We start from the raw sequence: 55,394 nt of genomic DNA, 5'->3' as shown, positions 1-55,394 counted from the left end.
AATTGCAACCGCGGGTGATCGAGAACTTCAGCAAGGAAGTCGACGACCCCGAACTTTTCCCGATGATGGGCGAGGCGGGCCTGCTGGGCGCCACCGTGCCCGAGGAATATGGCGGCGCGGCTGCCAGCTATGTCGCCTATGGCCTGATCGCGCGCGAGATCGAGCGCGTCGACAGCGGCTATCGTTCGATGGCCTCGGTCCAGTCGAGTCTCGTGATGTACCCGATCCTCGCCTATGGTTCGGAAGATCAGCGCAAGAAATACCTGCCCGGCCTTGCCAGCGGTAAGCTGATCGGCTGTTTCGGCCTGACCGAGCCCGATGCCGGCAGCGATCCCGGCGGGATGACAACCACCGCCAAGAAGGTCGATGGCGGCTATGTCATTTCCGGCTCCAAGACCTGGATTTCCAACGCCCCCTTCGCCGATGTCTTCGTGGTCTGGGCCAAGAGCGATGCGCATGGCGGCGGCATTCGCGGCTTCGTGCTCGAAAAGGGCATGAAGGGGCTGTCCGCCCCCAAGATCGAAGGCAAGCTGAGCCTGCGCGCCTCGACCACCGGCATGATCGTGATGGACGAGGTCGAAGTGGGCGAGGACGCGCTGCTACCCGAAGTGCAGGGCCTCAAGGGTCCGTTCGGCTGTCTCAACCGCGCGCGCTACGGCATCAGCTGGGGCGCGATGGGTGCGGCCGAGTTCTGCCTCCACGCCGCGCGCCAATACGGGCTCGACCGGCACCAGTTCGGCGTGCCGCTGGCGAGCAAGCAGCTCTACCAGCTCAAGCTCGCCGACATGATCACCGAAATCTCGCTCGGCCTGCAGAGCAGCCTGCGCGTCGGACGGCTGATGGACGAAGGCAAGTTCGCGCCCGAGATGATCAGCATCGTCAAGCGCAACAATGTCGGTAAGGCGCTCGATATCGCGCGCAAGTCGCGCGACATGCATGGCGGCAACGGTATTTCGGAAGAATACCAGGTGATCCGCCACATGGTGAATCTCGAGACGGTCAACACCTATGAAGGCACGCATGATGTCCATGCGCTGATCCTCGGCCGCGCTATCACGGGGATCGCGGCGTTTTGACCCCTCGCGCGCGAGCGATCCTGTCCTACAACGCGGTCCTGTGCCACATAGCGGTTATGCACCGCGCCCATGCCCGCCCCGTTCGCACCCGCATCGCGCCCCAAGTCCGGCGGGCAGGTTTTTTGCGCCTGGACCGTGTAACAAGCGGTCCATGTCGTTGGAACCGCGCCGGTCATTCCTAGATTACTCCTATACGGGAGATGACGCAGATGATCCGCCTTCACGGCTACTATCGCAGCTCGACCAGCTACCGCCTGCGCATCGCGCTGGAGCTGAAAGGGCTGGACTACGAATACGTGCCGGTGAACCTGCTCGAAAGCGAACAGAAAGGCGCCGCCTTCACCAGTCGCAACCCTTTCGGTTCGGTCCCGCTGCTCGAGGTCGACGGCAAGGACTATGTCCAGTCGATGGCGCAGCTCGAATGGCTCGACGAAGCCTATCCCGATGCGCCGTTGCTGCCCGGCGATGCCGGTGACCGCTATCTCGCGCGCGAACTGGCCTATGCCATCGCGACCGAGCTGCACGCCCCGCTCAACCTGCCGGTGCTCAAGTATCTCGCCAAGGAATACGGCAAGTCGCAGGACGAGATCGGCATCTGGTACCGCCATTGGCTGGCGCGCACGCTCGACCCGCTCGAAGCACGGCTGGCGCAGCTCGGCAGCGGCGACTTCCTGTTCGAGCGGCCCGGCCTGTTCGAGGTCTGCTTGTTGCCGCAGGTGTATAACGCCCAGCGTTTCGGCTTCGACTTTGCCGACAAGCCCCACATCACCCGGATCGAAACCGCCTGTCTCGCGCTGCCCGCGTTCCAGCGCGCGCATCCGGACAACCAACCCGACAATCCCGAGAGGATACAACCGACATGAAGCTCGCAACACTCAAGGACGGCACGCGCGACGGCAAGCTCGTGGTCGTCTCCAAGGACCTCACCCGTTACTGCGCGGCGGATAACATCGCGCCGACGCTGCAGGCCGCGCTCGACGATTGGGCCGAAGTCGCGCCCAAGCTCGAAGCGCTGTACACCGATGTCGAACATGAGGCAGTGCCGTGCGAGCGGTTCCACGAACGCGAAGCGCATTCGCCGCTGCCGCGCGCCTACCAGTGGGCCGATGGCTCGGCCTATATCAACCACGTCGAACTGGTCCGCAAGGCGCGCGGCGCCGAGGTGCCCGAGAGCTTTTATCACGATCCGCTGATGTACCAGGGCGGCAGCGACAACTTCCTCGCGCCCCGCGACGACATCCCGCTGGGCGACACCAAGTGGGGCTGCGACATGGAAGGCGAGATCGCGGTGATCACCGACGACGTGCCGATGGGCGTGTCGAAGGACGACGCAGCGGATCACATCAAGCTGCTGATGCTGGTCAACGACGTCAGCTTGCGCGGCCTGATCCCGGGCGAACTGGCCAAGGGATTCGGCTTCTTCCAGTCCAAGCCCGCCAGCGCGTTCAGCCCCGTAGCGGTGACGCCCGACGAGCTGGGCGATGCGTGGCAGGGCAGCGTCATCCACCTGCCGCTGATGGTCGATTACAACGGCCAGCCCTTCGGCCGCGCTAATGCCGGCGTCGATGCCACCTTCAGCCTCGCCGAACTGGTTGCGCATGCCGCGAAGACCCGCGACCTGGGTGCAGGCACGATCATCGGCTCGGGCACCGTCTCGAACCAGGGCCCCGACGGCGACCCGGGCAAGCCGGTGGCCGAAGGCGGTCTCGGTTACAGCTGCATTGCCGAAATCCGCATGATCGAAACCATCGCCAAGGGCGAAGCGAGCACGCGCTTCATGGTCCCCGGCGACAGCGTCCGCGTCGAGATGAAGGACGCCGACGGCCACTCGATCTTCGGGGCGATCGAACAGACGGTGGTGGAGGCCTGACGGGCCCCAGCTGACCGAAAACCGCATCATGTCCGCCCCCCGACCCGCGGGCATCGCTGGCGCCTCGCGCTCGCCCTGATCGTGGGCGGCGTGCTGGCGCTGGCGCTGCTCCTGACCAGTTCCGAACCGGCCGTACCGGATAGCCGGCATGCCACGGCAGAGCAGGTCGCCGCCGCGCGCGCGCTCGTCAATCAGGCGCGGCGAAGCCGGGCGACGGGGGAGCCGGTCGAACTCACGCTCGCCGAAGCCGAACTGGCCGCGACCTCGGCGATGGTGACGCAGGGCTTTGCGCCCAACCGCTTCGACGCGCGCGTCGAGGATGGCGTGCTCACGCTGACCGGCAGCCGGCCCATGCTCTTCCGCTGGATCAACATCCGCGCGCAGGCGTCCGGGGCCAGCGAGGGGCTGCCGACCTTCACCGTGAAGATCGGCGCGCTGCCCCTGCCCGACTGGTTCTCGCAATGGGGACTGGCGCTGATCCAGCGCCAGATGGCCGCGCAGGGCGGCACCCTCCCGCCGATCGACACGATCGTGCGCAGCATGCGGATCGGGCCCGACAGCGTCACCGCGCGGGTCCTTATGCCGCAGGGCAGCCTGCTCGCGCATGCCCGGACAACCGGCGTTCCCGCGGTCGATGAAGACATGGTGGGCACCATCTACTGCACGCTCGCCGAACGGCAGCGCGGCGAGCCTGCCCCGCTGCTGGCGCAGCAACTGCGCCGCGCGCTCGCGGCTTCGCAGCCCAGCCCCGAAGGGCATTCCGCCGCGCTCGTTGCGCTTGCGCTGTTCTCGCTCGGGCCCGAGGCGGCCGAACTGTTCGGCGGTGTCGACGGCACGATCGGCACCTGCGCGGCCCGGCCGGTCACGCTGACGCTGCAGGGCCGCGCGGACTGGGCGAAACACTGGGCGCTGTCGGCAGCGCTCGAGACCACCACCGGCAGCAGCATCAGCGCGGCGATCGGTGAATGGAAGGAACTGGCCGACAGCCTGGAAAGCGATCCGCTGCTGGCTCCCAAGGACCCGAGCGGCTTCTCCTTCGTCGATCTCGCCAGCGACCGATCGGGGATCAAGATCGCGCGGCGCCTGACCGATCCGGAGCGGATGGAAGACACGCGTGCGGCCTTGCTGGGCGCGCAGGACGAAGATCTGCTGCCCGCAGCGGCGCTCGCGCTCAGCGACGGGCTGACCGATGCCGAATTCGCAGCGCGCTACGGCGCGACCGACGATCCGCGCTATGAACGCAAGGTCGCCAGCATCGACGCGATGCTCCGCCGCGGCGGGATCGACTGAAGCAGCCGGTCTCCGCCGCGCCGGAGGATGCGGTCACATCGAACGGGCGATGACCATCTTCATGACTTCGTTCGAGCCGCCGAAGATCCGCGTGATGCGGCTGTCGCGGAACATGCGTGCGATCGGGTAATCGTTGATGAAGCCCGCGCCGCCGTGGAACTGCAGGCACTTGTCGACCACTTCGCCCTGCAGTTCGGTGACCATGTACTTGGCCATGCATGCGGTCGGCACGTCGAGCTCGCCCTTGAGGTGCTTGGCGATGCAGTCGTTGACGAACACCCGCGCCGCAGTGCCGCGCGCGTTGAGGTCGGCGAGCACGAACTGCGTGTTCTGGAAGTCCCAGATCGTCTGGCCGAACGCCTTGCGGTTCTTGACGAAGTCCATGGTGACTTCGAGCGCCTTCTCGATCCCGGTCATCGCGCCCATGGCGATGATCAGCCGTTCCTGCGGTAGCTCCCCCATCAGCTGGTAGAAGCCCTTGCCTTCCTCGCCGCCGAGCACGTTCTCTGCCGGCACGAAGACATCGTCGAAGAACAGTTCGGAGGTATCCGCCGCATCCATCCCGACCTTGTCGAGCTTCTTGCCGCGCTGGAAGCCTTCGGCGCCCTCGGTCTCGAGCAGCATCAGCGAGATGCCCTTGGCGCGCTCGTTCGGATCGGTCTTGGCAACGACGATGATGAAATCCGCCGTCTGGCCGTTCGAGATATAGGTCTTGGCCCCGTTGATGCGGTAACCGTTGCCGTCCTTGAGCGCAGTGGTGGTGATGCTCTGCAGGTCGGAGCCGACCCCCGGTTCGGTCATGGCAATGGCGCTGACCAGTTCGCCCGTGACGAGCTTGGGCAGGTACTTCTTCTTCTGCTCCTCGGTCCCGTGACGCACCAGATAGGGCAGGATCACCGTGTTGTGCAGGCTGGCGGCGAAGCCCTCGACGCCGTGCTTCGCCTGCTGGTCGATCACCACCATGTCATGCCGGAAATCGCCGCCGTGGCCGCCGTATTCCTCGGGTACGGAGACGCCCAGCAGGCCGGCTTCGCCCGCCTCGTTCCAGAATTCGCGTTCGACCTGGCCGTCCTCGCGCCATTTGAGCACGCGCTTTTCCGGCGCATGCTGCTGGTAGAACTTGCCCACGGCATCGGCGAAGATGGAGATCTCCTCGTCTTCCATGAACTCGGGCTGGGGTACGTTGATTGCTGGCATCTCTCGGATCCTCTCGAATGTTCTTGTGACGCGCCGAAGGGTCTTACTTGCCCTTCCAGTTCGGCGCGCGTTTCTCGGCGAAGGCGGCGGCGCCTTCACGGGCGTCTTCGGACACGAAGACGGGAGCGATAAGCTGGGTCTGGCGCTTGTAGCGTTCGTCCATCGGCCAGCCGCGCGATTGCTTGATAACCTGCTTCGACACCTTCACCGCCAGCGGGCCGTTTGCGACGATCCGCGCGGCGAGTTCCTTGGCCCCGGCCAGCGCATTGCCATCGGTCACGCGGTTGATGAGGCCCAGCTCATAGGCGCGCGGCGCATCGATGAAATCGCCGGTCAGCGCCAGTTCCATCGCGATCCGTTCAGGGATCTGGTCGGGCAGCATCATCACGCCGCCGGCTGCAGCGACAAGACCGCGCTTCACTTCGGGGATGCCGAACTTGGCCGCGGCGCTGGCGACCACCAGGTCACAGGCGATCATCAGTTCGAGCCCGCCAGCCAAGGCATAGCCTTCGACTGCGGCGATGAGCGGCTTTTCGGGCGGCTGCTGCACCACGCCGCCGAAGCCGCGCCCTTCGACGCTGGGCGATTCGCCGCGCAGGAAGCCCTTGAGATCCATGCCCGAACAGAAGGTCCCGCCAGCGCCGGTCAGGATGCCGACGCGCAGATTGTCGTCGCTGTCGAGGCGGTCCATCGCCGCGGCGATCCCCTCGGCCGCGGCCTTGGTCATCGCGTTCTTGGCATCGGGCCGGTTGATGGTGACGACGAGGATGCCGTCTTCGTCGCTCGTCAGAACTTCCTCGGACATAGCCGCTCTCTCCCATTTCAAATCGAAACTTGTCTTGCGCCCTTGCTGCGCGACGTTTACGCAAACGTCAACCGGCATTCGCCGCATAAAAAGACAAAACGAGAGGAGTCAGAAGCCATGGCCGAAGCCTATATCATCGACGCTGTCCGCACCCCGCGCGGGATCGGCAAGCAGGGCAAGGGCGCGCTCGCGCACATGCATCCGCAGCACCTCGCGGCCACCTGTCTCACCGCGATCAAGGATCGCAACGATCTCGATACCTCGACGGTCGACGACGTGATCTGGTCGGTCAGCACGCAGGACGGGATGCAGGCGGGCGACCTGGGCCGCATGGCCGCGCTCGATGCAGGCTTTGACGTGACGTCCAGCGGCACCACGCTCGACCGGTTCTGCGGCGGCGGCATTACCAGCGTGGCGCTGGCGGCGGCCCAGGTGATGAGCGGGATGGAAGACTGCGTCGTCGCCGGCGGCACCGAAATGATGAGCCTCACCGCTCAGATGACCAAGGACAAGATGGCCGCCGGGCTCAAGCCGCCGATGATGGGCAGCCATAACGAGCGCCTGATGCGCTCGCACCCGCAGAGCCACCAGGGCGTCTGCGGCGACGCGATTGCCACGATCGAAGGCTTCACCCGCGAGGAGCTCGACGAAGTCGGCTATCGCAGCCAGCAGCGCGCCGCCAAGGCGATCGCGGAAGGCCGTTTCGACAAGTCGGTCGTCCCGGTGAAGGACGACGAGGGCAATGTCGTGCTCGACAAGGAGGAATATCCGCGCCCGCAGACCACGCGCGAAGGCCTGGCCGAACTCGAACCCGCCTTTGCCAAGATCGCCAATGTCCCGCTCGACAAGAGCGGCACCACCTTCGCCGGGCTGGTGAATGCAAAGTACCCCGATGTCGAAATCAAGCACTTCCACCACGCCGGCAACAGCTCGGGCGTGGTCGATGGCGCCGCCGCGGTGCTGGTCGCCAGCAAGGACTATGCGCAGAAGCACGGGCTCAAGCCCCGGGCGCGCATCGTTGCGACGGCCAATATGGGCGATGATCCGACGCTGATGCTGAATGCCCCCGTACCTGCGGCGAAAAAGGTGCTCGCCAAGGCCGGACTCACCACCGACGATATCGACCTGTTCGAAATCAACGAGGCTTTCGCCGTCGTCGCCGCGAAATTTGTCAAGGATCTCGGGCTCGACTGGGACAAGGTCAACGTCAACGGCGGCTCGATCGCGCTGGGCCACCCGATCGGTGCCACCGGGTCGATCCTCATCGGTACGATGGTCGACGAACTCGAACGCCAGAACAAGCGTTACGGCCTTGTCACCATGTGCGCTGCGGGCGGGATGGCCCCCGCGATCATCGTCGAGCGGGTGGACGATTTCGTCGACTGATACGCCATAAGCATGCGCGCCCTCGCCTATGTCCGCGAAAGCGGCTAGAGGGCGCGCCATGCACTTTCTCGACCAAGCCAAGATCTTTCTGAAATCCGGCGCAGGCGGCCCCGGCGCGGTCAGCTTCCGCCGCGAAAAATATATCGAGTACGGCGGCCCCGACGGCGGCAATGGCGGCAAGGGCGGCGACATCGTGTTCGAAGCCGTCCAGGGCCTCAACACGCTCATCGACTTCCGCTACGCCCAGCATTTCAAGGCCAAGCGCGGCAATCACGGCCAGGGCAAGGACCGGACCGGGGCCGGCGCACCCGACCTCGTCGTCAAGGTTCCGCTCGGCACCCAGGTGCTCAGCGAGGACAAGGAAGAGGTGCTCGCCGATTTCACCGAGGTCGGCCAGCGGCTCGTGTTCCTCGAAGGCGGCATGGGCGGCCGCGGCAACGCGAGCTACAAATCCAGCACCAATCGCGCACCGCGCCAGCACCAGCCCGGCGAACCGGGCGAGGAAATGTGGGTCTGGCTGCGGCTCAAGCTGCTGGCCGACGTCGGCCTGCTCGGTCTGCCCAATGCGGGCAAGAGCACCTTCATCAACCAGGTATCCAATGCCAAGGCCAAGGTCGGCCATTACGCCTTCACCACGCTGGTCCCCAAGCTGGGCGTGGTGACGCACAAGGGCCGTGAATTCGTGCTTGCGGATATCCCGGGCCTGATCGAAGGCGCCGCCGAAGGCGCCGGGATCGGCGACCGCTTCCTCGGCCATATCGAACGCTGCCGCGTGCTGATCCACCTGATCGACATTTCGGGCGACGATCCGGCCGAAGCCTATCGCACGGTCAATGCCGAACTCGAAGCCTATGGCAGCGAACTGGCGGACAAGCCGCAGGTGGTGGCGCTGAACAAGCTCGATCTCGCCGACCAGGAACTGGGCGAAGCCTTCGCCGAGGAACTGCAGGCCGCGGGGGCGGACAAGGTCTTTCCCATCTCGGGTGCGACCGGCGCCGGGACCGGCGAACTGCTCGATGCCCTGCTCGGCTATCTGCCCGATCACACCTCGACCGAGACGAAGACCGTCGAAGTCGAGGATTCGTCCGACGACAGCAATCCGGAATGGTCGCCGATCTGACCGTGAAGGCATGGTAACAGCGCGGCAAGGCAAGACGGCTTCCGCGCGCCGCCCGCAGCCGCTAGTCCCCTGCTGATGGACATCGCCGCCCTTTCCGACCTGCGCCAGGCGCGCCGCCTTGTCATCAAGGTCGGCTCTGCCCTGCTGGTCGACAAGGGACGCGCGCGGACCGCATGGCTTGCCTCGCTTGCGGCGGAAATCGCCGAATTGCGGCAGACTTGCGAAGTCCTGCTCGTTTCATCGGGGGCGATCGCGCTGGGCGCCGCCCGGCTCGGCCTGCCTCACGGCGGCCGCGGCAGCCTCGCCGACGCGCAGGCCGCGGCATCGGTCGGGCAGGTGGAACTCGCCCGCCTGTGGTCCGATGCGCTCGGCGCACAGGATATCACTGCCGCGCAAATGCTCGTCACGCTCGGCGATCTCGAGGACCGGCGCCGCTATCTCAATGTTTCCGCCACGCTCGGACGCCTGCTGGCCGCGGGCGCGGTACCGGTGGTGAACGAGAACGACAGCGTGGCGACCGAGGAAATCCGCTTCGGCGACAATGACCGGCTGGCCGCGCGCATCGCGCAAGCGGCGGGCGCGGATGCGGTGCTGCTGCTGTCCGACGTCGACGGGTTGTTCGACCGTGATCCGCGTGAGCCCGGCGCGCGGCGGATCGCGCGCGTGGACGGGGTTTCGCCCGAGATCATGGCAATGGCCACTGCCGATTCCGGCTCGGGCCTAGGTTCGGGTGGCATGCGCGCCAAATTGCAGGCCGCACGCATCGCGGAACGCGCGGGCATCGCGCTGGCGATCATCAACGGCACCCGGCCCGCACCCTTCGCGGCCGCGTTGGCGCAGGACAGCGGCACCGTGTTCGTGCCGCAGTCGGGCGCGTCCGCACGCAAGGCCTGGCTCGGCGGACGGCTGGCCCCGGCAGGCAGCGTGACGGTCGATCAGGGGTGCATGGCCGCGCTCGATAACGGAGCAAGCGTCCTGGCCGCTGGCGTTACCGCGGTGGAGGGAGATTTCGTCCGCGGCGATCTCGTCGCAGTGCACGGCCCCGGAGGCGAACGGCTTGGTCAGGGACTGGTCGAATATGCCGCTGCCGAATGCCGCGCGATCATGGGGCTGAGGGAAGACCAGCAGGCACGCACGCTCGGCTATGCCCCGCGCGCCGCCGTCGTCCACCGCGATCACATGGTGCGCCTGTGACGATCGCGCTGACCGGTGCCACCGGCTTCGTCGGCCAGGCCGTGCTCGACCAGACGGCGCAGTCTGACGAGACCGTGCGCGCGTTGACCCGCCGCGCCCAGGCCCCGCGCGCCAATGTCGAATGGGTTGCTGGCGATTTGTCCGATACCGCCGCGCTGGCTGCATTGTGCGAGCCTTGCGATGCGATCGTCCACGTGGCGGGGCTGACCAATGCGCCCGATCCCGCGGCGTTCGAGGAGGCCAATGTCGGCGGCACCGCAAGACTGATCGCCGCTGCCAGGCACAGCCGCGCCAAGCGGTTCGTCTTCGTTTCCTCGCTCTCGGCGCGCGAGCCCGGACTGTCGGCCTATGGCGCCTCGAAAGCGCGAGCGGAAAAGCTGGTCGAGGCCAGCGGGCTCGACTGGACGATCGTGCGCCCGCCGGGCGTCTACGGTCCGCGCGACGTCGATTATTTCGAGATGTTCCGCAGCGCACGGTTCGGCTTTGTCCCGCTGCCGCCCGGCGGCGCGAGTTCGATCATCCATGTCACCGATCTGGCGCGGTTGCTGCTGGCGCTGGTCGATGCCCCGCCCGCGCTGGTGCGCCGCCGCGTTTTCGAACCCGACGATGCGCGCGAAGGCGGCTGGTCGCACAAGGAACTGGCGCGTGCGATCGGCAAGGCGGTGGGGCGGCCGGTCTTCGCGCCGCACCTGCCCCGCAGCGTGCTGGATGCGGCAGCGAAAGTCGACCGGATGGTGCGCGGCGACAAGGCCCGGCTTACCGCCGACAGGGTGGGTTATATGACGCATCCCAACTGGGTCGCGCGGTCGGCTATGAAAGTGCCCGAAGCCGTCTGGTCACCCAGCGTAAGCGGTGAAGAAGGCCTCGCCGCGACAGCGCGGTGGTATCACGACAACGGCTGGTTCTGAAGCTCTGGACATTTGCGCGCGATTGCTCGAAAGGGCGCGCTTTGCGGGCGCCGGCTTAGCTCAGTTGGTAGAGCAGTTGATTTGTAATCATCAGGCCGGGGGTTCGAATCCTCCAGCCGGCACCAGCACCGCCCACCGGATCAGAGGAAGGGTTCCTCGCCCGGCTTGTGGATCCCGCATTCGACCTTGTCCCAGCCCGACCAGCGGCCCGCGCGCGGGTCTTCGCCCTTGCCGACCTGACGCGTGCACGGCGAGCAGCCGATGCTGGGAAAGCCGCGATCGACCAGCGGATGGCGCGGCAGGTCATGCGTCTCGAAATAGGCCGCGATGTCCTCTGCCGACCAGTCGATCAGCGGGTTGATCTTGAGCCGGCCCTGCACATCGGCCGAGTCCACTTCGAAGCGCGGCAGATTGGCGCGCGTCGCCGACTGGAACGCCTTGCGTCCGGTGAAGCTGGCATCGAAATTGGCGAGCGCCTTTTCCAGCGGCTTGACCTTGCGCAGTTCGCAGCAGCCATCGGGATCGTACGACCAGCGCAGCCCGGTATCGTCGCGCGTCTGCAGATCGGCGATCTCGGGATAGAGATCGACGCGGTTGAGCCCGAGCCGCTCGGTCAGCTCGTCACGGTAGGCGAGCGTTTCGGGGAAATGCTTGCCGGTATCGAGGAACAGCACGGGCACGGTCAGAATCGACCTGCGCGATCAGATGCAGCAACACCGCGCTCTCGGCCCCGAAGCTCGACACCACGGCGGTATCGCCGACCAGGTTCCCCTCGATCACCGCGCGCAGCCATTCCTCGGTCTCGGTCCCGCGGAACATGCGGTTGAGACGAATCGCATCCTGCTCGGTGAAACGGGGACCCACGTCGATCCGGTCGATGGCGCGCAAACGGTTCATGGGTGCCGCTTGGTCCAGATCGGGGTGCGGTCGTCCGCCGCGTTCTGATACACTTCTGGCCATCGCTCGAAAGCGGCCTTCACATCGTCCATGTCGAATTGCTGATCGGGCTCGAACGCATCGAAGCCGCAGCGGCGCATATAGGCCAGCTGGTCGACCAGCACGTCGCCCACCGCGCGCAATTCGCCCTTGTAGCCCGCCTCGCGCAGCATCCGCGCCGAGGAGTAGCCACGGCCGTCGCCAAATGCGGGGAAGTTGACCTCGACCAGCGCCAGCCGCTGAAGATGCGGCAGCAATTCACGCGTGTCGTCGCCCGGTTCGATCCGGACGGCCTGCGCATTCGACTGGTCGACGAAAGCGTCCACCGTCACGGCGGGATGATCGACCGGTTGGTCGTCGCGATAGCGTAGCGTCTCAGCCATAGAGCGCCTCCTTGAAGGGGTTCATGCCGATGCGGCGGTACGTATCGAGAAAGCGTTCGCCGTCCTGGCGTTCGCGTTCGAAGACGGTGGTCACGGTTTCGACTGCGTCGACGATGCCGTCTTCGCTGAAACCGGGACCGGTGATCTTGGCCAGGCTGGCATCCTGCGCCTCGCTGCCGCCGAGCAGGAGCTGGTAGTTCTCCACCCCCTTACGGTCGACGCCGAGGATGCCGATGTGGCCCGCATGGTGATGCCCGCAGGCATTGATGCAGCCCGAAATCTTGAGCTTGAGTTCGCCCAGCGTCCCGGTCTTGCCATTGGCGGCGAAGCGTTCGGAAATGCGCTGCGCGATCGGGATCGACCGGGCATTGGCGAGGCTGCAGTAATCGAGCCCCGGGCAGGCGATGATGTCCTCGACCGTATCGAGGTTCGGGCTGCCCAGCCCCGCTTCGTCGAGCGCTGTCCACAGCGCGTGCAGATCGGCCTTGCGGACATGCGGCAGGACGATGTTCTGCGTGTGCATCACGCGCAGTTCGTCGAAGCTGTAATCCTTCGCCAGATCGGCCATCAGGCGCATCTGTTCGGCAGTCGCATCGCCGGGGATGCCGCCCACCGGCTTGAGGCTGATCACCGCCGAGACATAGCCCGTTTCCTTGTGCGCGACCGTGTTGCGATCGACCCAGACGGCGAAATCGGGGTCGCTGCGGTCGATCTCGTCGCCTGCGCCGGCTTCGAACAGCGGGTCCTCGAAATAGGTCCGGATCCGTTCGAGCTCGGCGAAGGGCGGTTCGACGCCTTCTTCGAGCAGGTGGGCGTATTCCGCCTCGACCTGGCGCGTGTATTCTTCCGCGCCCATCTCGTGGACGAGGATCTTGATCCGCGCCTTGTACTTGTTGTCGCGGCGGCCATAGCGGTTGTAGACCCGCAGGCACGCCTCGGCATAGGTGACCAGCCGGTCGAGCGGGACGAAGGGGTTGATGCACGGCGCGATCATCGGCGTGCGTCCCATGCCGCCGCCGACGTAGAAGGCAGCGCCCAGTTCACCCGCATCGTTCTCGACGATCTGGATACCGATATCGTGCAAGCGCATCGCCGCGCGATCGGTGTCGCTGGCGATCACCGCGATCTTGAACTTGCGCGGCAGATAGCTGAATTCGGGATGGAAGCTCGACCACTGGCGCAGCAGCTCGGCATAGGGCCGCGGATCGACCACCTCGTCAGCGGTAGCGCCCGCAAAGTGATCCGAGCTGATATTGCGGATGCAATTCCCGCTGGTCTGGATGGCGTGCATTTCGACCTTGGCCAGATCGGCCAGGATATCGCCGGCATCCTCCAGCTTGATCCAGTTGTACTGGATGTTCTGCCGCGTGGTGAAATGGCCGTAACCGCGATCATACTTGTCCGCGATATCGGCCAGCGCGTGCATCTGCTGGCTGTTCAGAGTGCCATAGGGGATCGCCACCCGCAGCATGTAGGCGTGGAGCTGCAGATAGAGCCCGTTCATCAGCCGGAGCGGCTTGAACTGGTCTTCGGTCAGCTTGCCTTCGAGACGGCGGCGCGCCTGGTCGCGGAATTCCTCCACGCGGGCATCGACCATCGCCTGGTCGTATTGGTCGTATTTGTACATCAGATCACCCAGTTACCGATTTCGGGATCGGCAGGCTTGAGGGTCAGGTCGGGACGGACGGTCGGGCCAAGCGCACGAACGCGCTCCTTGATATGCGACGGCCGGGGGCTGCCATCCTGCAGTTCGGCGTCCACTGCATAAGGCGAATTGACACGCCGGGCGGCCTCTTCGCGGCGCGCGATCTCGTCTTCGCTACCTGCCACATCGGCCGCATCCTCGACGTGGATCGACCAGTCGCTGCCGGTCCACCAGGTCACCGCGCCGGTCTTCAAATCATTTCCGGTAAGCAATCTCATCGTGCCGCCTCCTGCGCGGCGACCGCCAGGGCGACATCGTCGCGCGCGGTCACTTCACCAATCACGATCAGCGCAGGGCTGACCACCTTTTCATGTTCCACCAGATCGGGCAGCCCGGCGAGCAGGCCGCGCAGCACGCGCATGTCGGGGCGCGTGCCGTTCTCGATCACCGCCACCGGCATGTCGGGCGACAGCCCGTCTTCCATCAGTTTCTCGGCGATCTGCGGCGCGGTCTTCACGCCCATGTAGATCACCAGCGTCCGGCCCTTGCCGGCAAGCCCCGCCCAGTCCTGGTCCTTCAGACCCTTGCACTGGCCGGCCACGAAGCTGACAATGCTCGACGCGTCGCGATGCGTCAGCGCGATCTGTGCCGCCGCCGCGGCCCCGTTGGCCGCGCTGATCCCGGGCACCACCTCCACCGCAACGCCGGCAGCGCGGGCGACTTCGGCCTCCTCGCCGCCGCGGCCGAACACGAACGGGTCCCCGCCCTTGAGCCGCACGACGTCCTGGCCCGAACGGGCCACGCGGACCAGCAGTTCGCTGATCTCTTCCTGCGGCAAGGTGTGATGCGAACGGCGCTTGGCCACGCTGATCAGCTGCGCATCGCCGCGCGCAAGTGCGAGGATCGCAGGGTCGACCAGTCCGTCATGGACGATCACCCGCGCGCTCTCGATCAGCCGCGCAGCGCGCAGCGTCAGGAGATCGGGATCGCCCGGTCCCGCGCCGACGAGATAGATGGTTCCGGTCTGTGCCATGATCGCAAGATGCGAGGGGCACGGCCGTTGCGCCAATCAGAATGCGTGTCCGGCTAGGAAGGCGAGATTTGAAACCGGCGCTGTGCGCGCGGCAACCTATTCTTTCGCGCTGCCCGCAGGCTTGCGCCCCTGCACCATGAGCTCGGCCAGCCGCTCGAGCTGGTCGCTGCCGCGGATATGCAGGTCGCGTTGCGGGAACGGGATCTCGATGCCGTTGTCCTTGAACAGCCACCACAGCTTCTTGAGCACCGCGCTGCGCACGTTGCCGACCCCGTCCTCGGGGTCGGTAATCCAGCAATGGATCACGAAATTGACCGAGCTGTCGCCATATTCGCTCATCCAGACCGTTGGCGGCGGCGCACTCAGCACCCGGTCGCAGGACTTCGCCGCCTCGAGCATCAGTTCCTCGGCCAGCTTCATGTCGGCTTCGTAACTCACCCCGACCGGCACCTGCATCCGCACGTTCTTGGACGAATAGGACCAGTTCTCGACCTGGTTGATCATCAGGTTTTCGTTCGGGATCAGATATTCGCGCTGGTCGCGCGTGGTCACCGAGACCGCGCGGATGCCGATCTTGCGGATCTGGCCGAAGCTCTCGTTGCCCGCCAGATCGGCCACCGCGATCACATCGCCCGGCTTGATCGACCGGTCCATCAGCAGAATGATCCCTGCGATCAGATTGCCGAAGGTCTTCTGCAGGCCGAAACCGATCGCCAGGCCGAAGGCGCCCGAAAACACCGCCAGTGCGGTCAGATCGATCCCGAGCAGGTCGATGCCGAGGAAGAAGGCGGCAGCCCAGACGATGATCGTGATCACCTTCTCGACCAGCAATTGCTGCGCCTCGTCGAGCCGGGTCATGCGGCGGACCAGGCGCCGGCTCATCCGGCTGGCAAACCATGCAAGGAACAGGATGCCTACGATCACCGCGGCAACGACCAGCACGTCGAACAGCGAGATGCGGAAATCGCCGAACGACAGCGCCACGGTATCGACCGTGTCGATGACCGAGCCGACAGTCTCGCTCTGCGAACTCAGCGCTTCCTTGGCGCCTTCGGCCGCGGCGACCGAGCTTTCCTCGACCACCGGCTCGGCCAGGTTCCATGCCTGTTCGACCGCAGGTGTCGCAGCGGTCGGTTCGGCGGTGGGAGGAGTTTCGCCTTGCACGTCTATCCTTCGTTAAGCGCCGCGAAACCGCGGTCGAGATCGGCGATCAGATCGGCGGGGTCTTCCAGCCCGATCGACAGCCGTATGCCATGGCGGTCCGCTTCGCTCCAGCCCGGCTTGGGCCAGGGCATCGCAGAACGCACCGGTTCGACGTCGAACGGCAGGGCGAGGCTTTCGAACCCGCCCCAACTGTAACCGATGCCGAACAGTTCCAGCCGATCGACCAGCCGGCACCTCGCGGCATCGTCCCCGCCCTTGAGCACGAAACTGAACAGACCGCAGCCGCTGGTAAAATCGCGTTGCCAGATGTCATGGCCGGGCGCACCGGGAAGCAGGGGCGACAGCACATGCGCCACTTCGCTGCGCGCATCGAGCCATTCGGCGATCGCCAGCGCGGTCGCGGTCTGGCGCTCGAGACGCACGCCCATCGTCCTCAGCCCGCGCAGCACCAGCGCGGCATCGTCAGGCGACACGACATGGCCCAGCCGCTGCGCACCAAGCCGCAGGCGACGATACCAGCGTTCACCCGCGCTGGCGGCACCCATCATGACGTCCGAATGGCCGCCGACATGCTTGGTCAGCGCGGTGATGGCGATATCGCAGCCATGCTCGAGAGCGGGAAAGCCGAGCGCGGTGGCCCAGGTGTTGTCGATCAGGCTGACGGCTCCCCTTTCGCGCGCGATGGCCGCCAGCGCGGGAATATCGCAGACCTCCATCGTGAGGCTGCCCGGCACTTCCAGCATGACCGCGCGCGTGCGGTCGCAGAATGCCCCGGCAAAGGCTTCATGGTCGAGCGGATCGAAGAAGCGGTGCTCGATGCCGAGATCCTTCAGCAGGCCCGTGGCCGCGCTGCGCGTGGGATCATAGGCATTGTCCGCCACCAGCAGCACATCGCCGCTGCGCAGGACCGTCAGCAACGCGCCGACCAGCGCGGCCAACCCGCTGGGATAGAGGACCGTGCCGGCGGCCCCCGGCTCGAGCGCGGTAAGCGCTTCGGAGAGCGCCCATTGCGTGGGCGATCCGCGGCGGCCGTAAAAGAACTGCCCATCGCGGTTGTCGCTCTTGCGCGCGCGCAATGCGGCGCAGTCGGGGTAGAGATGCGTGCTTGCGCGCCACACGGGCGGGTTGACCACATCGCTGGCGAAATCGCCCGATCGCCCGCTGGTCACCAGCCGTGTCGCCGCGCGATGGGTGCTGTCGTCTCCCCCTGCCATGTCTATCGCCCGCTCCCCGCCTGCTTGGGCGTTTGCGGATCCTCCCCCCATTCCAGCCAGCTGCCATCGTACAGCGCGGTATCGTCCTTGCCCGCGAGGTGAAGCCCGAAGGACAGCACCGCCGCGGTCATGCCGCTGTTGCAGCTCGTGACGACCGGACGGTCGAGATCGATGCCGGCGCTTTGGAAAAGACCAGCGATTTCCGCTGGCGTACGATAGGTGCCCGCTTCGGTCAGCAACTGCGTGAAATGCACGTTCGCGGCGCCCGGGATATGGCCCCGCGATCCGCTTCCTTCTTCGCCGGCAAAGCGCGCCGCGTCGCGCGCATCGACCACCTGTTCGGCCACGCTGGCGCAGTTGGCGAGGATATCCTCTTTGCTGCGCACGCCGGCAGCACGCTTGGGCACCGGGAAATCGACCGGGCTGCCGGAAACCCCACCGCTTTCGAGTGCGCGCCCCTCGGCGGTCCACTTGGCCAACCCGCCATCGAGGATCGCCACTTGCGCGAAGCCGTACAGCCGGAAGATGTACCACGCGCGGGCCGCGCTGCGGATCGGGCTGTCGTCATACAGCACGACCCGGTACGACGGTGCCACCCCGAGCTGCCCCAGCCGCGCCGCGAATTGTTCGGGACTTGGCAGGGCCTTGGGTACCGGCGAACCGGGATCGACGAAGCTGACAAGGTCGAGAAACCGCGCGCCGGTCACATGCGCCGCCGCGAAATCCTGCGCCGCCTGGCGCGGACTGTCGGGCAGATGCATCGACGCATCGAGCACCACGAGGTCCGCAGCGCCGAGCTGGTCGGCAAGCCATTGGGTCGAAACGAGACTGTCCATCGCCAACCGGGTAGCGCGGCGGCCCGGCGAAGTCGAGTTAGGCGAGCTCGCGCTGCGCGACCGGGCTATAGCTGCGCGGCCCTTCGTCGAGCCGGATGGGCTGCACGCGGCTGCTGCCCGGCGCGGCCTGTCCGACAACGAAGGTCCGCAACAACGCGTCCCCGCCGCGCGCCGAGATACGCATGCGCAGCAAGGGGACCAGCAACGGATGCCGTCCCTGCCGGATCACCTGCGCCTGTGCGAGCGCAAGCTGCACCTGTCCGTCGAGCGTGATGCTCTGCCCGGGCGCCAGCCGCGGGACTGCATGGCGCTCTTCAAGCGCGGTTTCGGCCGTCGCGACCTGCTGATCCATTGGTGCCTGGGCATGAGCCGACACCAGATCGAGCCCGACGCCGATCGCGCCGAGCGGCGCCTCGCTGCGGTTGGTCAGGGTCAGCCGGTATTTGACTGTTACGAAAGCGGCGCTGCGGATGATCTTGTCGGGCTCGACGAACAGTCGGAGGGCGTCCCCCAGCGCCGCCGGACCGGCGGGCGGAGCGCTGCGGACAACCGGGCGCTGGATTTCGGGGACGTGCCGGCGCCGGCGGCGACGCCAGGCGGCGAAGCCTGCGCCGAGCAGCGCCAGCAACATTGCACCGCCCGCAAGCGGCAGCCACGGGGTCCGCCCGCCCTCCTCGTTCGCAGCGGGGTCTGGAAGCGGCGCTGCGGGCACTGCGGGTTCTGCGACGGACGAAGCCGCGCGCATATCGCTCGCGGGGTCTTGGACCGTCGGCGGCTCCTCGGGCGCGGAGCTCATGGCCGCCGCTTCACCTGGATCCAGCGCAGGCGGCGTCACCGCAGGCAGCGGCGTAGCGCGCGGGGATGGCTGGGCGACCGGGGCGCGCGGCGCCCTGTCTCCGGATGGCCCGGGTACCGGTGACAGCGTCGGAGCCGGGCTCGGCGCGGCGGTGGGGCTCGCTGTCGGCGCTTGAGTCGGGGTTGCGAGGACGCGCGGGCGAATCTCGACCCCGCTGCGCGTATCCGCGGGCCCTTGCACCTGCGGGGTGGCGCTGGGCGTCGGCGCGGGTTCGAGCGTGAAATCATTGACCGATTGTGCCTGCGCCACGGGCGGCAGCGCTGCGGCGAGTGCAATCAACGGGATACGGGTGACAAATGCCATTGCGGGTCGTTTCGTGAGAAAGGGACCGCGAGTGTGCGGGGCGGCGGTGAATAGGTACTGAAGCGCGGGCTTCCAAGCCCCGCCTTGCGCTGCGCCGCGCTTCGCGGCAGGAGCGCGGCATGAGCGACACACCTGCCCCCAAGTTCCTTGGCGCGAACACCGCGCTGCCCGCCGCGCCCGAAGAGGCCGAACTCGACTACGTCCCCAATCCGCGCGCCGGCCAGTTGTATATGGTCCGCTTCGCCGCGCCCGAATTCACCTCGCTGTGCCCGGTGACCGGCCAGCCCGACTTCGCGCATCTGGTGATCGATTACGCGCCGGGGGAAACCATCGTCGAATCGAAGAGCCTGAAGCTGTTCCTCGGCTCGTTCCGCAACCATTGCGGTTTCCATGAGGACGTGACCGTGGGGATCGGCCAGCGGCTATTCGACGAAATGCAGCCGCAATGGCTGCGCATCGGTGGATACTGGTATCCGCGCGGCGGCATCCCGATCGACGTCTTCTGGCAAAGCGGCGCACCGCCAGCGGCCCTGTGGCTGCCCGACCAAGGCGTTTCATCCTATCGCGGACGCGGCTGACACACGGACATCAGGCACGCATTCGCCGGCGGATGCGTGCCGCAAGATCTGGATTGTCGAGAAATCCCGTGGCGGAGAGGGTGGGAGACACTTTCAGCTTATAATATACTGGAATGATAGCATTATGCTGGATGAATAAGCGGTAATACCCCCCATAATACCCCCAATCAGTTTTGGGCTCGTAACGGTTTATTGCAGGTCACCTATTTCACTATGCCACCTTGGCTTGGCACGCGAAGCGGGCTGATGCCGTCCAGATATGTTGTAGGCCGCACGTTAGGTTTGTGCCAAACTGGGTTGATCAAAATAATGTCGTCAGATCTGGAAGATCGACAGCCTTCGACAGCCTTCGACAGCCTTCGACAGCCTTCGAGAGCGGCAACTGGGGTGCTGACTGGCTAGATTTGGGCACTTTGCAGCTCGGCTGAAACTGGGCCGTTAGTGGACAGTCCGCTTTTGGCGCGGGACACATGAAAGCCGCCAGCATTTCTGGGCACAGTCGATCCTGCGTGACAAGCACGATGCAACATTAGCGGATCGCGAGTGAGTGTTTCGTGTTCTGAAGCGGCCTCGGCAGCCGTTCGCCCCTCCATGCCCGACCCTCGTCAGTTAATGCGCGACCTGCAGGTGTTCCGCGATCCCCAGCCGGGGCGCAGCCTGTGGGAGCTTAGCATCACGCTGTTCCCCTTTCTTGGGCTGTTCGCCGTGATCATTGCATCTGTGGACGCGGGTTACCTGTTCGTCCTCTCGCTTACTCCGCTCCCCGGACTGTTCCTGCTGAGGCTCTTCATTATTCAGCACGATTGCGGCCACGGCACCTTCATGCGGGACCGCGCGAGCAACGACTGGTTCGGGCGGTTGCTCGGCGTCTTCACGCTCACGCCCTATGATTGCTGGAGCCTCAGCCACGCGCGTCATCACGCCATGACTGGCAACCTCGACAAGCGCGGTTTTGGCGATGTCGATACGCTGACGGTGCGCGAGTATTGCGAGAGATCGAGGACACGGCGGCTGGGCTATCGCCTATACCGCCACCCTTTGACCTTGCTTGGTTTTGGCCCTGCCTATCTCTTTCTGCTGCGGCACCGTCTGCCGGTGGGATTGATGAAGGAGGGCTGGAAGTTCTGGATCAGCGCCCTGGGAACGAACCTTGCCACTCTCGCAATCCTCGCTGTGCCAGTATGGTTGGTCGGCTTCGGAGTGACGCTGGCGGTGTTCCTGCCGACCCTGCTCTTCGCAGCGAGCATGGGAGTGTGGCTGTTCTACATCCAGCACCAGTTCCCCCAAGCATACTGGGAAAGCAAATCCGACTGGTCCTTCGCCGAAGCCGCCCTGATGGGCAGCACACATTTAGATCTGCCGCCGGTTCTGCGCTGGTTTACCGGCAATATCGGCATCCACCACGTGCACCACCTTTCGAGCACGATACCGTTCCACCGCCTGCCCGAAGTCCTGGACGCGCATCCGGCTCTGCGCGATCTCAACCGCTACACGGCATGGGAGTCGCTCAGCGCGTTCCGTCTGGCTCTGTGGGATGAGGAACAGCAGCGTATGGTGACGTTTGCTGAAGCCGAGAAGATGATGGGCTAAGCTTGCGCTTTCAAATAGCTAGATCCGGCCCTGAACGCCGCTGAAGAGTGCCTCGGTAGAATTGAACTCAACCCACCAACGCCTCGCCGAAAATGTCCGGAACTGTTTGAGCGGGGATTCGCTGCGTCATCATGTCGCGGAGAAAATCTATGTCTCAAAATTCCAAAATCGGCGCCGGATTGGGCGGCGTCGTTCTTACTGCCGGAGCGATCGCATTCGGAGCGTTCCTGTCCAACAGGCACCAAAATCGCGGATATGACGATGCCGCCAACCATACCAAACGCCAGCCTGAAGGCGACAACGCGCAGGTCGGCCGATCGGTAACCATCCGCAAGCCGCGAGCCGAACTGTTCGCCTTCTGGTCGGACTTCTCCAACCTGCCACAATTCATGGAGAATGTGGAAGCAATCGAAGCCGGCGCAGACGGAACATCGACCTGGCGGATCAAGGCCCCCGCGGGTCAGACAGTCGCGGTGAAAACCGAAATCGCCAGCAAGAAGCAGGACGAGTCGATCGCCTGGCGCTCGGTCGAGGATTCCGAGACCGAGACCAGCGGCGAGGTTCGCTTCGAGGATGCACCGGGCGAGCGCGGAACCAGGGTCAGCCTTGTGATGGCCTACGACCCGCCCGCAGGCGCGCTCGGCCGAGCGGTGGCGAAGCTGTTCCTGCGTGAGCCGCAGGTCCAGGCCCGGCATGATCTGAAGCGTTTCAAGATGCTCATGGAAACCGGGGAAATAGCGACATCGGCGCGAACGCGGGACGAAACCCGTGCAGCCAAGCAGGAGAACGGATGATGCGAGCACTTACCTGGCATGGAACCAACGACGTTCGCGTGGACACGGTCAGCGATCCGGAAATCATCAATCCCCGCGATGCGATCATCAAGATCACCAGCACGGCCATCTGCGGGTCCGACCTTCACCTGTATGATGGCGTCATTCCCGGCGTGGCGCCGGGCGATGTGCTGGGCCATGAATTCATGGGCGAAGTCGTCGAGACGGGGTCTGCGAGCGATCTGAAGAAAGGGCAGCGCGTCGTTGTGCCCTTCACGATCAGCTGTGGCGGCTGTTTCCATTGCAAGCAGCAGCAATATTCGGCCTGCGACAATTCCAACCCGGCTGAAAAGCAGGATATGTCGGCGACGCTCTACGGCCAGCCGATGGCCGCGCTGTTCGGCTATTCGCACCTGACCGGCGGCTATTCCGGCGGACAGGCCGAATACGCCCGTGTGCCCTTTTCCGATGTCGGCCCGATCGTCGTTCCCGACCATCTGGAGGACGACAAGGTGCTGTTCCTTTCAGACATCCTCCCGACCGGCTGGATGGCGGCGAAAAATGCCGACATCCAGCCCGACGATACGGTTGCGGTGTGGGGCTGCGGCCCGGTCGGATTGTTCGCGATCCAGTCGGCCATCGTAATGGGCGCATCCAAGGTGATCGCGATCGACCACTATCCGAACCGCCTGGCGCTGGCGAAGCAGCTGGGCGCGGAGATCATCGACTTCCGCGAGACCGATGTGCGCGAGGCCCTGATGGAAATGTCCGGCGGGATCGGCGTGGATGCGGTGATCGACGCGGTCGGCATGGAATCGCACGGCTTCGCCATCGACAACATGTTCGACGTCGTGAAGCAGAAGGTTGGCATGGGCGCCGACCGCGCGAGCGCGCTGAAGCAGGCGATCCTCGCGGTCCGGTTCGGCGGCAAGGTCTCGATCCCCGGCGTTTATGGCGGGATGACCGACAAGTGGCCGCTCGGGGCGATGATGGAGAAAGGCCTGCAGGTCCGCGGCGGCCAGACCCATGTCCAGAAATATACCAAGCAGCTGCTCGAGAAGATCGAGGATGGGACGCTCGATACCACGTTCCTGATCAGCCACCGGCTGCCGCTCGAACAGGCGGCCGAGGGCTACAAGAATTTCAAGGAGCAGCAGAATGAATGGACCAAGGTCATTCTGAAGCCCGGGATGGAGAACTGATCATGGGCGGGAAAATCGACAGGCTGTCTGGGCTGTGCGTGATCACCGGTGCTTCGAGCGGCATCGGGCTCGAGCTAACGAAGCTGGCGGCCCGCGATGGCTGCGACCTGATCCTCGCCGCCGACCGTGATCTTGGCGCGGCCGAAGCCGCCGCGCGGCAGTGCGGTGCCGCAGGTGTCGAGACGGTCGAAGCCGATCTCGCCAACCGCGATGGCCTCCAGGCCCTTGTGACGGCGCTCGGCGATCGCACGCCCGATGTCCTGCTGGCCAATGCCGGCCATGGGCTGGGCGAAGCGTTCCTCGATCAGGAGTGGAAGGACATCGCCCATGTCATCCACACCAATGTCACCGGCACGACCTGGCTGCTGCACCATGTCGGGCAGAAGATGCGGGCGAAGAATGCCGGTCGCATCCTCGTGACCGGTTCGATCGCGGGGCACATCCCCGGCGCTTTCCAGCTCGTCTACAACAGCACCAAGAGCTACATCGATTACTTCTGCTTCGGGCTGCGCAACGAGCTCAAGGATACCGAGGTTGTCGTCTCGTGCCTGATGCCGGGGCCGACCGATACCCAGTTCTTCGACCGCGCCGGGCTCGAGAACACCGATGTCGGCAAATCGGACAGCAAGGACGATCCCGCCATGGTCGCCGAGGCGGGCTACAAGGCCCTTCTCGAAGGCGACGCGCACACCGTCAGCGGCTTCATGAACAAGATCCAGGATATGTTCGCCGGCGTGATCCCCGACACGGTGCTGGCCCAGATGCACCGGCGCATGGCCGAACCCGACGATCGCTAGGACCGCGCGCCTTCGCCAATCTGCAAGAAACCGAGGAGAACACCTATGCCTCTCACCGCCATCGCCCTGAACTGCTCGCTCAAGAAATCTTCGGGCGAAGCAAGCTCGACCGACGCCATGATCGCCGTGCTGAAAGAACATCTGGCCGAGCAGGATGTCGAACTGGCCGAAACCATCCGTATCGCCGATCACAATGTCCCTCCGGGCGTGACGTCGGACGAGGGCGAGGGTGACGACTGGCCGGGTATCCGCGAGAAAATCCTGAGCCACGACATCCTCGTTTTCGGCGGGCCGATCTGGATGGGCCAGATCGGGTCGGTCGCCAAACGTGTGCTCGAACGCATGGACGCCTTTACCAGCGAGACCGATGACCAGGGCCGGATGCCGAGCTTCGGCAAGGTGGCGATTGCCGCGATCGTCGGCAATGAAGATGGCGCGCACTGGAGCTCGGCGCAGCTGTTCCAGTCGCTCAACGACACCGGCTGGACGATCCCGGCGGGTGCAGCCTGCTATTGGGTCGGCGAGGCGATGGGCAGCACCGACTTCAAGGAGTTGTCCGAAACCCCCGATGCGGTGACCGAGACCGCACAGATGTGCGCGATCAATGCCGCGCATCTCGCCAAACTTCTCGCAGGCGACACCTACCCCGGGACGAAGTCCTGACGGCCCGGAACGCTCAAACTCCGTAATCTCCTGGGAGACCATCATGGGACAAGGAACCACCAACCGGATCGAGCCGCCCCTGCCTGAGCAGCAACAGCGTGTCCCGGGCGCGACTGAGGCAATGCACCCCAAGCCCGATCACGGCGAAGACAGCTACGAGGGCTCCGGCCGTCTCGAAGGAAAGAGGGTCGTCATCACCGGCGGTGACAGCGGGATCGGTCGCGCTGTCGCAATCGCCTTCGCGCGCGAAGGCGCGGATGTGCTGATAGCCTATCTGTGCGAGGATCACGACGCGCAGGAAACGAAGGAATGGGTCGAAAAAGCGGGGCGAAAATGCGTCCTGATGCGCGGCGATATCAGCGATGCGGCGCATTGCCGAGCGATAATCGACCAGGCTGTCCGCACCTTCGGCGGTATCGATGTGCTGGTGAACAACGCTGCCCACCAGATGACTTTCGAGACATTGGAGGACATTCCCGACGAGGAGTGGGAGCGGACCTTCGCCACCAACATCCACGCGATGTTCTATCTCGCCAAAGCCGCCTTGCCCCACATGGGTGAGGGCAGTTCGATCATCAATTCGGCATCGATCAATTCCGACCAGCCCAATCCTACGCTGCTGCCCTATGCGACCACGAAGGGGGCGATCCAGAACTACACGGCAGGCCTCGCGCAACTGCTGGCAGACCGGAAAATCCGGGTGAACTGCGTCGCGCCTGGCCCGGTTTGGACACCGCTTATCCCCTCTACCATGCCGGAAGACGACGTCGCCGAATTCGGGAAGGATTATCCGCTCGGCCGCCCCGCGCAGCCCGCCGAACTCGCGCCGCCATACGTCATGCTGGCGAGCGATGAAGCGAGCTACATCTCGGGAGCCACAATCGCCGTTACCGGCGGCAAACCGATGATGTGACCTCCCGGCTGCCCGAGTAAGGGGCGAAACAGCGCGGCTGATCAGCTTGGGCTGCTTCGACGAATACGCGGGTCTGACGCGGACCCCTATTCGTCGGGCGACCTTCCGATCGAGCGCGCGATGTTGCGATCTTCTTTGCCGAACTTGTCTTCGGCAACCCGCAGGACCGTGATCATGATCAGGCTGACTACGGTCAGTATTGCCACTAAGGGCCATTGCGCAGCACCGCATGCGATGCCCACCATGGTCGCCAGCCACAGATGAGCCGCCGTCGTCAAATTGTGGAGCTGGCCCTTGCTGAAGACGATCAGGCCGGCCCCGATTATCCCGATGAACGCTCCGGCTGCCTCGAACAGTCGCAGGGGGTCCATCCGCGGACCGTCGAGCTGATGGTACAGGGCCATGATCGACACGACCATGGCCGCTGCCGAGACACAGATCAGGCCATGCGTTCGCATGCCAGCGGCATGGCCGCGCCATTCGCGATCTAGCCCCAGCACCAGACCGAGAATCGCAGCCACACCAAGCCGGCTGATGATATCCCAATCGAGCCATTCGAGGGATGTGACAGGGTTGAGTTCCATGGTTCGCTATTCCGCTTTCTGCCCGGGTCCCGGGACGGGGCCTTTGCGCTCGCCGCAAGCTGATAGGACAACCGACCCGAGTGCTGCAATCGCCGGGTTGGGTGCTCTCTTATGTAGACATCCGGGCAGCGCCCCTACGATAACCCGTTGCAAAGGTGAGACAATCTCTTCGTGGGACGCTTGCCCCATACGGGGTTGCTCATATATTTTCTCCGAGCGGACGGGCTCTCGACACGACACGAGGAGAAACGTGATGGCGAAGGGAGAAAAGGACAAATACACCGACAAGCAGAAGCGCAAGGCCGAGCATATCGAAGAGAGCTACGAGGACCGCGGCGTCTCGCAGGAAGAGGCCGAACGCCGCGCCTGGGCGACCGTCAACAAGGAAAGCGGCGGCGGCAACAAGTCCGGCTCCGGCCGGGGCGGCCAACAGAGTTCGCGCAAAAACGGAGCGGAAAGCAAGTGATGCACAGTTACAAGCTGCTTGCCCGCGATGATCACGACTCAGTGATTGAAGAAATCGATTTCGAATGTCTTTCGATTGCCGGCGCTCTGGATAAGGCCAAGGCCATGGTCAAAGCCGGCCAAGCCGATCTCTACCAAGATGGCGCGCCGATCTGTTCGATGGAACTGGTGACGGCAACAGGGGTGTGGCTGGTTGGTGAGCCGCGGCGAGCTGAACGCTAAACGGAATTATAACCGAGCAGCCCTTAGATCGCGGGCAGTTTCCAGCTCTACGTCTGCTTTCGAATTCGCCGCATCGGCAGCTAAAAGGGGATCCGAAAGCAGCCGTGAACGTCCAAAATCAGGACGCCTTATCGACGGCGGCTGCTGGGCCGTTAGTCGACAGTCCGCTTTCGGCTGACCAAAAGCGCAAAGCTGCCAGTCAGACTATCAGCGCCCATTCTCATCGCAGTCAAACTCGCGTGACAATCACGCGATGCCGCATTAGCGGATCGCGAGTGAGTGTTTCGTGTTCTGAAGCGGCCTCGGCAGCCGTTCGCCCCTCCATGCCCGACCCTCGTCAGTTAATGCGCGACCTGCAGGTGTTCCGCGATCCCCAGCCGGGGCGCAGCCTGTGGGAGCTTAGCATCACGCTGTTCCCCTTTCTTGGACTTTTCGCGGTGATCATCGCAGCTGCGGACGCGGGTTACCTGTTCGCCCTCTCGCTTACTCCGCTCGCCGGACTGTTCCTACTACGGCTCTTCATTATCCAGCACGATTGCGGCCACGGCTCCTTCATGCGGGACCGCGCGAGCAACGACTGGTTCGGGCGGTTGCTCGGCGTCTTCACGCTCACGCCTTATGATTGCTGGAGCCTCAGCCACGCGCGTCATCACGCCATGACTGGCAACCTCGACAAGCGCGGTTTTGGCGATGTCGATACGCTGACGGTGCGCGAGTATTGCGAGAGATCGAGGACACGGCGGCTGGGCTATCGCCTATACCGCCACCCTTTGACCTTGCTTGGTTTTGGCCCTGCCTATCTCTTTCTGCTGCGGCACCGTCTGCCGGTGGGATTGATGAAGGAGGGCTGGAAGTTCTGGATCAGCGCCCTGGGAACGAACCTTGCCACTCTCGCAATCCTTGCGGTGCCAATATGGTTGGTCGGCTTCGCAGTGACGCTGGCAGTGTTTCTGCCGACTCTGCTCTTCGCAGCGAGCATGGGAGTGTGGCTGTTCTACGTCCAGCACCAGTTCCCCCAAGCATACTGGCAAAGCAAATCCGACTGGTCCTTCGCCGAAGCCGCCCTGATGGGCAGCACACATTTAGATCTGCCGCCGGTTCTGCGCTGGTTTACCGGCAATATCGGCATCCACCACGTGCACCACCTTTCGAGCACGATACCGTTCCACCGCCTGCCCGAAGTCCTGGACGCGCATCCGGCTCTGCGCGATCTCAACCGCTACACGGCATGGGAGTCGCTCAGCGCGTTCCGTCTGGCTCTGTGGGATGAGGAACAGCAGCGTATGGTGACGTTTGCTGAAGCCCATGGGGCGATGGGCTAGGCTTGCGTTCAATGCCACGAAACTGGTGGGATCAAATGGCGGGCATCCCGTTTTTCTGCTCATCGGCCTTCAAGACCCTCGGCATTCGACAGCAATTTCCTTCCGGCCCTTATTCACCAAACCGCCCGAGCGCTTAGAGAGTCTTGCGCAGCTTCACATTGAGGCGCGGGTTGTCGTCGTCTGTATCGTAGCGCGGACCGCTTAGCGGCATGGCAAGTTCGACGTCGAAATCGAGACCGTTGACTATGTCGGTCCTCAGGCCGCCGCCGGCCGAATAGAGTTCGCCCGTCCCCCTCCCATCCTCGAGATTGCTGACATACCCGCCGTCGGCATAGGCGTAGATCTGTATGTTATCGACAAGGTCCAGCGCATCGGCCCAGTCGTAGCGCAATTCGCCCGAGCCCATGATCCCTTCGTCACCCGAACGCTGGCTATAGGGGTAGCCGCGCAGGAAGCGGTTGCCGCCAAGACCAAGATCTTCGGTCGAAAGTAATGGAGCGCTTGCGATCTGTCCGCGGGCGGTCAATTCCATGCTGAAGCCCGAGCCGAGCTCGCGTTCCCAATCGGCCCAGGTGTATAGGCTGACGGACCGTATCGCCAGCGTCGAAGCGCTCGTCCGCTGGCATCATCCGACACGCGGCTATCTGAGCCCGGACAGCTTCATCCCGCTAGCCGAAAAGAACGATCACATCGCGGATATGACGCTGTTCGTTCTGCAGCGCACCCTGTGGGATCTTGCGCAGTGGCATGCCGCTGGCATCGAAGTGAAGGCGGCAGTGAACATATCGGCGCGCCTTCTTATTTCTCCGGCCTTTTTCGAAGCTGTAGGGGCCGCGCTCCAGAGAGGTGGCACATCTGCCTCTGACCTCATTTTTGAGGTTACCGAATCAGCGACCATGGCCGATCCGGCAGCCGCATTGCGCGCGCTGGAAGGATACCGGCGAATGGGCATCATGATTTCGCTAGACGACTACGGCACCGGGCAATCGACGCTGACCTATCTCAAGACCCTGCCTCTCGGCGAATTGAAAATCGATCGAAGCTTCGTCGAGAATGCACATGAAGACAGCAGTGATGCGCTTTTGGTCCGCTCGACGGTGAACCTCGCCCATGCTCTTGGCCTGCAGGTCGTCGCAGAAGGAATCGAGACTGTAGAGTGTCTCGACTTTCTGCGCGAAGTAGGATGCGATCTCGCACAGGGCTACTTCGTATCTCGTCCCCTTCCGGCCAGCGAATTGCTGGCGTTTTGCCTGTCCAGCAGCACAGCCTCGGATACGCTTGCCAGGACCGCAGCGTAATCCATTATCGTCAGCCGGAATCTCGGGACTTCCCAAGCAGCGACGACAGACATAGCGGCGCCTACAAAGAACTACGCTGGCGCTTTTTTCCCCTGAGCAGCGAGCTGATTTTGAATGAGCGATGTTCACCAATCGATGTGGGCACCGAATTCACTATCCACAATCAGGCAAGTTGTTGGAATCGCATAGAGCGCCATACGCCCACTCTAAACAAGCCTTAAAGCGGCATTAACCAATTGCCTTTAGCTCCCGCCCATGCCTACTCACCGGGTTCGTCATTTTCTGCGCTTCATCCTCCCGCCGACCGCAACCGGCATTGTATATTTTCTGGCTGCCACCATCACTTTTGGGCTGGTAGGAGGAAGTGATGGCGTCGCTATCCTCTGGCCTGCAAGCGGCATTCTACTCGCGATACTGCTGTCTAGCGGATGGGGCCGAGCATATCGGCACGTAATCGCCGCTGCTGCCGCAAGCCTTGCGGCAAACGTGCTAGCCGGGAACTCGCTCGGTATCTCGTTCGGGTTCACCGTCGCTAATATTTCAGAATCGATAGCTGCGGCGTGGTTTCTCAGGCAACAACTGATACGTCGATTGTCCTTTTCGGAGCCAAGCGATTTGGTCTGGTTTTGCTTAGCGGCGACGACGGGATCTGCATTGAGCGCTACTATAGCGGTGGCCGCCACTCCGATTTCGTCGATCGACTTCTGGTTTTCTTGGTTCTCGACGGACCTCCTCGGCATACTGATCGTCACCCCTCTTGCTATGATAGGCGCTAATGCGATCCGGAGCGAAGGGAGGATAGGCCAGGCTTCAGTTGTGCTCGAAGGTCTTCTAATATTCGCTCTAGTGGCTATTGTATCGTGGCTAGTCTTCTCGCAGACAGGCGCCCCCATCTTATTTCTGCCGATGCTTTCGGTCCTTATATCAGCATCCCGGCTGGGCCCGACCGGAGCAGCTGGAGGCGTGCTTATCGTAGCTGGCCTTAGCACATTCACTTTCAACGTATGGTCGCCAGCGCAAAACCTCTTTGGCATCGGACCGCTTGCCAAAAGCATTTATCTCCAATTCTATCTGCTAACGCTGTTCGCCGCCGCTTTGCCAATCGCTGCGCTGTTGGGTTCGCGCAAAAAGGTGGTGACCCAGCTTGCAGAGGAGAAGCGCCTGCTCGAACTCGCCGAAGAGGCGGCGAACCTCGGCCATTGGCGGCTCGACGTGCGAACCAGCAAGATCGTTTGGTCGCGCGAAGTGTTTAATATTTTCGGGCTGGATGACAGTGCGCCCCCACCACTAGAGGGGGCGATCAATGCTTACCACCCTGACGACCGAAAGATTGTCACCAACCATATTGATCACGCGATCGAAAATCGCTGCGACTTCGACTTTACGGCTCGGATCGTCCGACCGAATGGCGAGATTCGGCACGTTCGATCAAGAGGCGAAATAGACAAGATCGAAAGCGACGGATCTTTCGGACTGTTCGGGATCGTCCAAGACATCACTATTCAGGTTTCGCACGCAGCCGCGATCGAGAAAGCGCGTAACCGTGCTGAAGAAGCTGCCCGGCAAGCCCAGACCATAGCAGAAACCGATCAACTGACCGGTATAGCAAACAGGCGCCGAACGACGTCAGAATTAGTCCAAGCGGTATTAGCCGCCCGCCGGGAAGACCGTTCCCTGGCCGTCGCAGTGTTCGACGTGGACCACTTCAAAAGGGTCAATGACACCTATGGCCACCATGCTGGTGACGAAGTGCTAAAGCGTGTCGCAAATGCTGCCGCCAAAGCGCTTCGTGTCGACGACATGGTAGGCCGTTTTGGGGGCGAGGAGTTCGTTATTATTCTACCCGATACTACGGCTCAAACCGCAATACTCATCGCCGAGCGAGTTCGAAGCTCAATTGCAATGAGTGGGAGCACACCTCGGGTAACAGTTAGCATGGGTATCGCAGAACTTGCCGAAGGAGAGACCGGCGAGAGCCTTCTCCGGCGGGCCGATGAAGCGCTCTATGTCGCCAAACGTGCCGGACGCAATACGCTCCGATCGGCCACCTAGAAGACGATCGAAACCGACGCTAATTTCTAGGTTTGTAACCGGCGCCTTATGCTGACTATCGGACATAGGCCTCAGCGACAGCATAGCTACCATTTGGCTAATCGCCCAGTTCGAGACAGCTCTGCTGCGCTTGTGATATCCTAGGATCTGACGGACAGCCAACGACCCCGGAGCAGATATCGGCTTCGAGGCTCTGGCCAGAAATAGCTCAAAGCTTTCATCGCCTCATGGGTCCGCGGAGAGATACCCAACCTGTTTCGAAAATTAACCCTCCCAAAATAAAGGGAGTAATTGGCAAAGAATTCAATCATTGTCGACGTGTTCACCGATCGTTGCCTTTGTGCTGATAGTTCGCGGATATGTGATCAGACAGACTCCTCCGTTACTATTGTTAAAAATTGTCGGGTTTGGGATTGTCCGGTGTCTACCGGGGCCGTGGATGGAGCCATTTGTCGTGGTTCAGCCTGCCCGGTTTAGCTCTTCTAATACCGCTTTGGCCAAGGCCACTCGCTGGTCCGCGTCATCTGTCGCTCTCATCTTCCGCTCGACCTCCGATGCCATGCGACCGAGCCGCGCTTCCCCAAAATGTGATGCGATTCCGGCCAGTTGATGCGATAAGCTGGCGATTTCCTCCCAGCGAACGTCGATGCTGGTAGTCGTCAGATTTGCCAACTTCTTACGCATGGCGTCTTTTAGGGCGCTGTATTTCTCCTCGAGGTCCGAGATGTCCAGCACGGCGCCTTCATCGCTAACAGGCTCCGCGACCGCATACTCATTCTTGATGGCAAACCTTTCGACGGCCTTCACGAGATCGGACTTATGAAGGGGCTTCGCGAGATGCCCTTGCATGCCGGAAGCTAGGCAACGTTCGATGTCCTCCGGGTAGGTATTGGCAGTTAGCGCAACCACCGGCAGTTTCGCCGCATTGAAGCCACAGGCCCGCAATTCCTGAGTGGCACTGATGCCGTCCATGAGCGGCATTTGCAAATCCATGAGGACTAAAGCGAATTGATCGCCGCGTGCTTGCGCTAAGGCAACCGCTTCCAGCGCTGCCTTGCCGTCCCCGACGATGTGAGGATCGTAGCCTGCATTGCAGCACAAGGCTTTGATCAGACGCTGATTGATCTCGTTGTCCTCGGCTATCAGCAAACGCAACGGAGGGCCGTCAACCGCTGCCTTTTGCGCGCTAGGGTATGAGGCCGTGTTCGGCTCTTCGGGAGGCTTTGCCACGACCAGCGGCAGAACGACCGTGAATGTTGTTCCCTTATCAGGCGTGCTCGTTACCGAAATGTCGCCATCCATCATGTCGGCCAGTTGCTTGCTGATGGTCAGACCAAGGCCCGTCCCTCCGAAACGACGCGCAATCGTTCCATCGGCTTGCGTGAATTGTTGAAAGATCGCGTCGAGCTTTTCGGACGGGATGCCTATTCCGGTATCGACAACATCAATTGCCAGCTTGCGACCTCTGTCGATTTGTCTGGCGACGAGGCGGACGCCGCCGTCCTCGGTGAACTTTATCGCGTTTCCCAGCAGGTTAAGCACGATCTGGCGCAACCGAAGTGCGTCGCCCACGATGTAGGGTGGTATCTCGTCATCAAATTCGATGTCGACACTCAGCCCCTTCTTTGCGGCGACCGGCTCCATGAGCTTAACGATCCCGTTCAGCTTGTGGCGCAGGTCGAATGGATCGCTGGAGATACGCATCTGGCCCGCCTCGATCTTCGAGATGTCCAAAATGTCATTGAGAAGCCGCATCATCGCACGACCCGAATCGGCGATCAGTTGGACATAACTGCGCTGCTCCTCGTCGAGCTCCGAATGTTGAAGAAGGTCGGTGAACCCGAGCACACCGTTCATCGGCGTGCGGATCTCGTGGCTCATATTGGCGAGGAATGCCGATTTGGCCATTGCAGAATCTTCAGCTCTCCGACGGGCTTCGCGCAGCTCCAATTCGAGCTGGCGTGCTTCGGAGACATCAACCGCTGCGCCGTAGTAGCCCTTGACCCTTCCATCCTCATCGAACTCGGCCGAGTTGTAAGTCTCCATCCAGAGATTGCCGCCATCGGCGCTGCGGAATTGGATAAGCCTCCTGCGTAATTCGCCTGGCGCAAAGCCTTGAAACGGCGGGTTCTGTCGCAGGGGTTCCAGATCAGCCACCGCATTCAGCCAGCCTCGACCCAGCATTTGTTCGACAGTCAAACCGACCTTCGCGGCCCAGCCCGGATTGATGTAGGTCAGCTCGCCAACCGCGTTTGCACGGAATATGCCGACGGGTGCAGACTCGGCCAGCAGGCGGAAACGCGCCTCGCTGTCTTTCAATTCGTTCGCCTGCTTAACTTCGACCGAGACATCGCGGATGTTCCCGATAGTGCCGAGGAATTCACCGTCGGTGCCGCTCAGTCGTTTTACGCCGACCTCGATGTAGCGACATTCGCCAGATTGATCGATGAACCTCTGCTGGAGGGTAGCCTCTTCGAGGTCGCCGCTGACAATACGCGGATAAATCACACGCGTTGCTGCCAAATCGTCGGGGTGCAGGAATGCGGTCGTCGGCTTGCCGAGGCTCTCCTCAATCTTGTAACCGGTCATGGTTTCCCATGCGGGATTGAGGCTGGACCAGCAGCCATCGGCATCCGCGCGAAATATGACGTCTCGAATGTTATCGAGAACTTCTTGCTTGTCGTCGCGCTCCAATCGCAGTCGCGAACGGTCCCGGTTCCGTTGCGAGAGCAGTGCTGCGACGGGGAAGCCGATCGCGAAGTTCGTGGCCAGGAATACCTGGTATGCCACAAGCTGCAACTCCGAACCTCCGCGAACGAGAGCCATGGGCCCGAGTCCGATGAAAGTCGAGATCGACGAGATTGCCGTGATGAGTAGCGTCGCGACGGCGGTTCCGACAAGACCGGTGCGGAACGCGGCATATAAGACTAGCGGAGACGTAAGGAAAAGGAACGGGAAGGTCGTCTGCGTGAAGATGAGTATTGTGCCGATAGTGACCAAAGCCACCATGACTATCCATTCCAACAAATCACTACCTTGCGGCGCCTCGCGCTGACGCCATGCACCTAGCAGGACGAGCGTGACCGGGAGGACGATGATGAGGCTGAGCGCATCCGCTACGAGCCATCGCTGTCCATCCGCCAACGAGAACCCGGCACCGGAGTCTGCAAGCACTACGCTCGCGACAATTGCGGATGCGAAAGATGCGACAAGAGAGGCAAGGATCAGCACTGCATAAGTGTCTACCTCAGCAAGGTCGAGCGCTGCCGCCTTGGCCTTTCGCACTAGTAGCACCAAGGTAACAATTTCCACGGAATTCGCGATCGCAAGTCCGAGCGCAATGTTCCAGTTGTCGCCGACCAGACGATTTACAGCGATGTTCGCAAGAAGGCATCCGAAGATGTAGAGTGGCGTGGCGCGTGTCCGGCTATAGAGGAGCCATGCGGCCGCAACCGCATTCGGTAGCCAGAGCATGGCGATGCGTTCGCTTCCCCTCGTGAGAGCAATACCGGTATAAGCAAGGATCCCAAAAAGGCCGGCCAGGACCAGAACGAATGCAGCTTCCATACGCAGCAATTTCATGCCTCAGCCTCCCTCTCAGTGCCAGACATGGCTTACGAACGGTTAACAGCGGGCTTACGTCATAGACAGGAAAATGAGAGGTCCGGTTGTCCTCAAGCACGCGGAACCATCGTGGCCTAATGGCCCGATTGACACCCCAGTTCCGTGGCCGCCTCACGTACGCAAGGAAGCCAGTATGTCGACCATCGCAGTGCGCGTCGGTAGGGGTATAGAACCGCGGCCGCCTCGTTTCATCCGGCAGCGACGTTGCGACTTCGTGGCGGCTTTCTAAATTCGGGTCGTTACCCGATCGGACGCTTGCTGCAGATAGCTTTAGCAAGCGTCGTCACATCTGTTCTCCAAGTTTGCGAGACCGATTGGCTCCGAGCGACTCCGCCCTACTTCCCGAAGTCGGGACGGGTTCGAACTGCGTGCAATAGCTCAAGGGTTGAGCCTAGTTCGGTGAATATCTGCTTCAGAATTGGACGTTGGTTGGTGACATCCGCCAAGATAAGCGGACGGGCTGCTTTTAGGTAAATAGGAAACGGCTGTGGATGTCGGATTTTAGGGCGCATAGCCGACCTTAAACGCCTTCATTTGGATAAGAAATCTGCAGACTTATACTGCTAAAATGTGATCGCCCGAGACGTCATATTCTGATTGAGGTTATACGCGCTGCCCGAAAGGCAAAAGGCTGGTTGCAGCGGTCCCTTGCGGCGCGCGCGGCGGTCAGTTCCCAAGCGATCTATCGTCTCGAGCGCGGCATCGGATCCGCAAAGACCATGGAGGCTGCGGCTAAAGCCCTCGATTACAGGCTGACCGGAGTTGCGCCGGGCCGAACGCTTGCCGAGCAATTGCGCAATCGGCGGGTGAAACAGAAGGTCTCTATATCGTCGTTGGCAAAACGCACCGGGCTTTCACCCACAACGATCTCGGCAGTGGAGAACGGAGGTGGCTCCATCGCGAGTGTCGTCCGCATCTTGAAAGTTTTGGCGCCTAAGGCAAAACGAAGAGCTCCTGAAAGAGCCTATTGGGGCCAAGGCGACAAAGAAGACCGCGATAGCCGCTTCACGCCAGAAGAGTTCATGGAGCCGGTCTACGCAGCCTTCGGCGACATCGACCTGGACCCGTGCGGACACCCGTCCAGTCCGGTAGTCGCAACTCGCAGGTTCATCCTCGGCAACGGTGACGACGGGCTTCGAGACGCTTGGTTCGGCCGGTTCGTTTACGTCAACCCGCCCTTCTCCGCGCAGCTACGCTGGTTGCGTCGAGCGCATGAGCAATGGCGCATGGGAAACGCTCACACCATAGCTTGTCTGGTGCCTGCCAGAACGGATTCGGCCTGGTTTCACGAGACGCTTCGTGCCGATGCCGATGTCTATTTCCTGCAAGGGCGGGTCCGGTTTATCGACCTGCGTGGAGGGTCTCAGGCTACCCCTTTTTCGTTGATGCTTGTCGTTTTCGGCGCAACTGCTGAACAGAAGGAGGCCTTCGCGGCTACGGTCGCCGGGTTCTGGATGGATCGAAAATAAGAGCGGGGACGCCTGTGTCACGGGCGTCCCCTTTGTCATCGATCATTTCCCATTTTCCGTAAATTCGGCCCATCGCTCAACGAGAACACGAGCGCCGTCATTATACAGAAGCTCATTGTCCAAACCTCCATAACGAAGACCCGCCTTCGCAGTCTTGCGAGGACAGATCAGCAGATGGAGATGGGGATGGTTCAATGACGACACCCTTCCGGGCGAATGCTGTATCAACAGCGTGGCGAGCCCCCTCTCATCGGCAAGGATCCTGGCGAATGCGCGCCCTTTTTCCCACGCGTGATGCATCCGGTCCACGTCGGGGGTAGGAATAGTCAAATAGACAAGGATACCGGGATTAACCTGCGTCTCGTCACACCCTTCGAGAAACGGAAGGGGCTTGGCGAACTGATCCTCTGCGCCGTCAGGCAGGATCACGTCCACCCTTTCCGCAGTGATGCCATCGGGTTCAGTTGGCGGCGGTTGGACGGGTTGCAGTTTTCGCCTGCCAAACTCGACAGCGGAGTTGGTTCGATCTTTGAATGTCGAACGCAGCACGCCGAACGTAAGAGTGTTCTCACTGAGCAGATAGAGCCAGCTTTCAGGATGGTTCGGATCTGTGGCGGCAATTGGCTTTGCTTTCGGCTTTGGCTTTTGTTTGGACGGTTTTGTCATCAGATCATGCCCCGCGACAAGCGAACGATCCGCGCCGCGGCCCGGCATGCGCCGTCGGCGCGTTCGTCATCGCAAAACGGCTGGCGCATACTCAATTGCAGACCGCAACTTCCAAGCTTCAGGGCAGGCCCCAGCGACCTATCAGCGCAAAGCCACAGCTCGCCATTCTCCCGCTCCACGAAGTGATGCCCGCAAAAGACCAGCAGTTCGGCAGGCGTCCGCATCGCAACATCTACAGTCACCAGATTGTCCATTTCCGGAGACAATCCTGCCCGGATGAGGATCGTATCGCTGGCAAGATCGATCGCCGCTTTGGAAAAATCCTTGTAAAGAGGATGGTCGGCTGGGGTCACTCCAATTACCAGCTTGCAATCGCCGAATACGATCGAACTTGGTGGCAGATGTGGCGATCGGACAGTTCGGATTGGTCCTGCCCAGGCCATGGCCACGAGAGGCAGAGCCAGCAGACGCAGGACCGGGTTGTATTCTTTATGTTCGTTGTTTTTCATCGAGACTTCCTTTTTGCAGACGCTGGACCGGCTGATCCGGCGGAAGCATCGATCTTGATTTTCATCCTACCGATTTGCTTCGTCTCTCCTTCCGCTATTGAACCTCCTGAAAGGTCGCCTCGACCTGCGATTGAAGGGGCCTGCAAGCCCCACCAATTTTCAAGCGAAGGGAGGGCGATTTGCCCTTCCCCTCTTTACGAAGTTCTTCTCGTCACGCTCGCAGAGCTGACCTTCCGGCGTGTGGGCTTTTTCCACATAGAGGACCTGAGGCGCGAAGTAGCCGAACCAGTGGACAAACGGTCTGATCGACGGGCTCGCAGGCAGGGTGAATTCCGGTCGATAGGAGGGGCCAGCTCGAATTGAAGCCAAGAGCCCGTTTCCACAGCATGTAAAAATGCCATGCAGCATTTTTGCGGTATTGCGCCTACTAAAATTACATGGACAAAACGCCCGTTTTGCCGCTTGATTTTCCTGACCGAATGGGAAGGTGGAAGAATTTTGTCCACATTATCGCGGATGCGCCACGCGAGATGATCATGTGGACATTGGCCGGAGAGGCCATTTTTCGGAAACGATGCCAGAATACTCCGAAAGGGCTTTGCGCAAAGCTCAATCCAGCTGCGCTTTGTCCTCATCGTTTCGAGGCGTTTCCGTTGTCCGAACCATGCGTGTTCGCTGTGCTCGAAGCCGCTTAGAATGGAAACGCTCGGCGCTGATCAACGCACTGATAAGCGGTCCAGATACTTGGCCTTCGCTCACGCAACTGTTCGCCATTATCGCGCTGCGTCGCGATGGACAAATCAATGAAGCTTACCACGATGCAGGCCGCGCCGTGCTTCCCATGTTGCCGATCTTTTCGGCTTGTTCAGACAGTCGGCGCCGCGGAGAATTCATTGAGCATCCCCCGTCGCTGCGAACGTGGAAATTTAAACCGGTGCGACTTCCGTGGATTCCGCGACGCTCTACGGCGGCTGGTTCTACGAGAAGAGCAACAGCGGCACACACTGTACGGCCGGCTGGCCGATCCGAGACAGCGCTGGCAAAGAAGCTATCCTGACAGCAGGACATTGCCGGACGCCAAGCAATACGATGAATTTCTACTATCAGAACGCGGTCCTGTCCGAGGTGTCGGCATACGCCAACAGCAACAACGGTTGGCAGACCCTGGATTATGCGATGTATCGCCTGGGAACCCATGCGACCGCTCCCTACATCAACATCGAGAACGGAAGGACAGTGGAAGGGGAGTACGTCTCCGTGCCTGGTTACGCCACGAATTATTACCCGATTGACTATCCCAAGGAACCCGTGCGGGGACAGTTCATCTGCAAGATGGGTGTGAACACCGGTCTCACTTGTGGGCGGATCACCGAGCTCAACTACACCGATAGCGAATACAGCAACCTAGTCAGGATGAGCGAATCTGCTCAGCGCTACATCGGCTTGAGAGGCGACAGTGGAGGTCCGGTGTTCGCATTCCGTACATCGGATAACGCGGCCGTCCATCCTATTGGACTTGCGGTGAAGGCATCCGTCATTGAAACATTTCGCGGGACCGAGAAGATCTCGGAGCGCCCATGTCGAAACACCTCCACCGTTGGGGCGAACAACACGACATGCCATGTTCTCTTCATGCGTCTTTCGACGATACGTGGCTACTCGCCTTACACGATCAACACCATCTCGGGATTCCGTGCGCCGTGAACGCTCGATCGCTCATGCTGGCAACGTTCGCGGTCTTGGCTGCGACGGGTTGCTCGAATTCGAGCTTCGAACTGAGGAATGACGGCGTCATTGTGTTCGATGGCAAAACTTCATCCTTGCGGAACATGGACGAGAGCACGGGAGTCTTCGTTCGTGAAGGTGGCTGTGTTCTATTCGAGACGTCCGACGGGAGGCGGGTCGCTCCAGTTTTGTTCGAAGGTATCAGGTTCGGCGATCAGGACCTACCCGAAGAGGGACTTTTGGTATTAGGTCGGGAGTACCGGGTGCAGGCCTTGACTAGCGGCAGTCCATTACTCGAAGATGATAGCGCCGACCAGCTCGCCGCGGAATGCGGCGCACCGTTGGCTTTTGCCGGCGCCGTATCCCCGATCGAAGATGGTTTCGACCCAAAATTACCCCCGACCCCGAAGGCGTTCCCATAAACCGGGACTGATGCGAAGTTGATTGCGTGCCTTGGAGGCCGGGGCGCGCAGAGCGGCCTCGTGTGGTTCGTTCATGCCTTGGAGCGGCGATCACTGGGCTGACTGTTCTGCTCTGCTCAATGAGGATCCCAATTGCGGACCGTCTGCATACGGCCCCCCTCAAGACGGTCTGTGGTGCGCCTTAGCCGACACATGCGTTCTCCGCTCAGAGCGTTGATCGGGCTGCCCAGAAAACTTCACAACGCGGGGTGAGGGCCTCGCCAATCTATTCGCGGGGTCCGTCCCATCCCGAAACTTCTGAGCCTCTATGAAATCAGCGGCCCAGATAGGCCCTTTGGAGTGGGAGGCCTGACTGACAGGTCGTTCCTTGAGCATTCGATGAGCCGGCGCGGCATCTGCCACGGCAACGCGATAGCAGAAACCTTTCTCTCGTCGCTTACGCGAAAGCGCATTCGATGCCGAACCTGACAACCCCATGAGAAGCCCGACGGAACGCGTTCGATGACATTGCGATGTTCTACACCGCGGCACGCAAGCAGGTCAGAACGGAATGCTGGCACCCGCATAATTCGTACGGCAACAGATCTCGAAAGCAAAAATTGTCTAGAAAACTAGGGGCTATTCGGTGCTAGATAAGTCAATGGCACCTACGGACTCAGCGAATACACCCGACCGGCCTAACACGTATGAGATGCGAAAAAAGGCTGTAAGCTTCGCAGCAGCCCAACTCGTTTTCGACCGCAATTTTGCACTTGATGCGTTCTCATCCGGTTATTCTGCTGGCCGAGGAAAGGCTCTCCCTAAAAACCTCACCGCGGCAATCGTTGATCGGATTGATGGTTATGGCCATGCTAGATTGGCTCAACTTTGTTTGGCTTATCTGCTTGCGCATGAAAACGCCCATGTAGGTCTAGACAAACTAGCCTATCTTTCTTGCCTTCGCACTATCCGAGATGGTGCGAAAATGATCGCACAAGCTGCTGATGAACTTGTTGGGCAGATTCAGCGACACAAGATTGAAACCAACGAAGTCGAACCAGTTCGGGCTGAAACAATTCAGAGGCTTGCGAAGGCCCTACACGGACGGTTTCGCGCCGAAATGGGTGAAGACCAGTTCGATGACCTCACTTCTCCAAAATTTATCGGTAATCCTTTGTCAGACCTTCGGATGACACCCGGTCTTCCCGGTATCGCAGCCCTCCACAATGAAGTGGAGGCGATCCGTGAGGAATATGTTCGCGCTCAAAAGCAGCCTAAGCAGAAAGGAGTTGGGCCCGTTGGTATGCGCCCCGGCAACAAGCCGAACAGGGAGCAAAAAGCCTTTATTCGCGATCTCGCGGCGCTCTACGAAGAGGTCTTGGCGTCGCAGCCGACCGCTCATGACACGGCATCGGGGCCGAGTTCGCCTTTCTTGCGCTTCATACACCGGGTTTACAGGGAGTTCCACGAGCAAAGTGAAGTGCCGGTTGATCCCCACGGCTATTATCCGCCGTCGGTCGGGACTGTGCGCAAGGTGTTGCAATTACGGTGACAAGTAACCCGCCAGAATCATTTTTGTCTGATTTCAGATAGGCCAGTGTGATCCAAAGAGAACGTCCTAAGCAATAGAGGACTTTCATGAGATACACTGGACCTAAATTCGTGTGCTGCAAGAAAATCGCAGATATGTGCAATGTCAGCGTGGTCAGCGCGCGGCGCTACAGCAAGCTTCCTGACTTCCCGCAACCTTTCGAGATCGGCGGTTCAGTCAAGTGGTTGGGCGAGGAGGTTTGGGCGTGGATTATGAGCCGTCGCCGCGTTCGCAAGGCTTGATGGTCAGGCCTTGCGCCGCCGCCGCCCTTCACCGATTTGTCCGACGGCTAATGCGTCGGATAGCAGTATATCAGTCCAAATCGCCGCAAGCTTGCGGCGCCGGTCAATGAAGCCGGCCCGCATGTAGCGAAGCTCACTGCCCGACAATCCGGTCGGCGTATGGGCGAGCATCAGATCAATAATCAGCGGGTCTCGCGGCCCACCATGCTCAACGATCCACTCGTTCATGATCGTGCTGAACGTGGAACGCCAGCCATGAGGAACATGGCGCTTTCGTAGACCTTCCCTCAGAAACAAGTAGCTCAGAGCGTTTTCCGACATCGGCTTGTGAATGGAATGTGCGCCAGGGAATACATAATTGCTGCCAGCGCTGAACTTCCACGCTTCGCGCAGCACGTCCGATGCCGCCAGCCCAAGTGGCACTGGATGATTGAAACTTTCGTCTTCGCGCTGTTCCAGTTCCTGTTTCATTTTGACCGCCGGTGCAATCCAGATTGCTTCGGTATCGCACCCCCCGGCTTCAGGATTGAACTCGCGAATGTCTTTCCATTCGAGCCACCGGATCATTCCCGGCCTCTGGGCAGTCAACGCTAGGAAGCGCGCAGCGAGCTTGACGACCGGACTGGCTTCGGCGGTATCGGTGAGTGACAATACGTCTCGAGCCTCTTTAATCGTTATCACCGCCGGCCAGCGTCGTTTCGACGGTTTAGCCTTGAGCACTTTTACGAGCGAAGCGGCAGGATCGGATGTGGCATCGCCGTTCGCGATTGCATAAGCGTATATCGCTGAAATACGCTGGCGCAGCCGATGAGCGGTCTCAATAGCGCCGCGGTCCTCGACCTTCTGCAAGGTCGCGAGCACATGGGTCGCATCAATTGCCGTAATTGGAAGCGAACCAATGTCTTCGAAGACATCGCGCTCCAAGCTTACAATGACGTCCTTCGCATGGACCGGCTTCCAGCGCAGCTCCTGTTTTGAAAACCATTCGCGCGCAACGGCCTCAAAGGTATGAGCCGCAGCTAGGCGGCTAGCGAGCGATGCGCGCTTGGCCTCGACAATCGGATCCTTTCCTCCTCTGAGCAAACGCTTGTCTTCGTCGCGAAGTTCACGTGCCTCCCTGAGTCCGACATCTGGATAGCTCCCAAGCGTGCGAAGCTTCTCCTTGCCGCCATATCTGTATTTATGCCGCCAAGACCGGTGTCCGGTCGGCGATACATGAAGGTAGAGCCCCCTAGAATCCGTCAGTTTATAAGGTTTGGCGCCACCTTTTGCGCCCTTGCACTGAGCATCCGTCAACATTCTCTGATCTTTCTTCGAAACTTGATTACCACAAGCTTCTGACCAGCTGTCCTACGAACGCTCCGCGTTAAAGAAGGTGCTATCCTTCTGGAATTGATTGATATTTAATGATCGCGATTGAGCGGGACGCGAAAGGCAAGGCTGCCAATTGTCGCCTACGATACCGTTTGGATTGGTCGATCGCCGAAGCTTTGCGATACCCCCTGTTCCGCATATCGATACCCCCTCGCATACCCCCTGCCGTGTGATATTGGCTGATATCGCGTGATCAAGAAAGATATCTCCTGGTTGCCGTAAGGTCCGGAAGACTAACAATTTTGATCATACCTGATCGCAGATGATAAGCTTGAATGGCGGAGAGGGTGGGATTCGAACCCACGGTACTGTTGCCAGTACACTGCATTTCGAGTGCAGCGCATTCGACCTCTCTGCCACCTCTCCGCATATGTCGGGTGCGCTTCGGGCCCAGGGCCCCGGTCGAAGCAAGGCGCGCCGATTAGCCGAGCGCCTGTGCCTTGCCAAGCCCCTTTTCGTCAGAATTCGGGGGAAGCTTCGCCAATCGCCATTGTAAGCGGGCGCCTGGACCCCATATCGTCGCTTCTCATGGAACGAGCACAGTATTTCTCCGCCCAGGCCGGTCGCACCATCGATGTGCCGCGCCGCGTCAAGAGCCGCTTCGCCATCGGTGACGTGGTCAAACACCGCGTGTTCGATTTCCGCGGCGTGATTTTCGACATCGACCCGGTCTTCGCCAACAGCGACGAATGGTACGAGGCGATCCCCGAGGATATCCGCCCCGATCGCAACCAGCCGTTCTACCACCTGCTCGCCGAAAGCGATGACAGCGATTACGTTGCCTACGTCAGCCAGCAGAATTTGGTGACGGATTCGGTTTCGGGGCCGGTGTCGCACCCCGATGTGCACCAGTATTTCGAACAGTTCGAAAACGGGCGCTACCGCATGCGGGTCAGCCTGACCCACTGAGCGGCGCGCGGCGAACGATCAGTTCTTGATCTTCCAGCCCGACTTCAGGATCCGGTAGGTGGCGAAGGCCAGCACTGCGTTGAGCGCGAACAGGCCCAGCGCGGCCATCGTCACCGCCGCCGCATCGCCGATGTCGCTGCGTCCGAGAAAGCCGTAGCGAAAGCCCGAGATCACGTAGAAGAAGGGATTGGCACGGCTGACCGCCTGGAAGGCCGGTGCAAGCCGGTCGATGACGTAGAACGTCCCCGACAGCATCGCCAGCGGCGCGACGACGAAATTGGTCACCGCGGCATTGTGGTCGAATTTCTCCGCCCAGATCGATGCGAGCAGGCCAAGCAGCGCGAGCATCATCGCGCCCATCAGCCCGAACCACACCACCGCCCAGGGATGCGCCATCGCCAGGCTCACTCCGGGATACAGCATCATTGCCCCCGCGACGACGAAGCCGACCGCCACTGCGCGGGTCATCGCTGCCCCTACGATACCGCACATCAGCTCGCCTTCGGACAGCGGCGGCATCAGCAGGTCGATGATGGTCCCCTGGATCTTGCCGGAAAGCAGCGAGAAGGAGGAATTGGCGAAGGCGTTCTGCATCATCGCCATGGCAATCAGGCCGGGTGCGACGAAGGTGGGGAAATTGACGCCCAGCACCTCGCGCCCGCCCCGCCCCAGCGCGACCGAGAAGATTACGAGAAAAAGCACCGTGGTGACTGCCGGGGCCCAGATTGTCTGCGTCTGGACCTTGAGAAACCGGCGGACCTCCTTCATATAGAGGCTCCACAGGCCAATCCGGTTGATTCCGCGGATCACCGGGCGACCCCGCGGCGGAAACCTGCTCTCCCCTCCGGCATTACCTTCGACGAAGGATGCGTCCGGATGATCGCTTCCGAGCGATTTGGGCTGAGCTTGATCGACCATAGGGCGCGCCTAGGCCCAAGCGTCACGGCATGCAAGCCGCGGCGGCAAGACACGAGATACAGGACTGTACATGAGCTGGACCGACGAACGGATCGCAACGCTTAAGAAGATGTGGGAAGGCGGTTCGACCGCCAGCCAGATCGCCGACGAGCTGGGCGGGGTGAGCCGCAATGCCGTGATCGGCAAGGCGCACCGCCTCGGTCTCAAGTCGCGCCCGTCGCCGGTCAAGGCCAACGACAAGAAGAAGGCCGCCGCTGCCCCCAAGGCCGCGCCCAAGGCACCGGCGCCCAAGAAGGCGGCGAAGCCCGCAGCCAAGCCGGCCGCTGCTGCTGCGCCGGCCGCCCCGCCGGAACCGGCAGCACCGCCGCCTGCACCGCGGCAGGATGGCGGCAACCCGTCGCAGCCGATGCCGAACAAGAATTCCAACCTGCCCAAGATTGTCTCGGTCGGGCCGGGTGGCTTTCTGCGCCAGGGTCCCGGCGACCAGCAGCCCCCGATTCCCCCCGCGCCGCCGCGCCGCCTGGTCCCGGCCAAGCCGAGCCCCGAAATCGCCGACAAGACCAGCCTGCTGGATCTGTCGGACAAGGTCTGCCGCTGGCCGATGGGACACCCGGGCGAACCCGATTTCCATTTCTGCGGCGAGGCTGTGAACCCCGGCTTCCCCTATTGCGTCGAACACTGCGGCCGGGCCTACCAGGCCCAGCTGCCGCGCGGCGCGCGCCGTCCCCCTCCGCCGCTGCCGTTCGGCGGACCGCGGGTACGCTAACCGAGATTTTAGCGGGTCGCTCCTCGCCTAGCCCACAACGGGACGGCGTTTACAGCCAAAGACACTCGGTCACCTCCCGCAGCGCGGGGGCGGCTTGGTGTGCGGAACCGTTGGGGGGCGGAAGAGATGGAATGGGGTAGCGTCACATTTGGCGCGTTTCTGGGAATAGCCGCGGTTTTCGGAGTGCTGTCGCTCGCGCTCTATCCCGTCATCCGGCGCGATTTCCTGCTGTGGGCCACGGTCCGCACGCTGTGCTTCGTCATCATGAGCATCGCGCTGTTCCCGCTCGAACTGCCGGCCTTCTTTCCCGCAGGCGAATTGCGGATCGATGTCGGCGAGATCGCGCTGTCGCTGGCAATTGGCAGCACCGGCCCCTTCCTTGCCACCTATATCGAGAACCGGCCCCGTTTTGCGCGGGTGCGCTTCTGGCTGTACAAGCTGTTCGCGCTGGGGGTCGTCGGCGGGCTGGCAACCGCGCTGGCACCCGTCTGGCCATGGCTCGATCGCGTACACGACATCCTGATCCTGGTCATGATCCTCGGGCTGATCGCGGGGCTGGCGATCGCCGTGCGCGCCGGGAGCCGCGCCGCGCAGTACCAGGCGGTGGGCTATGCCCCGCTGATCATCATTGCGCTACTGGTCCTCGCTTACGAACTGGGCACGGGTGAGCCGGTCACCTATTGGCCGGTGGCAGCGCTGTTTGCCGTGCTGATCGACTTCATCGTGACTGCCGCGGGCGTGATCGCCGGCTACATGACGGTCAAGCGCCAGCGCGACGCCGCCGTCGCCGACGTGCGCGAGGCGAGGATTGCCGTGGCGACCGATCCGCTCACCAATATCGCCAACCGCCGCGGCCTCGCGCTGCGCTTCCGCGATCCGGCGCATGGCCGCCCCCGCGGGCTTGCCGTGATCGACTGCGACCATTTCAAGCGCATCAACGACATGTTCGGACACGATATCGGCGACGAGGTGCTGATCGCGGTGGTCGACGGGCTTAAGCACGAGAATGTTTTCCCCGCGCGGCAGGGCGGCGAGGAATTCGTGGTGCTGCTGTATGGCGACGACTGGCAGCGGCTCGCGGAAACCGTCCGGCGGCGGATTACCATTTCGGTGCTCGAACTGGTGCCCGAGGTCCCCTTCCCGGTCACGGCGAGCGCCGGGCTGACGGAAGTGCGGCCGAACGACACGCTCGACAGCGCGGTCAAGCGCGGCGACGAGGCGCTCTACGCGGCGAAGGACGCCGGCAGGGACCAGCTGCTGCTGTGGCAGGACGGGAAGCATTCACAGCCGCGGCTGGTGCACGGCGTCTGACGCCGATTGCCGCTGGCATCGCCGGGCATCTTGCCTATGTTCGCGCGCTTTCAGAGAGGAGACTTACATGCCGCTTTCGCTACACGCTGCCTATGTTCCGAGCGCCCTGCAAATGCTGGGGACCGCCCGCCACTTGGTCGATACAGCAGAGAAATGGTGCAGCGAGCACGATTGCGGGCATGACGACTTCATCAATGCGCGCGTGTTCGACGACATGCTGCCGTGGTCCTACCAGGTCAAATGCGTGGCCGAGCATACACAGGGGTCGATCGAGGGCGTGCGGGCGGGACTCTATTCGCCCGATCTCAACCCGCCGCCGACAAGCTTCGACGCGCTGCGCGAAAAGCTATCGGGCGCGCGCGAAACGCTGGAAGCGCTGACCGAAGAGGAAATGGAAGGCTGGATCGGCCAACCGATGCGGTTCGAGTTCAAGGACCGCGGCATGGATTTCAATGCCGAGGACTTCCTGCTCACCTTCAGCCAGCCGAACTTCTATTTCCATTGCGCCACCGCCTACAACATCCTGCGGATGAAGGGCCTGCCCGTGGGCAAGATGGACTTCATGGGCCGGATGCGGATCAAGCGCTAGCGTTTGCGCGCAAACCAGATCGTGTGGCGCGGCCCCTTGTTGTTGGGCCGCGCCCGCACTTCGCGCACCTCGACGCTGAAGCCGCTGTCCTTGAGCCGCTGGGTGAACTTGTGGTCGGGCGCGGCTGACCACACGGCAAGGATACCGCCGGGTCGCAGCGCATCGCGCGCCTTGCCCAGCCCGGTCTTCGTATAGATCCGGAAATTGGCATCGCGCACGATCCCGTCGGGACCGTTGTCGACATCCAGCAATATGGCGTCGTATTTCGGCGTCGTGCCGTCATTGGCATCGTCGATCAACGCCGCGACATCGCAGATCACCACTTCGCCACGCGGGTCGGACAGGCTGTCGCCGGTCAGATGCGCCAGCGGCCCTGCAGCCCATTCGAGGATGTCGGGGACGATTTCGGCCACCGTGACCGCGCCGCCCTCGGGCAGTTTCGCCAGCGCCGCGCGGTAGGTAAAGCCCATGCCATAGCCGCCGATCAGCACCCGCGGGCGCGGCGCATCCAGTTCAGCCAGCGTCAGCTCGGCCAGCTGTTCTTCGGAAAACTGCATGCGCGTCCCCATCAGCTCGTCGCGGCCGAGCATGATGATGAAATCGCGGCCGTGGCTGACCAGCGTCAGCGTTTCGCCGTCGGGGACCTGGGCAGTGGCGAGCGTTTCGCGCGGAAGCATCGTCTATTCTCCATAGCAAAGGGGGCCGCGGGCGGACCCGCGACCCCCTGTAATGCCTAGCGAAGGATCAGTCCTTCAGGAAGTCGGGCACGTGGGCTTCACCGCCCCCGTCCTTGTTCCCGCCGCCATCGCGGTCGCGGCGCGGGCCACCCCGGCCACCGCGGCGATCGCCGCCACGGCCACCACCGCCGCCACGCGGGCCACGGTCACCGCGCGGTTCGCGCGCAGGGCGGGTGTCTTCCAGCTCTTCGCCGGTTTCCTGGTCGACCACGCGCATCGACAGGCGGACCTTGCCGCGCTGGTCGATCTCGAGGACCTTGACCTTCACTTCCTGGCCTTCCGACACGACGTCGGTCGGCTTCTCGACGCGCTCGTTCTTCATCTCGCTGACATGGACGAGACCGTCCTTGCCGCCCATGAAGTTCACGAAGGCGCCGAAGTCGACGATGTTGACGACCTTGCCATTGTAGATCTTGCCGACTTCCGCCTCTTCGACGATGCCTTCGATCCACTTGCGTGCGGCTTCGATCTCGTCGGCGTTGGAGGAGCTGATCTTGATCACGCCCTCGTCGTCGATGTCGACCTTGGCGCCGGTTTCGGCAACGATCTCGCGGATCACCTTGCCGCCCGTGCCGATGACGTCGCGGATCTTCGACTTGTCGATCTGCATCGTCTCGATGCGCGGGGCGTGCTTGGAAACCTCGGTACGGGCGCCGGTCAGCGCCTTGTTCATCTCACCGAGAATGTGTGCACGGCCGCCCTTGGCCTGCTCCAGCGCGGTCTTCATGATCTCCTGCGTAATGCCGGCGACCTTGATGTCCATCTGGAGCGAGGTGATGCCCTTTTCCGAACCGGCGACCTTGAAGTCCATGTCGCCCAGGTGATCTTCGTCACCGAGGATGTCCGACAGGACCGCAAAGTCGTCGCCTTCGAGGATCAGGCCCATGGCGATGCCCGACACCGGGCGTTCGATCGGAACGCCGGCATCCATCATCGACAGACAGCCACCGCAGACGGTCGCCATCGAGGAAGAGCCGTTGGACTCGGTGATGTCCGACAGGATGCGGATGGTATAGGGAAAGTCTTCATGCTTGGGCAGCACCGGGTGCAGCGCACGCCATGCAAGTTTGCCGTGACCGGTCTCGCGGCGGCTGGTGAAGCCGAAGCGGCCCACTTCGCCGACCGAATAGGGCGGGAAGTTATAGTGCAGCATGAAGTTGTTGTACGAGAGGCCTTCGAGACCGTCGATCATCTGCTCGGCATCCTTGGTGCCCAGCGTGGTGGTGCAGATCGCCTGCGTCTCACCGCGCGTGAACAGCGCCGAACCGTGCGTGCGGGGCAGCAGGCCGACCATCGCCTCGATCGGGCGGACCTGGTCGAGCTTGCGACCGTCGATGCGCTGGCCGTCCTTGAGGATGGCGCCGCGAACGATTTCCGCTTCCAACTTCTTGACCGCCTTGTTGGCGACCATCTGCGTCTGCGCTTCTTCTTCGGCGAAGGCATCCTTGGCCTTGGCCCGCGCATCGTTGAGCGCATCCGAACGCGCCGACTTGTCGGTCAGCTTGTAGGCGGCGGCGATGTCGTCGCCGACGATGCCGCGCAGCTTTTCCTTGATCGCCGAGGTATCGTCCGAAGTGTCGATTTCCCACGGTTCCTTGGCGGCCTGCTCGGCCAGGTCGACGATCGCGCCGATGACCTTGCGGCTTTCCTCATGCGCGAACATGACGGCGCCGAGCATTTCCTCTTCGGTCAGTTCCTTGGCTTCGGATTCGACCATCATCACCGCGTCCTGCGTTGCGGCAACGACGAGGTCGAGGCGACCTTCTTCGTCGAGCGCGCTTTCGAGGCTCGGGTTGAGTTCGTATTCGCCATTGCGGAAACCGACGCGTGCAGCACCGATCGGGCCCATGAAGGGCACGCCGCTGATGGTCAGCGCAGCCGAAGCGGCGATCATCGCGACGATATCGGGCTCGGTCTCGCCGTCATACGACAGGACCTGGCAGATCACGTTGATTTCGTTGTAGAAACCTTCGGGGAACAGCGGCCGTACGGGGCGGTCGATGAGACGCGAGGTGAGCGTTTCTTTCTCCGTGGCGCGGCCTTCGCGCTTGAAGAAGCCGCCGGGAATGCGGCCCGCAGCGGAGAATTTTTCCTGGTAGTGGACGGTCAGCGGGAAGAAGTCCTGCCCTTCGCGTACACTCTTGGCGGCGGTCACGGCGCACAGCACCACGGTTTCGCCATAGGTGGCCAGAACGGCGCCGTCAGCCTGACGGGCGATGCGGCCGGTTTCGAGGGTGAGGGTCTTTCCGCCCCACTCCAGCGATACGGTTTTCGTGTCGAACATGTATTTTCCTTATGAACCCGCACGGCCTTATTGCGGTGCGGGGCCTACTGTGCCGGGTATTCCGTCCCGGTCCGGTCCGAGGCTTTTCGCGCCTCCATTTTCCAGCCCCGCGCCGTATTGCGCGCAGGCCGGATAAACAAAGGGGCGGCCTGAGCCACCCCTTCGAGAAACTCTTATTTGCGAAGACCCAGCTTCTGGATCAGCGCATTGTACCGCTCGACGTCCGTCTTCTTGAGATAGGCGAGCAGGTTGCGGCGCTTGTTGACCATCATCAGCAGACCACGACGCGAGTGATTGTCCTTGTGGTTGGACTTGAAGTGCTCGGTCAGGTTGCGAATTCGTTCGGTCAGAATGGCGACCTGGACTTCCGGCGAACCGGTATCACCCTTGGCCTGGGCGTTGTCCTTGATGATTTCCTGTTTCTTTTCGGCAGTAACCGACATGTATTCTACTCCGCGACATCCGGCAGGTTGAAACCCCGCACGACCTTGGCCGTGCCACCGTCGACTTCCACCAGGGCCACCGGCACATCGTGCAAGCTGGCGAGATGGAGCCCGTCGGTATGGGGCAGTTCCGACAATACCCGGCCCTGGCGGACCGCCTGCGCGCTGTCGGGATCGAGTGTCAGAACCGGGATGTCGTCCAGTCCGGCCTCGAGCGGCAAGAGAAGGTTCTCGATGGCCGCGCCCTTAGCGATTTCCTCCAGCTTGTCCAGCGAAATCGCCTGCTCTTCGCGGAACGGGCCGGCCTTGATGCGCCTGAGATAGGTGACGTGACCCAGCGTGCCAAGCGCGCGTGCGATGTCCCGTGCCAGCGAACGGATGTATGTCCCCTTGGAGACATGCGCGACCAGCGTGACGCTGTCCGCCAGTTCGAGCGGCGCCTGCGGATCGTAGGGGTCGGGCCGCCCGGCAGTGGTCTGGAATGTGCTGACGAGGCCAGCACCACTATCGTCACCCCCGCGAAGGCGGGGGTCCAGCCCCCGAGCGAGAGAGCTGCCCTTATCTGGATCCCCGCCTTCGCGGGGATGACCGGCAAGATAAAGGTCGTGAACTGTCACGGCGCGGGTCTTCATTTCGACCGTTTCGCCGGCGCGGGCACGATCGTAGGCGCGCTTGCCGTCGATCTTCAGCGCCGAATAAGCGGGCGGCACCTGTTCGATGGGGCCGGTGAAATGGTCGAGTACGCCCGCGATCGCTGCCATCGGCGGCCGGCGATCGCTGCGCTCGGTGACCTCGCCCTCGGTGTCGAGCGTGGCGGTTTCCTCGCCGAACTGGATGGTGAAGGCGTAGATCTTGTCGGCATCGAGCATGCGCCCCGCAAGCTTGGTCGCTTCGCCCAATGCGATCGGGAGCACGCCTTCGGCCAGCGGATCGAGCGTTCCGCCATGCCCGACCTTGGTCTTGGCATAGCCGCCCTGGCGCAGCACGCGCTTGACCATGCCGACCGCCTGCGTCGAACCCAGCCCGCGCGGCTTATCGAGGATCAGCCAGCCATGCGGAGGCGCCTTCCGATCGGTCATTCGGCGATCCCGCGTGCAACCCATTCGGCGATGGCGAAATAGTGTTCCTGCAGCCACAGCACCGGCGGCAGGACGGTGTTCTCGATCAGCCCGCTATCGGGGAATGCCCAGGTCGCGGCGATCAGGACGACGAAGAACAGCATGCCCAGCGACTGCAGCTTCTGCCAATTGCCCGCCCATTTGCGCGGCAGCAGCCCGCCGACGATGTGCGAACCGTCGAAGGGGGGGATCGGCAACAGGTTGAACAAGGCGAGGAAGACGTTGATCAGGATGAATGTCCCGCCCGCAGTGACCAGCCATTCGGGCGGCATGGCGCCGGCGGCGATGATCGCCCCCGATACTGCGCCCAAGAGCAGCGCGCCGACCAGTGCCAGCACGAGATTTGTGCCCGGCCCGGCCGCCGCCACCGCGACCATGCCGAACCGCGGATCGCGCAGCCGTTCGCCGCGCACCGGGACGGGCTTGGCCCAGCCGAAGATCGGCCCGCCGAACAGCGCCAGCGCCCCGGGCACCAGCAGCGTGCCGATCGGGTCGACATGGCGGATCGGGTTGAGCGACAGCCGCCGCTGTTCCTTGGCGGTGGGATCGCCCAGCGCCAGCGCGACCCAGCCATGCGCCACCTCGTGAAACACGATGGCGACAATCAGGCACGGGATGAGAATCACCGCGAGAAGAAGCGTTTCGGTCATGGCAAGCTAGATAGGGTGCGCCGGACTAACCCGCCAGCGGTTCGCCGGGATAGGCCCCGCCCAGCTTGTCCACGAAGTGCCGGCGGCACAGCGCGACATAACGGTCGTTGCCGCCGATTTCGGTCTGGGCGCCTTCGCTCACTGCCCGTCCCTCCGCATCGACGCGCAGGTTCATGATCGCCTTGCGCCCGCAATCGCACACCGCCTTCAGCTCGACCAGCGCATCGGCAATGCCCAGCAGCGTGGCGGAGCCGGGGAACAGCTTTCCCTGGAAATCGGTGCGCAGCCCATAACACAGCACCGGAATGTCCGCCGCGTCGGCCAGCCGCGCAAGTTGCCATACTTGCGTTTCGGACAGGAACTGCGCTTCGTCCACCAGCACGCAGGCAACCCGCTCCTTCGCATGGTCGCCGAGCACGCGCGCTTCGATATCGGTTTGCGCGTCGTAGCGATGCGCTTCGCTGGCCAGGCCGATCCGGCTCGAGATCGCGCCGAAACCCGGCCGGTCGTCGAGCGCAGCGGTCCACAGCGAGACCCGCATTCCGCGCTCGTTGTAGTTGAATGCGGCCTGCAGCAGCGTGCTGCTCTTTCCCGCATTCATGCTGGCATAATAGAAATAGAGCTTGGCCATGCGCTGGCCCTAGCCCCCGGCGGCGTCGCTGTTAAGAAGGGCGTCACATGCGATCGGGGATGATCGCCCCGACGAGAGACGACAAGAGACCAGGGAACTTCGATGGCTGAAGCGACGACAGCGGAAAACACCCAGACCGGCATTCTGGGCTGGGTCGAGCGGACGGGCAACAAACTGCCCGACCCGGTATTCATCTTCTTCTACCTGATTATCGCGCTGGTGATCGTATCGATCGTCGCGGCGCTCTCGGGCGTGTCGGCCTTCCACCCCACCGCCATCGACGAAGCGACCGGGTCCGCGCTGCGGATCGACGCGGTCAGCCTGCTTTCGCCCGAGAACATCCAGCGCCTGTGGGTCGAAATGCCCGCCACGTTCACGCACTTCCACCCGCTCGGCTACGTGCTCGTCGTGATGCTGGGCGCGGGCGTCGCGGAACGTTCGGGCTTCTTCGCCGCCGGCATGTCGAAAGCGGTCAAGAGCGCGCCCAAAGCAATGCTCACCCCGGTGGTCGCGCTGGTGGCGATGCTCGGCAACCATGCCGCCGATGCGGGCTATGTCGTGCTGATCCCGCTTGCCGGCATCCTTTTCGCCGCCGCCGGGCGCCATCCGCTGGCCGGGATCGCCGCCGCATTCGCCGGCGTATCGGGCGGTTTCTCGGCCAATATCTCGCCCGGCCAGCTCGATGCGCTACTGTTCGGGATCACCGAGGAAGCGGTGGGCGCGAGCGCGCTGGATCCGCTGTGGACTGCCAATATCGCGGGCAACTGGTTCTTCATCAGCGTGATGACCTTCGTGTACCTGCCGATCATCTGGTATGTCACCGACAAGATCGTCGAACCGCGGCTCGGCCCGTGGAAAGGCGGCGCGACTGCCGGCGCGCAGGCCGACGACATGAGCCCCGATCCCGCCGACGAAAGCGGCGCGCTGGCGGCCAAGGGGCTGCGGCATGCCGGCTATGCCGCGCTGTTCGTGGTCGCGCTCTGGCTGCTGATGGTCTTCGCCCCGGGCACGCCGTTGGTCGACGAAGCCGCATGCGAGGCGGTCCCTGCGGCCGATTGTTCGATCCATACGCAGCTTGCGCCGCTTTACCGCAGCCTTGTCGCCGCCTTCTTCCTGCTGTTCCTGCTGACCGGCTGGGCCTATGGCCGCGCGACCGGCAAGATCAGGTCGCACCGCGACCTGGTCGAGATGATGGCCGAGAGCATGAAGGACATGGGCTATTACCTCGTGCTCGCCTTCGCCGCTGCGCATTTCGTGGCGATGTTCGGCTGGTCGAACCTCGGCCTTATCAGCGCGGTGCATGGCGCGGCGGCGATCCAGTCGACCGGCCTGCCGCTTCCGCTGGTGCTCGGCCTGATGGTACTGTTCACCGGGTTGCTCAACCTGTTCGTGGGCTCGGCAAGCGCCAAGTGGGCACTGCTTGCGCCGATCCTTGTGCCGATGCTCATGCTGTTGGGGATCAGCCCGGAAGGCGCGACCGCGGCGTACCGCGTCGGCGACAGCGCGACCAATATCATCACCCCGCTGATGGTCTACTTCCCGCTGATCCTGGTCTTCGCGCAGCGCTGGCAGAAGGACTTCGGCCTGGGCAGCCTGACCGCGATGATGATCCCCTATTCGGTCTGGCTGCTCATCTCGGGGACGGTGCTGATCGTGCTGTGGTTCTACCTCGGCATTCCGCTCGGGCCGGATGCGCCGGTCGGCTACATGCTGCCGGAAGTCGCCGCGCCCACGGCGCCGCTCATGAATTGATCCATGCGAT

52 protein-coding genes, 2 tRNA genes and 3 pseudogenes (1 of these 57 running past the window's edge) are annotated in these 55,394 nt (G+C 62.4%); 32 read left to right on the top strand and 25 right to left on the bottom strand.

From position 1 onward, the window contains the following. The 4 genes from WKH79_RS00925 to WKH79_RS00910 form a co-directional block, all read left to right on the top strand. Positions 1 to 1,076 carry the 3' portion of an acyl-CoA dehydrogenase gene (locus WKH79_RS00925; RefSeq protein ID WP_341859329.1) on the top strand. The gene continues 109 nt to the left of window position 1, outside the view, so only the last 1,076 of its 1,185 coding nucleotides appear in the window; the start codon falls outside the window, past its left edge; its stop codon occupies positions 1,074 to 1,076. Between the two features lie 212 nt (positions 1,077 to 1,288). After that, positions 1,289 to 1,939, top strand: a complete 651-nt coding sequence (gene maiA, locus WKH79_RS00920) for a maleylacetoacetate isomerase (RefSeq protein WP_050600346.1) — start codon at positions 1,289 to 1,291, stop codon at positions 1,937 to 1,939. Then, complete coding sequence (locus WKH79_RS00915; RefSeq protein WP_341859328.1) at positions 1,936 to 2,946, top strand: fumarylacetoacetate hydrolase family protein; 1,011 nt, start codon at positions 1,936 to 1,938, stop codon at positions 2,944 to 2,946. Before maiA ends, WKH79_RS00915 begins: the two co-directional genes overlap by 4 nt. A gap of 81 nt (positions 2,947 to 3,027) precedes the next feature. After that, complete coding sequence (locus WKH79_RS00910; protein ID WP_341859327.1) at positions 3,028 to 4,236, top strand: hypothetical protein; 1,209 nt, start codon at positions 3,028 to 3,030, stop codon at positions 4,234 to 4,236. Positions 4,237 to 4,269: 33 nt separating this feature from the next. On the opposite strand, the gene WKH79_RS00905 is transcribed toward WKH79_RS00910, so the two are convergent. After that, complete coding sequence (locus WKH79_RS00905) at positions 4,270 to 5,433, bottom strand: acyl-CoA dehydrogenase family protein (protein WP_050600210.1); 1,164 nt, start codon at positions 5,431 to 5,433, stop codon at positions 4,270 to 4,272. A 43-nt stretch (positions 5,434 to 5,476) separates the two neighbouring features. Further along, the gene (locus tag WKH79_RS00900; protein WP_341859326.1) at positions 5,477 to 6,238 is read right to left on the bottom strand and encodes a crotonase/enoyl-CoA hydratase family protein; all 762 of its coding nucleotides are present in this window, start codon (positions 6,236 to 6,238) and stop codon (positions 5,477 to 5,479) included. Positions 6,239 to 6,355: 117 nt separating this feature from the next. Between WKH79_RS00900 and WKH79_RS00895 the strand changes: the two genes are divergently transcribed. The 5 genes from WKH79_RS00895 to WKH79_RS00875 all read left to right on the top strand — a co-directional run bounded on the left by WKH79_RS00895 (position 6,356) and on the right by WKH79_RS00875 (position 10,971). Beyond that, positions 6,356 to 7,624: an acetyl-CoA C-acetyltransferase gene (locus tag WKH79_RS00895; RefSeq protein ID WP_341859325.1), complete on the top strand. Its 1,269-nt coding sequence runs from the start codon at positions 6,356 to 6,358 to the stop codon at positions 7,622 to 7,624. Between the two features lie 58 nt (positions 7,625 to 7,682). After that, positions 7,683 to 8,744, top strand: a complete 1,062-nt coding sequence (obgE, locus tag WKH79_RS00890; RefSeq protein WP_341859324.1) for a GTPase ObgE — start codon at positions 7,683 to 7,685, stop codon at positions 8,742 to 8,744. A 75-nt stretch (positions 8,745 to 8,819) separates the two neighbouring features. After that, complete coding sequence (proB, locus tag WKH79_RS00885; RefSeq protein WP_341859323.1) at positions 8,820 to 9,938, top strand: glutamate 5-kinase; 1,119 nt, start codon at positions 8,820 to 8,822, stop codon at positions 9,936 to 9,938. Beyond that, entirely contained in the window at positions 9,935 to 10,846 is a 912-nt protein-coding gene (locus WKH79_RS00880) for an NAD(P)H-binding protein (RefSeq protein ID WP_341859322.1), read from the top strand. The genes proB and WKH79_RS00880 overlap by 4 nt, the downstream gene beginning before the upstream one ends. Before the next feature lie 49 nt (positions 10,847 to 10,895). Then, a tRNA-Thr gene (locus WKH79_RS00875) sits at positions 10,896 to 10,971 on the top strand. 15 nt (positions 10,972 to 10,986) lie between these two features. Here the strand turns inward: WKH79_RS00875 and WKH79_RS00870 are convergent. The 9 genes and pseudogenes from WKH79_RS00870 to WKH79_RS00830 all read right to left on the bottom strand — a co-directional run bounded on the left by WKH79_RS00870 (position 10,987) and on the right by WKH79_RS00830 (position 19,216). Next, a pseudogene (locus WKH79_RS00870) lies at positions 10,987 to 11,743 on the bottom strand (phosphoadenylyl-sulfate reductase). Beyond that, a complete protein-coding gene (locus tag WKH79_RS00865; RefSeq protein ID WP_341859321.1) occupies positions 11,740 to 12,165 on the bottom strand; it encodes a DUF934 domain-containing protein in 426 nt (141 codons plus the stop codon). The pseudogene WKH79_RS00870 and the gene WKH79_RS00865 overlap by 4 nt, the downstream one beginning before the upstream one ends. Beyond that, the gene (locus WKH79_RS00860) at positions 12,158 to 13,792 is read right to left on the bottom strand and encodes a nitrite/sulfite reductase (protein ID WP_160766502.1); all 1,635 of its coding nucleotides are present in this window, start codon (positions 13,790 to 13,792) and stop codon (positions 12,158 to 12,160) included. The genes WKH79_RS00865 and WKH79_RS00860 overlap by 8 nt, the downstream gene beginning before the upstream one ends. Continuing rightward, on the bottom strand, positions 13,792 to 14,088 hold the full coding sequence (locus WKH79_RS00855) for a DUF2849 domain-containing protein (RefSeq protein ID WP_063505894.1): 297 nt from the start codon (positions 14,086 to 14,088) through the stop codon (positions 13,792 to 13,794). The genes WKH79_RS00860 and WKH79_RS00855 overlap by 1 nt, the downstream gene beginning before the upstream one ends. Then, positions 14,085 to 14,843: a uroporphyrinogen-III C-methyltransferase gene (cobA, locus tag WKH79_RS00850; RefSeq protein WP_063535330.1), complete on the bottom strand. Its 759-nt coding sequence runs from the start codon at positions 14,841 to 14,843 to the stop codon at positions 14,085 to 14,087. The genes WKH79_RS00855 and cobA overlap by 4 nt, the downstream gene beginning before the upstream one ends. A gap of 96 nt (positions 14,844 to 14,939) precedes the next feature. Continuing rightward, complete coding sequence (locus WKH79_RS00845) at positions 14,940 to 15,938, bottom strand: mechanosensitive ion channel domain-containing protein (RefSeq protein ID WP_202392411.1); 999 nt, start codon at positions 15,936 to 15,938, stop codon at positions 14,940 to 14,942. A 71-nt stretch (positions 15,939 to 16,009) separates the two neighbouring features. Continuing rightward, entirely contained in the window at positions 16,010 to 17,221 is a 1,212-nt protein-coding gene (gene metC, locus WKH79_RS00840) for a cystathionine beta-lyase (protein ID WP_341859320.1), read from the bottom strand. A 2-nt stretch (positions 17,222 to 17,223) separates the two neighbouring features. Next, complete coding sequence (locus tag WKH79_RS00835) at positions 17,224 to 18,057, bottom strand: sulfurtransferase (protein WP_341859319.1); 834 nt, start codon at positions 18,055 to 18,057, stop codon at positions 17,224 to 17,226. A gap of 37 nt (positions 18,058 to 18,094) precedes the next feature. Beyond that, positions 18,095 to 19,216, bottom strand: coding sequence for a hypothetical protein (locus tag WKH79_RS00830; RefSeq protein WP_341859318.1), 1,122 nt, complete (start codon positions 19,214 to 19,216; stop codon positions 18,095 to 18,097). A 119-nt stretch (positions 19,217 to 19,335) separates the two neighbouring features. On the opposite strand from WKH79_RS00830, the gene queF reads away from it, so the two are divergent. The 7 genes from queF (at position 19,336) to WKH79_RS00795 (ending at position 25,732) form a co-directional block, all read left to right on the top strand. Further along, entirely contained in the window at positions 19,336 to 19,794 is a 459-nt protein-coding gene (gene queF, locus WKH79_RS00825; protein WP_341859317.1) for a preQ(1) synthase, read from the top strand. Positions 19,795 to 20,406: 612 nt separating this feature from the next. Then, entirely contained in the window at positions 20,407 to 21,384 is a 978-nt protein-coding gene (locus WKH79_RS00820) for a fatty acid desaturase (RefSeq protein ID WP_341859316.1), read from the top strand. Positions 21,385 to 21,533: 149 nt separating this feature from the next. After that, complete coding sequence (locus WKH79_RS00815) at positions 21,534 to 22,178, top strand: SRPBCC family protein (RefSeq protein ID WP_341859315.1); 645 nt, start codon at positions 21,534 to 21,536, stop codon at positions 22,176 to 22,178. Then, positions 22,178 to 23,359 carry a zinc-dependent alcohol dehydrogenase gene (locus tag WKH79_RS00810; RefSeq protein ID WP_341859314.1) on the top strand — a complete coding sequence of 394 codons (1,182 nt, stop codon included), beginning with the start codon at positions 22,178 to 22,180 and terminating at the stop codon, positions 23,357 to 23,359. Before WKH79_RS00815 ends, WKH79_RS00810 begins: the two co-directional genes overlap by 1 nt. A gap of 2 nt (positions 23,360 to 23,361) precedes the next feature. Beyond that, a complete protein-coding gene (locus WKH79_RS00805) occupies positions 23,362 to 24,156 on the top strand; it encodes an SDR family NAD(P)-dependent oxidoreductase (RefSeq protein ID WP_341859313.1) in 795 nt (264 codons plus the stop codon). Between the two features lie 45 nt (positions 24,157 to 24,201). After that, positions 24,202 to 24,819, top strand: a complete 618-nt coding sequence (locus WKH79_RS00800; RefSeq protein WP_341859312.1) for an NAD(P)H-dependent oxidoreductase — start codon at positions 24,202 to 24,204, stop codon at positions 24,817 to 24,819. A 43-nt stretch (positions 24,820 to 24,862) separates the two neighbouring features. Beyond that, a complete protein-coding gene (locus tag WKH79_RS00795; RefSeq protein ID WP_341859311.1) occupies positions 24,863 to 25,732 on the top strand; it encodes an SDR family oxidoreductase in 870 nt (289 codons plus the stop codon). Positions 25,733 to 25,818: 86 nt separating this feature from the next. Here WKH79_RS00795 and WKH79_RS00790 read toward each other — a convergent pair whose 3' ends face one another. Further along, positions 25,819 to 26,316 (bottom strand): MgtC/SapB family protein, encoded by a 498-nt coding sequence (locus WKH79_RS00790; protein WP_050599070.1) that lies wholly within the window; start codon positions 26,314 to 26,316, stop codon positions 25,819 to 25,821. Between the two features lie 253 nt (positions 26,317 to 26,569). Between WKH79_RS00790 and WKH79_RS00785 the strand changes: the two are divergent. The 3 genes and pseudogenes from WKH79_RS00785 to WKH79_RS00775 all read left to right on the top strand — a co-directional run. Then, positions 26,570 to 26,740: pseudogene (locus tag WKH79_RS00785) on the top strand (plasmid stabilization protein); the annotation flags it as partial. 41 nt (positions 26,741 to 26,781) lie between these two features. Then, a complete protein-coding gene (locus tag WKH79_RS00780) occupies positions 26,782 to 27,003 on the top strand; it encodes a hypothetical protein (RefSeq protein ID WP_341859310.1) in 222 nt (73 codons plus the stop codon). A gap of 344 nt (positions 27,004 to 27,347) precedes the next feature. After that, on the top strand, positions 27,348 to 28,325 hold the full coding sequence (locus WKH79_RS00775; RefSeq protein ID WP_341859309.1) for a fatty acid desaturase: 978 nt from the start codon (positions 27,348 to 27,350) through the stop codon (positions 28,323 to 28,325). Positions 28,326 to 28,458: 133 nt separating this feature from the next. On the opposite strand, the gene WKH79_RS00770 is transcribed toward WKH79_RS00775, so the two are convergent. Next, a complete protein-coding gene (locus WKH79_RS00770; protein WP_341859308.1) occupies positions 28,459 to 28,857 on the bottom strand; it encodes a ShlB/FhaC/HecB family hemolysin secretion/activation protein in 399 nt (132 codons plus the stop codon). Here WKH79_RS00770 and WKH79_RS00765 point away from each other — a divergent pair. Both WKH79_RS00765 and WKH79_RS00760 read left to right on the top strand, forming a co-directional pair. Beyond that, positions 28,856 to 29,623: an EAL domain-containing protein gene (locus tag WKH79_RS00765; RefSeq protein ID WP_341859307.1), complete on the top strand. Its 768-nt coding sequence runs from the start codon at positions 28,856 to 28,858 to the stop codon at positions 29,621 to 29,623. The two genes, WKH79_RS00770 and WKH79_RS00765, sit on opposite strands and share 2 nt — an antisense overlap. Before the next feature lie 255 nt (positions 29,624 to 29,878). Next, positions 29,879 to 31,675, top strand: a complete 1,797-nt coding sequence (locus tag WKH79_RS00760) for a diguanylate cyclase (RefSeq protein ID WP_341859306.1) — start codon at positions 29,879 to 29,881, stop codon at positions 31,673 to 31,675. Positions 31,676 to 32,134: 459 nt separating this feature from the next. Here the strand turns inward: WKH79_RS00760 and WKH79_RS00755 are convergent, their stop codons facing one another. After that, positions 32,135 to 35,257 carry a PAS domain S-box protein gene (locus WKH79_RS00755; RefSeq protein ID WP_341859305.1) on the bottom strand — a complete coding sequence of 1,041 codons (3,123 nt, stop codon included), beginning with the start codon at positions 35,255 to 35,257 and terminating at the stop codon, positions 32,135 to 32,137. Between the two features lie 587 nt (positions 35,258 to 35,844). Here WKH79_RS00755 and WKH79_RS00750 point away from each other — a divergent pair. Next, the gene (locus tag WKH79_RS00750; RefSeq protein ID WP_341860076.1) at positions 35,845 to 36,768 is read left to right on the top strand and encodes a DNA N-6-adenine-methyltransferase; all 924 of its coding nucleotides are present in this window, start codon (positions 35,845 to 35,847) and stop codon (positions 36,766 to 36,768) included. Between the two features lie 42 nt (positions 36,769 to 36,810). Here the strand turns inward: WKH79_RS00750 and WKH79_RS00745 are convergent, their stop codons facing one another. Continuing rightward, positions 36,811 to 37,434 (bottom strand): hypothetical protein, encoded by a 624-nt coding sequence (locus WKH79_RS00745; protein ID WP_341859304.1) that lies wholly within the window; start codon positions 37,432 to 37,434, stop codon positions 36,811 to 36,813. After that, positions 37,434 to 37,943: a hypothetical protein gene (locus WKH79_RS00740; RefSeq protein WP_341859303.1), complete on the bottom strand. Its 510-nt coding sequence runs from the start codon at positions 37,941 to 37,943 to the stop codon at positions 37,434 to 37,436. The genes WKH79_RS00745 and WKH79_RS00740 overlap by 1 nt, the downstream gene beginning before the upstream one ends. A 437-nt stretch (positions 37,944 to 38,380) precedes the next feature. Here WKH79_RS00740 and WKH79_RS00735 point away from each other — a divergent pair, with 437 nt between their 5' ends. The 5 genes and pseudogenes from WKH79_RS00735 to WKH79_RS00715 all read left to right on the top strand — a co-directional run bounded on the left by WKH79_RS00735 (position 38,381) and on the right by WKH79_RS00715 (position 41,621). After that, on the top strand, positions 38,381 to 38,638 hold the full coding sequence (locus WKH79_RS00735; RefSeq protein ID WP_341859302.1) for a hypothetical protein: 258 nt from the start codon (positions 38,381 to 38,383) through the stop codon (positions 38,636 to 38,638). 250 nt (positions 38,639 to 38,888) lie between these two features. Continuing rightward, positions 38,889 to 39,647 carry a hypothetical protein gene (locus WKH79_RS00730; RefSeq protein WP_341859301.1) on the top strand — a complete coding sequence of 253 codons (759 nt, stop codon included), beginning with the start codon at positions 38,889 to 38,891 and terminating at the stop codon, positions 39,645 to 39,647. A 14-nt stretch (positions 39,648 to 39,661) separates the two neighbouring features. Further along, positions 39,662 to 40,090: a hypothetical protein gene (locus WKH79_RS00725; protein WP_341859300.1), complete on the top strand. Its 429-nt coding sequence runs from the start codon at positions 39,662 to 39,664 to the stop codon at positions 40,088 to 40,090. Between the two features lie 366 nt (positions 40,091 to 40,456). Then, positions 40,457 to 40,658, top strand: a pseudogene (locus WKH79_RS00720) (IS3 family transposase); the annotation flags it as partial. A 72-nt stretch (positions 40,659 to 40,730) separates the two neighbouring features. Next, on the top strand, positions 40,731 to 41,621 hold the full coding sequence (locus WKH79_RS00715) for a hypothetical protein (protein WP_341859299.1): 891 nt from the start codon (positions 40,731 to 40,733) through the stop codon (positions 41,619 to 41,621). 284 nt (positions 41,622 to 41,905) lie between these two features. Here the strand turns inward: WKH79_RS00715 and WKH79_RS00710 are convergent, their stop codons facing one another. Next, positions 41,906 to 43,201 carry an integrase arm-type DNA-binding domain-containing protein gene (locus WKH79_RS00710; protein ID WP_341859298.1) on the bottom strand — a complete coding sequence of 432 codons (1,296 nt, stop codon included), beginning with the start codon at positions 43,199 to 43,201 and terminating at the stop codon, positions 41,906 to 41,908. Between the two features lie 351 nt (positions 43,202 to 43,552). Then, positions 43,553 to 43,642: transfer RNA gene (locus tag WKH79_RS00705), tRNA-Ser, on the bottom strand. A gap of 162 nt (positions 43,643 to 43,804) precedes the next feature. Here WKH79_RS00705 and hspQ point away from each other — a divergent pair. Next, a complete protein-coding gene (gene hspQ / locus WKH79_RS00700) occupies positions 43,805 to 44,185 on the top strand; it encodes a heat shock protein HspQ (RefSeq protein ID WP_050600194.1) in 381 nt (126 codons plus the stop codon). An 18-nt stretch (positions 44,186 to 44,203) separates the two neighbouring features. Here the strand turns inward: hspQ and WKH79_RS00695 are convergent, their stop codons facing one another. Next, positions 44,204 to 45,103: an ABC transporter permease gene (locus WKH79_RS00695; RefSeq protein WP_082835418.1), complete on the bottom strand. Its 900-nt coding sequence runs from the start codon at positions 45,101 to 45,103 to the stop codon at positions 44,204 to 44,206. 70 nt (positions 45,104 to 45,173) lie between these two features. Here WKH79_RS00695 and WKH79_RS00690 point away from each other — a divergent pair, with 70 nt between their 5' ends. The 3 genes from WKH79_RS00690 to WKH79_RS00680 all read left to right on the top strand — a co-directional run bounded on the left by WKH79_RS00690 (position 45,174) and on the right by WKH79_RS00680 (position 47,769). After that, the gene (locus tag WKH79_RS00690; RefSeq protein WP_341859297.1) at positions 45,174 to 45,869 is read left to right on the top strand and encodes a GcrA family cell cycle regulator; all 696 of its coding nucleotides are present in this window, start codon (positions 45,174 to 45,176) and stop codon (positions 45,867 to 45,869) included. Between the two features lie 126 nt (positions 45,870 to 45,995). Beyond that, entirely contained in the window at positions 45,996 to 47,180 is a 1,185-nt protein-coding gene (locus WKH79_RS00685) for a diguanylate cyclase (RefSeq protein WP_341859296.1), read from the top strand. Between the two features lie 67 nt (positions 47,181 to 47,247). Next, a complete protein-coding gene (locus tag WKH79_RS00680) occupies positions 47,248 to 47,769 on the top strand; it encodes a DUF1993 domain-containing protein (RefSeq protein ID WP_063507184.1) in 522 nt (173 codons plus the stop codon). Here the strand turns inward: WKH79_RS00680 and WKH79_RS00675 are convergent. The 6 genes from WKH79_RS00675 to WKH79_RS00650 form a co-directional block, all read right to left on the bottom strand. After that, the gene (locus WKH79_RS00675) at positions 47,766 to 48,446 is read right to left on the bottom strand and encodes a spermidine synthase (protein WP_063511853.1); all 681 of its coding nucleotides are present in this window, start codon (positions 48,444 to 48,446) and stop codon (positions 47,766 to 47,768) included. The genes WKH79_RS00680 and WKH79_RS00675 overlap by 4 nt on opposite strands. A 67-nt stretch (positions 48,447 to 48,513) precedes the next feature. Then, entirely contained in the window at positions 48,514 to 50,790 is a 2,277-nt protein-coding gene (gene pnp, locus WKH79_RS00670; RefSeq protein WP_341859295.1) for a polyribonucleotide nucleotidyltransferase, read from the bottom strand. A 173-nt stretch (positions 50,791 to 50,963) separates the two neighbouring features. Next, positions 50,964 to 51,233: a 30S ribosomal protein S15 gene (gene rpsO, locus WKH79_RS00665; protein ID WP_050600188.1), complete on the bottom strand. Its 270-nt coding sequence runs from the start codon at positions 51,231 to 51,233 to the stop codon at positions 50,964 to 50,966. A gap of 5 nt (positions 51,234 to 51,238) precedes the next feature. Beyond that, the gene (gene truB, locus WKH79_RS00660) at positions 51,239 to 52,312 is read right to left on the bottom strand and encodes a tRNA pseudouridine(55) synthase TruB (protein WP_341859294.1); all 1,074 of its coding nucleotides are present in this window, start codon (positions 52,310 to 52,312) and stop codon (positions 51,239 to 51,241) included. Further along, entirely contained in the window at positions 52,309 to 53,001 is a 693-nt protein-coding gene (locus WKH79_RS00655; RefSeq protein WP_341859293.1) for a site-2 protease family protein, read from the bottom strand. Before WKH79_RS00655 ends, truB begins: the two co-directional genes overlap by 4 nt. Positions 53,002 to 53,026: 25 nt before the next feature. Then, a complete protein-coding gene (locus WKH79_RS00650) occupies positions 53,027 to 53,632 on the bottom strand; it encodes a thymidine kinase (RefSeq protein WP_160767561.1) in 606 nt (201 codons plus the stop codon). Positions 53,633 to 53,734: 102 nt separating this feature from the next. Between WKH79_RS00650 and WKH79_RS00645 the strand changes: the two genes are divergently transcribed. Continuing rightward, complete coding sequence (locus WKH79_RS00645; protein WP_341859292.1) at positions 53,735 to 55,384, top strand: AbgT family transporter; 1,650 nt, start codon at positions 53,735 to 53,737, stop codon at positions 55,382 to 55,384. Positions 55,385 to 55,394 lie beyond the last annotated feature (10 nt).

The sequence above is a fragment of the Qipengyuania sp. GPGPB31 genome, assembly GCF_038396345.1.
Taxonomy (GTDB): Bacteria; Pseudomonadota; Alphaproteobacteria; order Sphingomonadales; family Sphingomonadaceae; genus Qipengyuania; species Qipengyuania citrea.
Note: the sequence above shows the minus strand (reverse complement) of the source record. Positions and strands in the feature narration are given on the sequence as shown.

What these genes read in the sequence shown, in the direction of transcription:
- WKH79_RS00915 (WP_341859328.1), top strand. Translation starts at nt 1,936, where the DNA reads ATGAAGCTCGCAACACTCAAGGACGGCACGCGCGACGGCAAGCTCGTG.
- WKH79_RS00905 (WP_050600210.1), bottom strand. Translation starts at nt 5,433, where the DNA reads ATGCCAGCAATCAACGTACCCCAGCCCGAGTTCATGGAAGACGAGGAG.
- WKH79_RS00900 (WP_341859326.1), bottom strand. Translation starts at nt 6,238, where the DNA reads ATGTCCGAGGAAGTTCTGACGAGCGACGAAGACGGCATCCTCGTCGTC.
- WKH79_RS00895 (WP_341859325.1), top strand. Translation starts at nt 6,356, where the DNA reads ATGGCCGAAGCCTATATCATCGACGCTGTCCGCACCCCGCGCGGGATC.
- obgE (WP_341859324.1), top strand. Translation starts at nt 7,683, where the DNA reads ATGCACTTTCTCGACCAAGCCAAGATCTTTCTGAAATCCGGCGCAGGC.
- proB (WP_341859323.1), top strand. Translation starts at nt 8,820, where the DNA reads ATGGACATCGCCGCCCTTTCCGACCTGCGCCAGGCGCGCCGCCTTGTC.
- WKH79_RS00865 (WP_341859321.1), bottom strand. Translation starts at nt 12,165, where the DNA reads ATGGCTGAGACGCTACGCTATCGCGACGACCAACCGGTCGATCATCCC.
- WKH79_RS00860 (WP_160766502.1), bottom strand. Translation starts at nt 13,792, where the DNA reads ATGTACAAATACGACCAATACGACCAGGCGATGGTCGATGCCCGCGTG.
- WKH79_RS00855 (WP_063505894.1), bottom strand. Translation starts at nt 14,088, where the DNA reads ATGAGATTGCTTACCGGAAATGATTTGAAGACCGGCGCGGTGACCTGG.
- cobA (WP_063535330.1), bottom strand. Translation starts at nt 14,843, where the DNA reads ATGGCACAGACCGGAACCATCTATCTCGTCGGCGCGGGACCGGGCGAT.
- metC (WP_341859320.1), bottom strand. Translation starts at nt 17,221, where the DNA reads ATGGCAGGGGGAGACGACAGCACCCATCGCGCGGCGACACGGCTGGTG.
- WKH79_RS00835 (WP_341859319.1), bottom strand. Translation starts at nt 18,057, where the DNA reads ATGGACAGTCTCGTTTCGACCCAATGGCTTGCCGACCAGCTCGGCGCT.
- WKH79_RS00830 (WP_341859318.1), bottom strand. Translation starts at nt 19,216, where the DNA reads ATGGCATTTGTCACCCGTATCCCGTTGATTGCACTCGCCGCAGCGCTG.
- queF (WP_341859317.1), top strand. Translation starts at nt 19,336, where the DNA reads ATGAGCGACACACCTGCCCCCAAGTTCCTTGGCGCGAACACCGCGCTG.
- WKH79_RS00820 (WP_341859316.1), top strand. Translation starts at nt 20,407, where the DNA reads ATGCGCGACCTGCAGGTGTTCCGCGATCCCCAGCCGGGGCGCAGCCTG.
- WKH79_RS00815 (WP_341859315.1), top strand. Translation starts at nt 21,534, where the DNA reads ATGTCTCAAAATTCCAAAATCGGCGCCGGATTGGGCGGCGTCGTTCTT.
- WKH79_RS00810 (WP_341859314.1), top strand. Translation starts at nt 22,178, where the DNA reads ATGCGAGCACTTACCTGGCATGGAACCAACGACGTTCGCGTGGACACG.
- WKH79_RS00805 (WP_341859313.1), top strand. Translation starts at nt 23,362, where the DNA reads ATGGGCGGGAAAATCGACAGGCTGTCTGGGCTGTGCGTGATCACCGGT.
- WKH79_RS00800 (WP_341859312.1), top strand. Translation starts at nt 24,202, where the DNA reads ATGCCTCTCACCGCCATCGCCCTGAACTGCTCGCTCAAGAAATCTTCG.
- WKH79_RS00795 (WP_341859311.1), top strand. Translation starts at nt 24,863, where the DNA reads ATGGGACAAGGAACCACCAACCGGATCGAGCCGCCCCTGCCTGAGCAG.
- WKH79_RS00790 (WP_050599070.1), bottom strand. Translation starts at nt 26,316, where the DNA reads ATGGAACTCAACCCTGTCACATCCCTCGAATGGCTCGATTGGGATATC.
- WKH79_RS00780 (WP_341859310.1), top strand. Translation starts at nt 26,782, where the DNA reads ATGCACAGTTACAAGCTGCTTGCCCGCGATGATCACGACTCAGTGATT.
- WKH79_RS00775 (WP_341859309.1), top strand. Translation starts at nt 27,348, where the DNA reads ATGCGCGACCTGCAGGTGTTCCGCGATCCCCAGCCGGGGCGCAGCCTG.
- WKH79_RS00765 (WP_341859307.1), top strand. Translation starts at nt 28,856, where the DNA reads ATGCTGAAGCCCGAGCCGAGCTCGCGTTCCCAATCGGCCCAGGTGTAT.
- WKH79_RS00770 (WP_341859308.1), bottom strand. Translation starts at nt 28,857, where the DNA reads ATGGAATTGACCGCCCGCGGACAGATCGCAAGCGCTCCATTACTTTCG.
- WKH79_RS00760 (WP_341859306.1), top strand. Translation starts at nt 29,879, where the DNA reads ATGCCTACTCACCGGGTTCGTCATTTTCTGCGCTTCATCCTCCCGCCG.
- WKH79_RS00755 (WP_341859305.1), bottom strand. Translation starts at nt 35,257, where the DNA reads ATGAAATTGCTGCGTATGGAAGCTGCATTCGTTCTGGTCCTGGCCGGC.
- WKH79_RS00745 (WP_341859304.1), bottom strand. Translation starts at nt 37,434, where the DNA reads ATGACAAAACCGTCCAAACAAAAGCCAAAGCCGAAAGCAAAGCCAATT.
- WKH79_RS00740 (WP_341859303.1), bottom strand. Translation starts at nt 37,943, where the DNA reads ATGAAAAACAACGAACATAAAGAATACAACCCGGTCCTGCGTCTGCTG.
- WKH79_RS00735 (WP_341859302.1), top strand. Translation starts at nt 38,381, where the DNA reads ATGGACAAAACGCCCGTTTTGCCGCTTGATTTTCCTGACCGAATGGGA.
- WKH79_RS00725 (WP_341859300.1), top strand. Translation starts at nt 39,662, where the DNA reads ATGCTGGCAACGTTCGCGGTCTTGGCTGCGACGGGTTGCTCGAATTCG.
- WKH79_RS00715 (WP_341859299.1), top strand. Translation starts at nt 40,731, where the DNA reads ATGGCACCTACGGACTCAGCGAATACACCCGACCGGCCTAACACGTAT.
- WKH79_RS00710 (WP_341859298.1), bottom strand. Translation starts at nt 43,201, where the DNA reads ATGTTGACGGATGCTCAGTGCAAGGGCGCAAAAGGTGGCGCCAAACCT.
- hspQ (WP_050600194.1), top strand. Translation starts at nt 43,805, where the DNA reads ATGGAACGAGCACAGTATTTCTCCGCCCAGGCCGGTCGCACCATCGAT.
- WKH79_RS00695 (WP_082835418.1), bottom strand. Translation starts at nt 45,103, where the DNA reads ATGGTCGATCAAGCTCAGCCCAAATCGCTCGGAAGCGATCATCCGGAC.
- WKH79_RS00690 (WP_341859297.1), top strand. Translation starts at nt 45,174, where the DNA reads ATGAGCTGGACCGACGAACGGATCGCAACGCTTAAGAAGATGTGGGAA.
- WKH79_RS00685 (WP_341859296.1), top strand. Translation starts at nt 45,996, where the DNA reads ATGGAATGGGGTAGCGTCACATTTGGCGCGTTTCTGGGAATAGCCGCG.
- WKH79_RS00680 (WP_063507184.1), top strand. Translation starts at nt 47,248, where the DNA reads ATGCCGCTTTCGCTACACGCTGCCTATGTTCCGAGCGCCCTGCAAATG.
- WKH79_RS00675 (WP_063511853.1), bottom strand. Translation starts at nt 48,446, where the DNA reads ATGCTTCCGCGCGAAACGCTCGCCACTGCCCAGGTCCCCGACGGCGAA.
- pnp (WP_341859295.1), bottom strand. Translation starts at nt 50,790, where the DNA reads ATGTTCGACACGAAAACCGTATCGCTGGAGTGGGGCGGAAAGACCCTC.
- rpsO (WP_050600188.1), bottom strand. Translation starts at nt 51,233, where the DNA reads ATGTCGGTTACTGCCGAAAAGAAACAGGAAATCATCAAGGACAACGCC.
- truB (WP_341859294.1), bottom strand. Translation starts at nt 52,312, where the DNA reads ATGACCGATCGGAAGGCGCCTCCGCATGGCTGGCTGATCCTCGATAAG.
- WKH79_RS00655 (WP_341859293.1), bottom strand. Translation starts at nt 53,001, where the DNA reads ATGACCGAAACGCTTCTTCTCGCGGTGATTCTCATCCCGTGCCTGATT.
- WKH79_RS00650 (WP_160767561.1), bottom strand. Translation starts at nt 53,632, where the DNA reads ATGGCCAAGCTCTATTTCTATTATGCCAGCATGAATGCGGGAAAGAGC.
- WKH79_RS00645 (WP_341859292.1), top strand. Translation starts at nt 53,735, where the DNA reads ATGGCTGAAGCGACGACAGCGGAAAACACCCAGACCGGCATTCTGGGC.